Consider the following 57,671-nt stretch of genomic DNA (forward strand, 5'->3'; position numbering starts at 1 on the left):
TATTGGTATCATATCCATCAGGTAAATCCTTGATAAACTCATGGGCATTGGCAATTTTTGCAGCTTTTATAATTTCTTCATTGGTAGCGTTTGGTGAACCTAGGGCAATATTACTTTTTACCGTGTCATTAAATAAAATTGAATCTTGAGTTACAATTGCTAGCAGAGAACGAAGCGAATCTTTTTTCAAGTTTTTTATATCAATTCCATCAATTTTGATCGTGCCTCTATTCACATCATAAAAGCGAGTGACTAAATTTGCAATGGTACTTTTACCACTTCCAGATTGGCCGACAAGGGCTACCGTATGCCCCTTAGGTACGTTTAGCGTAAAATCTTCTAGGACGAGGTCATCTTCATATTTAAATGAGATATTCTCCAAAACAATCTCCTCAGCAAAATCAGTTTTGATTTTAGCGTTTGGAATGTCAGCGATGGTGTTTTCAGTTTCCAGAACCTCTAAAACACGTTCAGCAGCGGCATTACCTTTTTTAACGCCATAACTAGCTTTGCTAATGGCCTTAGCAGGGGTTAAGATATTATAGGCCAGCCCCATGTAAGCAAGAAATTCAGTGGCTTCTAGTGTTTCATCTACCAAAACCATTTGACCACCAAACCATAATAAAATTCCTATTACTAATATGCCTAAAAATTCACTAGTTGGTGATGCTAAATTTTGTCTATTTAACAACGAATTAGAGAACTTGAAGAACCGACTGGTAGAATGTTGAAACTTTCCTAGAAAAGTCTCTTCTGCATTAAAGGCTTTGATCACTTTTAGTCCACCTAATGTTTCTTCGGTTATGGATAAAAACTCGCCTTGTTCTTTCTGTACCCTATCAGATTGCTTTTTTAACGACTTACCAATTCGAGATATGATAATTCCCGTGATTGGAATAAAAATAAATACGAATAGTGTAAGTTTTGCGCTTAAAAAGAGCATCGTGATAATTGTGAAAATGATAGTAAGGGGCTCTCTAATAATTAGTTCTAAGATGGATAAAAAGGAGTGTTGAATTTCCAATACATCAGATGTAATCCTTGCGATGACATCACCTTTCTTTTTTTCTGAAAAATAGCCAATAGGTAATTCAATAACCTTGTCATACAGGCTGTCACGTATGTCTTTTAATACACCGTTTCTAAGAAAGGTGATAAAAAACATAGCGCAATAATTAAAGAAGTTTTTTAGCAGAAACAACACTAAAATAAGCCCAATGCTAATAATGAGGGCTTGCATTTCATTGTCCTGAGCGTATTGTGTTACCTGATAATTAAAAGAATCACCTAGGAACTCTTTAATACTATCATAATTTTCATAAATAGGTTCCTCATGTACTTGCTTGTCTTTATCAAATAGTACCTGTAGCATAGGGATTAAGGCCACAAACGACAATGCGCTGAATAAAGCATACAATACATTAAAGAAAATATTGAGGTAGGCATACTTTTTATAAGGACCTACAAATCGAAGTATTTTCTTGAAATAATCCATTTAAAGATTCATTTCCTTTTTAATTCGGTCGATTTTATTTTGTAGACTGGTCGATACCGTTTGGAAATCGGAAACTTTTTCCAAATCAGCTTGTACACTAAAGTAAAACTTGATTTTCGGCTCAGTACCACTAGGTCGCGCCGCTATTTTGGTGCCGTCTTCGGTATAATAGATTAGCACATTGGACTTAGGAATCTCCATAGTAGTTAAAGCGCCGGTATTCATATTTTTTGAAGTGGATGCTTGGTAATCTTCCACTTTGATCACTTTTGAGCCGTCAATTGATTCAATTGGATTTTCGCGCATATTAACCAACATTTGTTTGATTTCTTCAGCGCCGGCCTTTCCTTTCTTAACCAGTGAAATTAAATCTTCTTTAAATAATCCGTAATCGACATAGCTCTTTAGTAATTCATTGTAAAAAGAGCTACCATTTGCCTTTGCGTCGCATGCTATTTCGCAAGCGAGTAGTGTAGCGGTCACTGCATCTTTATCACGCACAAAGTCACCCACCATATATCCAAAACTTTCTTCTCCTCCTCCTATAAAGTTCAATTCAGGAAAATCCATAATCATCTTAGCGATCCATTTGAATCCGGTAAGCCCTTCTTTGTATTCAACGCTGTAATCAGCTGCCATTTTAGCTAGCATCGGAGTGGAAACGATAGTACTACCAATGAATTCTTTTCCCTTTATTTTTCCGGCATCTTTCCATTTATCTAGAAGAAAACGAGTCATCACAATCATGGTTTGATTTCCATTTAACAACGTCATTTTGCCCTCGTTATCTCTTACTGCAATCCCTAAACGATCACAATCAGGATCGGTTCCCACTACCATATCAGCACCTGTTTCTTCTGCCAATTTGGTAGCCATTGCTAAAGCCTCGGGTTCCTCAGGATTTGGCGATTTTACGGTAGGAAAATCGCCATTAGGTTCAGCCTGTTCTTTAACAATGACAACATTATTGAAACCAGCTTTTTTAAGTGTCTCAGGAATCGCCGTTATCGACGTTCCATGTAATGAAGTAAATACTATTTTAAAATCGTCTTTTCCATTTGCATCAAAACTTCCATTCACTACACTTTCATTAATGAATGCCTCATCAACCTCTTGATCAATATATTCGATTAAGTTTTCATCAACATTAAAACGTATGTCAGAAAAATCAAGACTGTTGATCTCGTTAATAATCTCACCATCTTGTGGAGGTACAATTTGCCCACCATCTTCCCAATAGACTTTGTAGCCATTATATTCAGGGGGGTTGTGTGAGGCAGTTAATACAATACCACATTGACAGTTTAAGTAACGGACTGCGAATGATAATTCAGGAGTAGGTCTAAGATCAGAAAATAAGAATACCTTAATTCCATTTGCTGAGAAGACATCAGCCACTACCTTAGCAAGTGTTTTACTATTATGACGACAGTCATAGGCAATAACTACTTTAACTTGTTGGTCAGGATATTGTCGTTTCAAATAATTTGATAAGCCTTGTGTATTTTTGCCAAGTGTGTATTTATTTATACGATTGGTACCAACACCCATTACACCGCGCATACCTCCGGTCCCAAATTCAAGGTCTTTGTAAAAACGGTCTTCTAACTCTGCCGGATTATTGGTAAAAAGTTCTTCTATTTCATTTTTCGTATCCGCATCGAAAATATCAGTAAGCCATGATTTAGCTTTTTTCGATACAGCGTCAGTAAGTTGTGCCATTGATTATGATTGATTTACAGTACAAAATTAGCCAAATACAAGGGCTATGTACTAAAAAGATGGTTAAAAATTTCTTTTTTCGGCTATTCTATATTGCTTGTTGTCCGGTCGTGTTCTTAGTGCTATTTCACCTAAAAAACCTGCTATAAACAATAAGGTGCCTAAAATCATTGTGGTTAGTGCTATATAAAACCAAGGGTTTTGAGTGACTAAAATGGCAGGTTGCTCATTGTAAAGTCTATATAATTTCAGTCCACCAATATATCCAGCAGATACAAAACCAACAAAAAACATAAGAACTCCCCATAATCCGAAAAAATGCATTGGTCGTTTCCCGAATTTCGATAAAAACCAAATAGTAATGAGGTCTAAAAATCCGTTGGTGAATCGGTTAATACCAAATTTGGTAGTACCATACTTTCTTTTTTGATGTTGTACTACTTTTTCGCCTATTTTATGAAAACCAGCATTTTTAGCTAGTACAGGAATATAACGATGCATTTCACCAGAAACATGAATGTTCTTGATCACTACATTTTTATATGCCTTTAATCCGCAGTTAAAATCATGAAGTTTTAGTCCTGATGTTCGTCTTGCGGCCCAGTTGAATAACTTAGAAGGAATATTTTTCCCGATTACAGAATCGTAACGTTTTTTCTTCCAGCCTGAAACCAGATCGTAGTTGTCGTTTTTGATAAGTTCAACCAATTCAGGAATTTCCTCAGGACTATCTTGTAAGTCAGCGTCCATCGTAATAACGATATCGCCTTGAGCAAGTTCGAAACCGGCATGCAAAGCTTGAGATTTACCAAAATTTCTTAGGAAACGAATACCTTTTACTTCGTCATTCGAAGAAGCCAGATCAGAAATGACCTTCCATGAATCATCACTGCTGCCATCATCAATAAAAATGATCTCATATGAAAAACGATTGGATTGCATCACTGATACAATCCAATCATATAATTCTTGTAAAGATTCTTGTTCGTTAAGTAGTGGTATAACTACTGATAGGTTCATTGGCTTTGTTGAATATCGATAAGCCAAAAATACAAATTTAGTGGCTTAGTAAGCAGGACGCTCTTTTTTCATAATTAGTCCAGCAATCAAACCAAATATTAATCCAATAAGAGCGCTAACGACTAGACCAAATCCATATTGGATAAGTGGCGATCTGAAATTACGTCCCATTTCTATCTGACCTTCAATTTGCTCTTGTGATAAGCCATATTCCTGTAGGGATTGTGTTTGAAAAGCTTCCTGTTTTGTGAAAAACTCAGGATCAATCACATTTTGAACAATAAGTTGAAAAGTAATGCCAATAAGCCCTCCTATAAGACAGAGCCCTACTGCTAATTTTAAAGCTTGACCAAGTTTCATAAAGCCCTCATTACTTTGTTTAAAGGCTCTGAGCGCTAAAATGACAATTATTAGTGTAATTACTAAGTTAACAGCAAGTACACCAAAGCCGCCTTGATAATGCATATCAAGGAAATAAAGCATTAGTAAAAATGCAACACCTATACCCCCTGAAATTAAGCCCCAGGTGATAGCGTGTTTTCTAGTTTTAGGTTCTTGATTTTCCATGTTTTTATTATTTAATTAGTTAGATTCAGTTAGTAAGTATCAAGTTAGGGCAAATTGTTACAGAATAAAAGAATTAATTTTTAAAAAAACAGCTTGTAGTTTTATGAAATAAAATTATCTTTGCACTCGCTTTTAAAGCACGATAGAAAAGTATTAAGAAGATGAAAAAAGGTTTACATCCGGAAAATTATAGAATGGTAGCGTTTAAAGATATGTCCAATGAAGACGTATTTATTACAAAGTCTACTGCCGATACCAAAGAAACAATCACTGTAGATGGTGTTGAGTATCCATTAATTAAAATGGAAATTTCTCGTACGTCTCATCCGTTTTACACTGGTAAATCTAAGTTGGTTGATACTGCAGGACGTATCGACAAGTTCAAGAATAAATACGCGAAATTTAAAAAATAGAAATTTCGTTTTTAAAATAGTAAGCCTCTCGATATTCGAGAGGCTTTTTTTTGTCCTGTTATGATAATGTAAAGTCTTAACAAAAAGACGCTGTGCAACCTTGTGCTAATTTACATGACTTGTCTATAATAGCTGAAACCAATAGTTCTCGGTAAGATTAAAACAAGATTATTTTCCAAGTGGTAAGAATCTAAATTCTTTCTTCAAAAAGTTATCTTTACCATTAAAATCGTAACTAATGAATTACATCCTTTTCGATGGTCCATACCGCAATGCATTGCTACCTTTTACCTACACACGACCTGTTGCTGATATTCGCATGGGTATTTTGACAATACGGGAAAAGTGGGAGCATTTTTTAGGTAATACCACAACTACCGTAACCGAGGACTATTTAGCAGACAAGTATCCTATGGTTGAATTGGAAGAGAATGTTATGATCAATGCTTCTTTTTTGCCAAATGAAAATTTAATAGTCTTGTTAAAGGATTTAAAGGAAAATCAGGCTATTTACAAGGGTGATGAAGTTGTTGCGTTTTTTACCACTGATTCCCAAGAGGAAGTTGATCTGGAATCCTATGAAAAAATCAATTTTCAATCAGATGTAATAACCGTCAAAAATACCTGGGATATTTTTTCAAAAAATGCTGAAACACTTCAAGTAGATTTTGATCTTATCACTAAAGATAGAACCTCCCAACCAATATCGGAAACCAATCAAGTGCTGTCCCCCGAAAATATTTTTCTGGAAGAGGGTGCAAAGGTTGAATGTTCAATTTTAAATGCATCCAATGGCCCGATATATGTCGGTAAAGATGCCGAAATTATGGAAGGGTCGATCGTTCGTGGTGGACTTGCTATGTGTGAGCACTCGGTTTTAAAACTCGGGGCAAAGATTTATGGTGCAACTACTTTAGGACCTTATTGCAAAGTAGGGGGAGAGGTTAACAATTCAGTGTTATTTGGATATAGCAACAAAGGGCATGATGGTTTTTTAGGGAATTCGGTTTTAGGAGAATGGTGTAACCTTGGTGCAGATACAAACAACTCGAATCTTAAAAATAACTATGCTCCTGTTCGACTTTGGAGCTACGAAACCGAGGGCTTTGCGAAAACAGGCTTACAGTTTTGTGGACTCATGATGGGAGATCATAGTAAAAGTGGAATTAATACAATGTTTAATACCGGAACAGTTGTAGGGGTGAGCTCAAATATTTTCGGAAGCGGTTTTCCAAGAAATTTTGTCCCAAGCTTTAGCTGGGGTGGTGCTAATGGTTTTACTACTTATAAAACCAATAAAGCTTATGAAGCAAATGCGGTAATGATGTCTAGGCGTGGCGTTGAGTTTGATGAAAAAGAACAAGCTATTTTAGATCATGTTTATGAAGATACTAAAAAGTGGCGCAAGGACTAAGACAATTCAGAATTCAGAATTTTGATTTTTTTACTCTTTTTAAAACCAATAAATTAATCGGATTGATCCCCAATCCATCGACATTCTTCTGTGTAAACCTTACCACTTGGTCATAATATAACGGAACAATCGGTGCATCGGCAATCACCATGCTATCCATTTTGGTATAGAGATTTTCTCGTTCGGTTTTATCAACAATAGTGAATGATTTTTCAAATAAAGCATCAAAATCTGGGTTGCTGTAATGGTAGTAGTTGGGACCACCCGGGGTAAAGTTTTTTGAATAAAATACGGATAAGTAATTTTCTGGATCAGGATAATCCGCTATCCAGCTTCCCCGAAAAATGTCGAGCTTCCCCGTGCGCTTAGCTTGACGCAACGTTACCGCGGGCATGACATCTACTTTTGCAGTAAGGCCTACCTTTTGTAATTCACGTTGTATATATTCGCAAATGTCTAGGTATTGGCTATTGGTAGCGATGGTGATGGTAGGGTTTAAATCACCCGTTTCTCGTTTATATTCGTTGATAAGCTGTTTTGCTTTTTCGGGTTTAAATTGATACCCATTAATCTCAGCAAAACCCGGCATTCCCTTTGGGATGAATCCGCTATATGCAGGAAAACCAATTCCGTTTCGAATGTACGTAATCATTTTCTGCCTATCAAATCCGTAGTTGATGGCTTGTCTTATTTTTAATGAATTAATTGCTGAATTGTCTCCCTCTAAATAAAAACCAAGAAATTCTGAATTTAGATATGGTCCCTTCATCATGTTTACGCGCTCAGCATATCGAGGTCTTATTTTTCCATCAGCAGTGAGTAATTCATCTTTGTAACTATTGTCTATGCTATTTACAAAATCTAGATTTCCTTGAGTAAATTGTAAAAACTCACTTTGCTTATCGGGTAAAAAGGTTATGGCCACTGCTTCTAAATAAGGTAAAGAAATATTTTGGTCATCAACTTCGTGATAATTTGGATTTTTGCGTAAAACAAGTTTCACGTTTTCTTCCCATAATTTAAAATAAAAGGGACCTGTACCGATAGGGTTCGATCTGAATTCAGCGCCGTAATGGTCAGCGACCTCCTTTGGCACAGCAGCGCAATATTGCATGGTAAGAAGCCCTAAAAAAGCAGGAAATGGTTTTCTAAGTTGAATTTGAAATAGGCTGTCATTCAATGCTTTGTAAGAAGCAACATTATTCAGTACCCAGCTTCCAGGTGAGGCAACTTTAGGATCTTTTAAACGGCTAAAGCTGTAAACAAAATCAGTAGCATTAACAGTACGAGTGCTATCTTTTCCAAAAAGTGGCGATTTATGAAAATAAACATCAGTTCGTAAATTAAATTGATATGTCAAGCCATCAGCACTAATCTCCCATGATTTGGCAATGTCGGGTTGCGGAATCAGTGAATCATTCATTTGAACAAGGCTGTTAAACAGCTGATTGATAGGCCAAATGTTTTCAGGATTTCTGGCAAAAGCGGGATCCAAACTCGTTGTATTTTTATGCTCATTATAACGGAACACTTGGTGATCACGTTCTTCCTTGTTGCTTTTAGAACAGGAAGTAGCAATAATCAATAAGCAACTAGCTGATAAAAGGTGTTTTAGGAAGGTTATATAACGGATTAGAGATTTTAACATGCGAAATTTAGTTGGTATCTTTGCGCCCGAAAAAGCATATATAAAGCAGCTTTTGAGCCAGTGAAGATACCAATTTCTTCATTGGTAAAAAAGAGTAGGTCCTGTTGATCATGAATAATAAAAAAGTCGCATTTTACACCTTAGGTTGCAAGCTAAATTTTTCTGAAACTTCTACCATTGCCAGAAGTTTTACAGATGAAGGATTTGATCGTGTTGATTTTTCTGAAACAGCAGATATTTATGTGATCAATACCTGCTCTGTTACCGATAACGCCGATAGGCGTTTCAAGACTATAGTCAAGCAAGCTCAAAAAGTGAATGCAGAGGCTTTTGTAATTGCAGTAGGTTGTTATGCACAATTGAAACCTGAAGAGTTGGCCGCTGTTGACGGTGTTGATCTGGTTTTAGGGGCTACTGAGAAATTCAAGATTACCGATTATTTGAATGATCTTAGCAAGAATGACCATGGCCAGGTACACTCTTGTGAGATTGAAGAAGCGGATTTTTATGTGGGTAGTTACTCCATTGGAGACCGTACAAGGGCTTTCTTAAAAGTTCAAGACGGTTGCGATTATAAATGTACCTATTGCACCATACCCCTTGCGCGTGGAATTTCTAGAAGTGATACTCTTGAAAATGTATTAAAAAATGCAAAAGAAATCTCAGAAAAAGGCATCAAAGAAATTGTGTTGACCGGTGTAAATATTGGGGACTATGGCAAGGGAGAATTTGGTAATAAAAAACATGAACATACGTTCTTTGAGTTGGTGAAAGCTTTAGATCAGGTTGAAGGTATTGAGCGTTTACGAATAAGCTCAATCGAACCTAATTTGCTTAAAAACGAAACGATCGATTTTGTTGCTAAAAGTAATGCCTTTGTTCCTCACTTTCATATACCGTTGCAAAGTGGGAGCAATGAGCTTTTGAAGCAAATGCGACGCCGCTATTTAAAAGAATTGTATGAAGATCGGGTAAATCGTATTAAGTCTGTAATGCCCCACGCCTGTATCGGTGTTGATGTGATTGTAGGATTTCCCGGAGAGACCGATGAACTTTTTCTGGAGACCTACAATTTTCTAAATGAATTAAAGATCTCCTATTTACACGTTTTTACCTACTCTGAAAGAGCGAACACTTTAGCTGCAACCATGAATAATGAGGTGCCTAAAAACGTACGCAGTAAGCGAAGTAAAATGCTTCGCGGTCTATCCGTTAAAAAGAGGCGCGCGTTTTACGAAAGTCAAATTGGAACTACCCGATATGTGCTTTTTGAAGGAGAAAATAAAGAAGGCTACATTCAAGGATTTACAGAGAATTATGTAAAGGTAAAAGCACCATGGAATCCAAATTTGGTAAATACCATTCAACAGGTTACCTTGACTAAAATAGATGAAGATGGGTTGGTTCGCTTTGATTTTGTCACTGAGCCTGTAGCAGAATTTACTGCATAAAAAAAGATGGCATTTTAAAGCCATCTTTTAAATTCATTCTTTTTATGTGTTTCACTTAGATCCGTACACCCACTGGTAAAAGTGATTTATACTGTCTATTTCTACGCATAAATTTAACGATCTTAGGACTTGTAGGCATCACACGAAGATTACGTTCTTCAATGTGATTTAAAATCTGAATAATGAATTCGTTTTCAAAGTCATCATTTTCTAAATTTTCAGGAACGATCATTTTAGTTAAAAAAATCTTTCGTTCTTGAAGAGAATACTCAACCTTTGCTAGGTTGTCATCAACTTTTAGTTCAAATTGGCGCAAAAATTCATTGTCTTTCAGAACAGCCGTCTCTATCATATTCATTTATTTAAAGTTTACCAAACGGTAATTATTATTTCAAAATAAGCCCAACGCCATAGCACTAAGCCATACATATGTATTAAACTACACATGCAGGTTTGTTTTCCTTTTAAAAGATGGTTGTTGTGTTAATGTGTGTTGGTTGGGAATTCGCTATTTTTGCGAGGCAAAAGTACGAAAAAAACTTCGATTTTTTCGTTATTCTCTCAAAATTAACTAAATGCAAGAATTAATACATGTGTATTTAATGCCTGGTATGGCTGCTAATCCTAGTATTTTTGAATATATTCAATTGCCAGAAGAAATGTTCGAGATACACTTATTAAGCTGGAAAATACCACAAAAGAACGAGACATTATCTTCTTATGCAAATAGAATGTGTGCCGATATCACCCATGCAAATCCTGTTTTAGTTGGAGTTTCTTTTGGAGGTATTTTAGTGCAGGAGATGAGTCAGCACATTAAGACAAAAATGGTAGTTATTGTTAGTAGCGTGAAGCACGAAAAAGAATTACCTTCAAGAATGAAACTTGCTAAGCAGACAAAAGCATATAAACTATTGCCCACTGGGCTAATCAACAATATCGATTTTTTAGCAAAATATGCTTTCGGTGAAGTTGTTACTAAACGTGTTGAGTTATATGAAAAGTATCTTTCTGTTCGAGACAAGTATTATTTAGATTGGTCTATTCATAATATAGTTAATTGGTCTGCTCCAGATAATGTAGACAATCTAGTTCATATTCATGGAGATAAAGATGGTGTTTTTCCCGTATCTAATATTGATAATCATATTAACATTAAAGGAGGAACACATGTTATGATTATTAACAAATACAAGTGGTTTAACGAGAATTTGCCTAACATTATCTTATCGTAAGCTCACAAAACATGGTCAATTGCCTAATTTGCTTATATTTAAAAAAATTTAACCTATGAAGTTGCTTAAAAAATCACTTATCGGTGTAGGTGTGGTTGCCTTACTTTTTATGTTGATCAATGCTGTTGGGACAGATAAGAGTAGTGCAGCGACATCAGAAGAAAATGAACCAGCTACTAATGCTGCAAAGCTTGCTAGCGATTATAATGTGTATGCACTTTCTATTCCCGACGATCTTGATTTTGCCGGAGAAAAAATGCCATTAGATGATCCTGATGTATATGAGCGAATGGATCGCGAACTATTGGTAAATACCTATTGGCAATCAAATGGTCTTTTAATGTTTAAAAGGGCACATAAGTTTTTCCCTATTATTGAACCTATTTTAGAAGAAGAGGGGGTGCCTAACGATTTTAAGTATCTAGCTTTAATCGAAAGCGGGTTAGAAAATGTGACCTCACCGGCAGGTGCAAAAGGGTTTTGGCAAATAATGAAAGCCTATGGTCGCGAAAATGGTTTAGAGATTAACGAAAATATCGATGAACGAAACAACTTAGAAAAGGCCACAAGAGCAGCTTGTGCTTATTTCAAAAAAGCAAAGAAACGTTTCGGTAGCTGGACACTGGCTGCTGGTTCATATCACAATGGCCAATTTGGAATTTCTAAAGAGCTAGAACGTCAAAAAGCCAACAGCTATTATGATTTGTTGTTAGGCCCTAATGGTAGGCGCTATGTCTTTCGCATTGTTGCTTTAAAGGAGATTGTGAATAATCCGAAAAAATATGGTTTCAATTTTACCGAGGATGATTTGTATCAACCAATCCCCACCTACAAGATTGCGGTTGAAGAGCCGATTAGCAATTTAGCAGAATGGGCTAAAGATAAAGGAATCAATTATAAAGTATTAAAAATTCATAACCCCTGGTTACGCGAAAATAAGTTGAACAACAGATCAGGGAAGCTGTATTACATTACCTTGCCTAAAGAAGGATATTATACCAAGGAATAAGATGAGCACCCAAGTAGTTGTTTGGCTCATTGTAATTGGTATTCTTGCGGGTGTACTTAGTGGTGTAGTAGGCATAGGTGGTGGCATCGTAATGGTTCCATTACTAGCCATACTACTTGGTTTTACGCAACATGAAGCTCAAGGTACAAGTTTAGCTGCCATGTTACCTCCAGTAACTATTTTGGCCGTTCTTAATTACTACAAAGCGGGACATGTAAATTGGAAATATGCGCTTTTAATTTCAGCTACTTTTATCATAGGAGGTTACTTCGGATCTAAAATTGCGGTAGACATCGATCAAAAATTACTTCGAAAAGTTTTTGGAGGTGTCATGCTTGTAGTCGCCGTAAAAATGATTTTTGGGAAATAGATTTCCAGATAAACGAAAATTAAGAAGAATAGTTTTTACAACAATCAACAACTAAATTCGCTTCATCTGTTGTTGCATCATCTTTATTTGCTCTTTCAGCATACCACGCTTATCTAATTTTTTTGCTTCCTGAAGCAATGTAGTAGCTTCTCTCTTTCTTCTTTTTTGCATCGAAATACCAGCCAAACTTAACTTTGCCATGGCAATATCATGGTCCATCGATAATCCAAGTTTTAATGCGCGCTTGAAGAATTTTTCAGCCTTAGTTAAATTCGTTTGCGAGTGAATAATACCATGTAAGTAATTAAAATAACCTTGCTGTTTTGTGGTCAAGGCCGCCTCTGGCTTCTTTATGTAGGATAGCCATTTCTGCGTACCAACCATATCTTGTTTTCTTAATTTAAAGAAAGCTAATAGTATAAATTCATTCCTAAAATAAAGAAATACAAATATTAAAGAAAATAATATGAGTGCTATACCATTACCAACATAACCTTCAGTAAATTGCCAAACGGCTAAACCGATGATTAAAGCAGTAATAACGAGTTTTATGTTTTTATGAAACATTTAATTACTATTATTTTGAAAGTGTAAAATTACCTAAAAACGCCAACCATTTCCAGGCGCTGCAAAGAAACTAATTTTTTTCAATATATTTTTAATTTACTAGCTTGTCAAAGTAAAAAGTTGTTGTATATTTGCGCACGATTTTGCAGACAGATAGTTGCAAGTAGAATAATTTGAAGAAACGATAGCGTAAAAGCACATATACAATGAAAAGAACATTTCAACCATCAAAAAGAAAGAGACGTAATAAACACGGTTTTAGAGAGCGTATGGCTTCTGTTAGTGGTAGAAAAGTGCTAGCTAGAAGACGAGCTAAAGGAAGAAAGAGAATTTCAGTTTCATCAGAACCTCGTCACAAGAAATAATGATTAACAATTGTTAATAATAAAGGTGTTGCTTTTGTAAGTAACACCTTTTTTTGTACCCGGTCAGTTTATAATTTTGCACACCACATAGATTTAATTTCCATGCCAAAAAACGAAAAACTTAAGTCAATCCTAATCATCGGTTCAGGACCAATTGTTATCGGACAAGCGTGCGAGTTTGATTATTCAGGTAGTCAATCTTTACGTTCGTTACGAGAAGATGGTATTGAAACCATTCTCATTAATTCAAACCCTGCAACGATCATGACCGATCCTTCAATGGCCGATCATGTTTATTTATTGCCCCTGACCACGAAGTCAATTATAAAAATATTAAAGGAACATCCTCAAATTGATGCTGTGCTACCTACTATGGGAGGGCAAACAGCGCTTAATCTATGTATTGAAGCAGATGAGAAGGGCATTTGGGAGGATTTTAATGTGGAACTCATCGGTGTTGATATTAATGCGATTAATATTACTGAAGACCGCGAAAAATTTAGAGAGCTTATGGGTACTATTGATGTGCCAATGGCTCCGCAGTTAACGGCTACATCGTTCCTAAAAGGAAAAGAGATCGCACAAGAATTTGGTTTTCCTTTGGTAATTAGAGCATCGTACACGCTTGGTGGTGCCGGGGCATCAATTGTATATGATCCTGAAGATTTTGACGAATTATTGCGTAGGGGACTTGAGGTTTCACCTATTCACGAGGTGATGATCGATAAAGCAATGATGGGGTGGAAGGAATACGAGCTGGAACTACTTCGTGATAAAAATGATAATGTGGTAATTATCTGTTCTATTGAAAATATGGATCCAATGGGAATCCATACTGGAGATTCAATTACCGTGGCACCAGCAATGACCTTATCAGATACTACGTATCAACGTATGAGAGATATGGCCATCAAAATGATGCGTAGTATTGGTGATTTTGAAGGTGGATGTAATGTACAGTTTGCAGTAAGTCCGGATGATAAAGAAGATATTATTGCTATTGAGATTAATCCCCGTGTTTCCAGGTCATCGGCACTAGCATCTAAAGCAACAGGTTATCCTATTGCTAAGGTTGCTACAAAGTTAGCCATCGGCTATACGCTTGATGAGTTAGATAATCAAATTACCAAATCAACATCGGCTTTGTTCGAACCGACCTTGGATTATGTAATTGTTAAAATACCGCGATGGAACTTCGATAAATTTGAAGGGTCGGATAGAACGCTGGGACTTCAAATGAAAGCAGTAGGTGAGGTAATGGGTATTGGCCGATCATTTCAGGAAGCATTACATAAAGCAACACAATCGTTAGAAATTAAAAGAAATGGCTTAGGGGCAGACGGAAAAGGATATAAAGATTACAATCAGATTATTGATAAGTTAACGCACGCTTCTTGGGATCGGGTTTTTGTAATTTATGATGCCATACAAATGGGAATTCCACTGAGTCAAATATATGATATCACAAAAATTGATATGTGGTATTTACGGCAGTACGAGGAATTGTATCAGTTACAAAAAAACATTTCTACATACACTATAGATACTATTGAAAAAGACCTGTTGTTAGAAGCTAAGCAAAAAGGATATGGTGATCGTCAGATTGCTCATATGCTTGGTTGTTTAGAAAGTGAGGTGTATAATAAAAGAGAAGAGCTTAACATTCAACGAGTATATAAACTGGTTGACACCTGTGCAGCGGAATTTACGGCAAAAACGCCATACTATTACTCCACTTTTGAAAATGTAATAGAAACTTCGTCAGGAGAAACATATTCACATAATGAAAGTATTGTCAGCGATAAAAAGAAGATAGTTGTTTTAGGATCAGGGCCTAATCGTATTGGTCAGGGTATCGAGTTTGATTATTGCTGTGTGCACGGAGTTTTAGCCGCTGCTGAATGTGGTTACGAAACGATCATGATCAACTGTAACCCGGAAACGGTTTCTACTGATTTTGATACCGCCGATAAGTTATATTTTGAGCCTGTTTTCTGGGAACATATTTACGACATTATTCGCCATGAAAAACCAGAAGGTGTTATTGTTCAATTAGGAGGACAAACAGCATTAAAGCTTGCTGAGAAGTTAGATAGATATGGTATAAAAATAATCGGTACGAGCTTCCAGTCGTTAGATTTGGCTGAAGATCGTGGTAGTTTTTCTACCTTATTAAAAGAGCATAACATTCCTTATCCCCAATTTGGTGTTGCCGAAACTGCAGATGAGGCATTGGCACTTGCTGATGAGTTAGATTTTCCTATTCTTGTACGTCCTTCATATGTATTGGGTGGGCAAGGAATGAAAATTGTAATCAATAAAGAAGAGCTGGTTGAACATGTGGTCGATTTATTGCGTAAAATTCCTAATAACAAACTCCTACTGGATCATTATTTAGATGGGGCCATTGAAGCAGAAGCAGATGCAATATGTGATGGCGAGAACGTCTACATAATCGGAATAATGGAGCATATTGAACCTTGTGGTATTCACTCAGGAGATTCAAATGCTACTTTACCACCATTTAATTTGGGTGAGTTTGTAATGCAACAAATAGTTGATCATACTCATACCATAGCAAAGGCCTTAAATACCGTAGGGTTGATCAATATTCAGTTTGCAGTAAAGGATGACACAGTTTACATTATTGAAGCAAACCCAAGAGCTTCACGCACAGTTCCATTTATTGCAAAAGCTTATGGCGAGCCCTACGTTAATTATGCAACTAAAGTAATGTTGGGTGAGAAGAAGGTAACCGATTTTGATTTTAACCCACATCTTGACGGGTATGCGATTAAACAACCAGTGTTCTCATTTAATAAGTTCCCAAATGTAGATAAACGTTTAGGACCGGAAATGAAAAGTACAGGCGAAAGCATTTTGTTTATTGATAGCCTAAAGGATGACGAGTTTTACAACTTATATTCCAGAAGAAAGATGTACCTTTCAAAATAAAATAATGACGATGTCATTAAAAAAATCAGGTTACACCAGCTTAATGGTGTAACCTGATTTTTTATTCAGACTCTTTTAGTAAGAAATCAACTTGCACGTTAACCTCGCTAGCAATTTTTTTAAAAACTAGTTTTGGTATTTCGATATCGTAATCTTCAGGTTTTAATATGAGAGAAGAACTGATTTTTAAATGTTCGTCTTGTTGTTTGATGGTAACGTTAGTTTTTACTGGGCGTTCTACACCATGAATCATAAAATTACCCTTTAGAATGTAATCACCTGCGGGTTTCCTATGGTCAAAACCTTCTATCCTTCCCAAAAAAGTAGATTTTGGAAATTTGTGAGATTCTAGATAGTTCTCGTTAAAATGCTCTTGCATTAAAGTATTTGGGAAGGTAAACTGTCTTACAAAAAGTAAGGCTGCAAACTCTCCGGTTTTTGTGTTTAAAATACCTTTTACTCGGATGTTTTCTGCGGAAATATTTTCTAACGGAGTTGACGCATTGAAGTTTACGATACCATTATTGGTCTCGTATTTATTTTGCGCCATAGTATTTGTAACTACAAGCAGCAAGCAACATAACAAACGCATTGTTTAGTTTTCTGGCATACCTGCTTCAACCCATCGTTCAATAGTTTCACGTAGAGTAGCACTCATTCTACCAGTTTGCGGCATAGGAGCTGACGTACTATTAATTCTACTCACTAAATTACGATTGTTGACAGCATCTACAACCTGATTATAAGTAACTAACGACATAGGCGCGCCATTAGTGGGCGTACTTGCATGACAAGTGGTACAGTTACCAGCCATTATACCCTCAATGTTTGCTGTGTAAGTTGGAGTCTCTGTTTCTCCCATTTCTTCTGGAGAGTCATCATCTTTATTACAATTATAAAATAACAGTGTACTTAGAGTAAGAGCAACAATCGTAGTTCTGCTTAAAACTTTTTTAAAGTCCATATGAAATTGGGTTTTATGTATTGATTAACTTATTATTGAACCAATTTATTGTTTTAGCTATTTGAATAAATTTTCTTTAAATAAACCTGTAATGAAAAAAATGCTTTTCTTTTTTACGTTGTTTTATGTTAATATGGTACTTTGTCAGGATACCTTACTTGATGAGATAGATCAAGATTGACCAGATAATTTGTCCGTTGTATCTGCATTTAAAGGCTTAAAAATTGTAAATTTTGAGTCAACAAAGATGGTTGCGAAAAAGGATTTTTACTTCGTGGTAGCGCACCGTTTCGGAAGTGTAAAAACTGGAATAAAGGATTTCTTCGGCTTAGATAATGCAAATACCCGTTTAAGTTTTATTTATGGTTTTGAAGATTGGCTTAATCTAGGGGTGTCCAGAAGCTCTTTTAATAAGACTTATGATCTTTCAGTTAAATACCGATTGATCTCACAGGAAGAGAACGGATTTCCGGTTACAATTGTAGGGTACTCACAAGCTGCAGTCAATACCTTGTTAGACGATGATTTAATCCCCGAAGTGAACTTTAGTGATCGCTTATCTGTTACCCAACAAATTCTGATTTCAAGAAAATTCTCAGATCAGTTTTCTTTTGAGATAATACCAACTGTTTTCAACGAAGGCTTTGTTGACTTTGCTCAGCAAGACAACACACAATTTGCGCTCGGTTTTGGAGGGCGTTACAAATTAACAAAACGTTGGAGTTTTAATGCAGACTATGGGTGGCATCTAAACCGAGCTATCGGTTCAGAGTTTAAAAATCCCCTTTCAATCGGATTCGATTTGGAAACTGGAGGTCATGTCTTTCAACTTCATTTTACTAATGCACAGCCCACATATGAAAGCGGATTTCTAGGAAATGCTATTGGAGATTGGTCCGATGGTAATTTTTACTTTGGTTTTAATTTAAGTAGAGTTTTTTAAATCCAGACAATACTAATTTTTAGTTTTTCTGGGTAATTTCTTCAAACCGTATTTATATGTGTATATCATAAATCCGATAATGATCATGACTGCTAAAATGGAAGGAATGTATTGACTGTGTGGTTGATATTGGTCCAATACTGTACCTGTAAATGCTGATAACAAAGCTGAAAATGCGCTTGTCATTTTGTAGATATGCTCATAAACCCAAATACGGTGTTTCTTGTATTTTTTCTTTGGGATTAGATATCTTAAAAAATCATATACAACAACAAAAAGAAAGGCCCCAACGGTACTATATATAACTATTGGTGACCATATCATGCCAATTGATTTAAAATAGTATAGAAAGTACCCTAATACTACAAGGCTAACTATTGCAACTAAAATGTCGATGACTTGAATAGTATTCGATTTCAATTGTAGAATTCTATATCCTGAAAAGGAAACATAACCGCTTAAAACAGTAATGACCAATAAAAAGGTATTTCTCTTAAAGACAAATACCCCCAAAAGACCCGTTATAATAACGATGATGATTAGTTTTAAAAAAAACCTGCCGCTCTTATTATGAAGTGTTGCTCCTTTTATACTTAATAGTGCGATTATTCCAAGTAAAAGTGCTATGCATCCGGTTATTACGTGAACTACAATATTAAACTTGTGTGCGATTTCCATATTTCATTCTTTTTGATTATCCAATTTTCCCATTAGAAAGGAAATATGTTGGCAAATAATCAAAGTACAAGTGCAGATGAAAGTGAAATTTGGTAAACAGCCCAAATAAGCAGTAAGCGATCTTAGAAAATGGGTGAAATTGTTTTAAAAAAAGACGAAACGATGATACTTATCGTATTTTAATTAGATTCTTAATCGTCGACAAGTATCCTTTGCTGCTGGTTATCTGCCCAATTTTAACATCATTAAATACGATTACATAGCGGCCATTTAAGTGCGGTTTAATTTGTTTAATATAATTTTCATTGACGATGTATTTACGATGCACACGTGCGAAGTTTTCGCTTAAACGGCTTTCTAAAAACATCAACGAATAATCACAAAGTTGCTTTTTTCCTGTCTTACTGTATATAAAGGAGTAGTTATCATAAGCTTCAAAGTAAACCACGCTTTCAATAGGAATTAAAGCAATGTTTTCTCCTTGCTTAATCGGAATCTTATTAATTGGATTTGCGGTAGCGGATTCGCTGTTTGATTTTTTTAAAGCTGGCGAAGACTGTTCACTATGTACTGGCTTTTCGTTTTTAGCCTTAATGAGATTATTTTGAAAAAAACTATAACCAAGAATTAGTGCAATAATCCCGTTAAATAAGTACATTTTACCACTTGTAAATAGTTGAAATTGTATATTTTGAAAAATAAGAGACCTTATCATATGCTCAATTTCTGTTGCTAAAACACCAATTAAAAAGAAAACAAGGGTAAAGAAAATATAAAGTTTAAGCTTGGTTTTAAGATAAAATAAGAACCATGATTTGTTCAAAACAATTAGTACCAGACTATAACCAATTACAAAACTGGTAGATAAGGATTGGATTACCCATTGTATCCAATTTAGGTCTCCATTCAATAGGTAATTTGCACTGCCTATTCCTATACCAATCACTGCAATAAATGGTATAAAGCGGTTTGCTTCTTTAAAGAAAAATGGATTGGAAGTCAATAGTGGCTGCTCTACTTTTTAATTATTGGATGCTTTTTATACTATATTCACACCTTATTCGTGTAACGAAAACTTCGGCTTAGATTGCCAGACGATATTAATTATTTTCCAACCTTCCTTCGTATTAACAAGGTTTAGATAGTCAATCCCCCAAACCGCGGTAACTTTTGCGACGGCTATTTTGTCAGAAACTTCTAAAATCTTTACCTCCCTAATACTATTTTTATCCGCTCTATCTCCCTTTAAATTCCATTTTTTTGCCAGATCGACCAGTTTATCAAAAGGCATTTCTAAGGCGTCACTATAGCTTTTTGTTTTATCGCTATACCACCATCCAACTTTGCGCAGGTCTTTATGAACACTTTGGTAAGCCAGACTAGTGTCAACCTGATAAAATGCGTCGATATAGTTATAAGACGCTTTCGTAACATTTTCAATAGCCATTTCTTTTGCTTGAGCAGCAATTTGAAGGCTTATTCCCATTAAAAGAGCAATTAATAAGGTTTTCATAGTTATAGTTATAGTGATCGATCTAGTCGATCGTTCCTGATTGCATTACTTTCACATTATAATTTTCCAGCTGATCAATATATTTATTAGCGTCAAACTTTTCTTCGTTAAATTCTGATTTTCGTGCTCGAGCCATTTCTTGTCTTTTTATCGATCTGATAAAACGTCTTATTTCTTCGTCACTGTCAATTATTAGTCCCGGAACAGAGACAGTATTACCCATTTCATCTTTTGCGACCATAGTAAAGTAAGAAGAATTGCAATGCTTTGTGAGTCCGGTTTGAATATTTTCAGAATCTACGCGAATGCCCACGACCATTGAGGTATTACCCACATAATTAATAGATGCTTTCATGGTCACTAATTCACCAACATCAATCGGGCTTCTGAAATCAACAGTATTTACAGATGCCGTTACGCAATATACTCCCGAATGTTTTGAGGCACACGCAAATGCAATTTGATCCATTAAAGAAAGGATATAACCACCATGAATTTTTCCGCTAAAGTTGGAATGAGAGGGGAGCATTAACTCGCTTATGGTGATACGAGATTCTTCAACGTGCTTATACATACGCGATTTAGTCATCATTTTCAGCTCTTTTTAAAATAGGCTCGGGAAGCGATTTTTTAGCCTTAGCACCCATTTTCTTCAATTTTTCAACACTAGTGATTAGATTTCCACGACCCTCAACAAGTTTATTCATGGCTGCACTATAATCTTTTTTGGCATCATCTATTTTTTTGCCAACACCGGTGAGATCTTTTACCAAGCCTTCAAATTTATCGTACAAAGCTCCCGCTTGTCTAGCAATCTCAATGGCATTTTGTTGTTGTTTTTCATTGTTCCACATGCTATCTATTGTGCGCAATGTGGCCAGTAATGTTGAAGGGGTAACGATAACAATATTTTTTTCAAAAGCCTTATTATATAGCGAATTATCCTCGTTTAACGCTACGGCAAATGCAGGTTCAATTGGTACAAAAAGTAATACGAAGTCCGGTGATTGGATATCGTATAAATCCTGATAGTTCTTGGCCGAAAGCTGATCGATATGCCGTTTAAGCGAATTTACATGAGCATTTAAATGCGCTTGTTGTTCATCATCATCAGCATTCGCATACCGCTCGTAATCGGTAAGTGACACCTTACTATCGACAATCATTTTCTTATTTCCAGGAAGATTAATAATCACATCAGGCATCACACGACTGCCATCTTCACGAGTAAAACTTTGTTGCACCACATACTCTCGGTCTTTTTCTAAACCTGATTTTTCAAGTACACGTTCTAATACTAATTCCCCCCAATTACCTTGCATCTTGCTATCACCCTTTAGCGCCTTGGTCAAGTTGAGTGTTTCTTTACTCATTTGTTGATTCAACTCTTTTAAACCAAAAATCTGTTGACGTAGTGCCGCGTGGTAATCGATACTTTCTTTATGGGTTTTATCCACTTTTTCTTCAAAGGTTTTTATTTTTTCTTGAAGCGGGTTTAGAATATTCTTGATGTTTTCCTTGTTTTGTTCAGTGAATTTTGTCGATTTTTCTTCAAGGATTTTATTGGCCAATAGCTCAAAATCTTTGGTAAATTTTTCCTGGAGCTTATTTACTTCTTCTTTTTGCTCATTATTTTTTTGTACCAGACTGTCGTATTCTACTCCTTTTATGCTGAGTTGGTTCTGGGTAAACTCTTTGGCTTCGCGAATTTTTTCTTTTTCAGCTGCTAGTTGTTGATTAGTACTTTGTAGCTCGCTAATACGCTCATTTAACTGTGATTGCCGTGCTTCTAAAGTGCTAGTACTTGCCTTATTTTTAAAGTTTGATAAAAAGAAACCTACAACACCGCCGACACCGGCGGCAACAACGATAATTAAAAGAAGGTAAAGAGAGTCATTCATGCCGATAAAGATACGGTATATCGCTTATTTAGTTATTGGTTAATAGTTATAAGTTAAAGGTGTGTTTTTTTTAACTCTTAACTCTGAAGGATGCTGTGTTTTTGTCAAAAATGATCAAATCATCTGGGAAAAGTGATTCAAAAACCTGTTCTTTAATAAGTTCCTCAGGAGTGCCAAACTCAACAGTGTTTGTTTTCATTACCAATAAATGGTCAGATAATTGAAGTGCTAGTTCTATTTCGTGGGTTGAAAAAATGATGGTTCTGTCAAAATCAGCACATAATTTTTTTAGTAAATTTAGAATGTATGCTTTATGATACATATCTAAATGTGTGGTTGGCTCATCTAGAATGATCAAAGGTGTTTCTTGTGCCAATGCTCTTGCTATCATCACTTTTTGAAACTGTCCGTCACTTAATTGATGACATTTTTTATCAGCAAGTTCTAAGGTGTGCGTTGCTTTTAACGCTTGTTTGATTAATAATTGATCTTTTTCTGATAGTGTACCGATCCAATTAGTATAGGGTTGTCTACCTAATGCAACAATCTCGCCAACGGTTAAATTTTTTGAAGCTATTTGCTCCGTTAACACTAAACTTAGTTGGGATGCTAGCTCATTTGGTTGAAATTCTTTAATCGATTTCCCTTCAATTTTTATGGCTCCTAGAAGAGCGGGTTGAAGGTTTGATAAGGTTCGTAATAAGGTTGATTTACCAACTCCGTTAGCGCCAACAATGGCAATTAATGTTCCTTTTGTAAAGTCAACATTAATTCCTTTAGAAATGACGCTTTGCTTGCCAGATTCTTTATAGCCGATACTTACATTTTCAAGCGCTAAAATGGATTTATTTGTCGCCATTAAAACATCATTTTACGTTTTTTTACGAGTAGCCAAATCACTACAGGAGCCCCAACTAATGAAGTGACCGCATTAATTGGTAAGGTATATTGACTAAACGGAATTTGCGCAATAACGTCGCAAATTAACATTAGTAACGAACCATATAGTGCAATTGCCGGCAGCAGAATCTTATGATTTGTTGTATTAAAAATTTGTCTGGTAAGATGAGGTACTGCCAGGCCAACAAATGCAATGGGGCCTGCGAATGCCGTAATACTTCCCGCTAACAGACTTGTCGCAATAATGATGGTGAAACGGGATTGCTTAATTTTTAGTCCTAAGCTACGAGCATAATTTTCACCTAATAATAAACTGTTTAGCGGCTTTATGGAAATGATGCTTAATAACAATCCTATCAAAAAAACAAAGGTAAATAGCAAGAGTTCGTTCCAACTTAAATCACCTAAACTACCGTATGACCAGAATACATACTTTTGGAGTTGCTCTGCACTGCTAAAGTACGCCATGACGCTTACCACCGCAGCAGTTAAACTACCAAACATTAATCCAATGATCAATATAGCCATGGTATCTTGTACCTTGTTCGCAACCGATACGACCAATAGCAAAACAAGAAAACATCCTAATGCTGCCGCCACGGTAATACCCCAGTATGATAATAAGGCTGTAACAAGAAACCCACCAAAAAGTCCACTCCCCATAATTAACATCGCGACCCCCAAGCTCGCACCTGAGCTGAGGCCTAAAACAAACGGTCCGGCTAATGGATTTCTGAATAGGGTTTGCATTAACATACCGCTAACACCAAGCCCCGCGCCAACCAATATAGCGGTTATTGCTTTAGGAAGTCGGTAACTCTGAATAATATACGATTGTGTATCAGCATCTGCAATACCAAAAATAGCCATAATGACCTTTGAAAATGGGATTTTAACAGAGCCTAGTGATACGTTAAGGACAAAAAAAACTAAGACCAACAGGCTTAATATCAGGAATCGCGTTCGGTATGTTCTTGGTTTTGACAATTAGTGTAAAGGCTTAAAAAAAGTAGGCTGATAATTGGTTAATAATCCCGGATGAAAAATGGTGATCATGTCCTTTAAAACGAGATCTGGTCGGTTTTGTCCTAGTTCATAGTATAGGATGCCACCGGTTTCCCCTTTAGTCAAGGTAAAGTTGAAAATATTTTTGTTTTTAAATGCTCTAAATTGCTCGTAATGTTCGCTGCCATTTTCCATGGCTTCGTACGATTCAAATTGCCCAGGGGCGATCCAGAAATCAGCATTTTTGCCTTTATCGAGTACCGTTTCAAGGTTCAACGATAAGCTTCCTGTGCCCTTTGAGTCTTTCCATAAATAGTCAACGTTGGCATCTTTTAAGAACTGTGCCTGAAAACTATCCCCAGCAGGTAGATACCAAATATCTTTATACATAGCACCGCTTAATACCGTTGGTCCTTTTTCTACATTAGCGGCTAAATTTTTAGCTTTTAAGTAATCAGTTTCTATTTGATTGAAAATACGATCGGCCTCTTGTTCTTTTTCAAACAATACTCCAAAAAGTTTAATCCATTCGGCTTTACCTAGTGGGGTTTTTTCAGTCCAATCGCCGTTATATAAAATAGGAATTCCGGCTTTTTTAATAGTTGAATAGGTTTTATTACTGTCATTAATAGAAAAACCAACAACTAATTCTGGTTGAATGGATAATAATAGCTCAGTATTTAGACTTTCATTGTTACCGATTTCTTTTATTTCGCCTTTCTCAATTTTTTGTCTTGCTTTAGTCGAAGAGATGTATTTTGTGTCAGGGAAACCCACTAAGGCATCTAGACTATTTAAGGCTTCTAACGATGGTATATGCGTAGTTGATGTAACAACCAGTTTTTCAATTGGGGTCAAGATGATGCCGTCGAACTCGCCTTGAGCAAAAGTGGTTAAGGAAGCTTTTTCTCTATTGATAAGGGCGTACTTAAAACTTTTCTTAGCTTTTGGCCAAGGCTCATTGATTATTACAGTGGTATAATTTGAGCCTTTATTAATCACAAGACCCGTCGCATGTCTAACACTGTTGATTATTGCAGAATCTTTGTCCGGTATACCTTCTTCTTTAATGGTTTGTTTCTTACTTGCCTGATTACAAGAGAAACTTAAAGTAATCGCTAGAAATAAAAGAAGGTATTTCATCAGTTTCGGCTTCATACCTCAAAAGTAAGATTATTTAAAATTTCAGTTTAGCTGAATGCTAAATTGTTTACTTTCGCAGCGAATTTTGGTTTCAATTTCACTTTTGTGAATGCGAATTAAAAGGGAATCAAGTGGAATTCAGAATTCTGAATTATTCTTGGGCTGTTCCCGCAACTGTGATTCTATAATGTGATCATTACTTCTTTTGATAGGAAGGTAGTATTTACTTCAAAACCACTGTCTTGATCCCGAGCTATCGGGAATGATGGGAAGGTGAAATGCTATTAGATAAGCCAGGAGACCTGCCTTAATTCATTATTTAATGTCAAACTTCGGGATAAAGTTGACGTATGGGTAAACTCATACTTTTTCCTTTTTAGAAAATTAAAAAATGATTAAAAGATTATTGTCTTTTGGCACACTATTTTGTGCATGTGCTGCTGCAATGGCACAACAGTCAGCAGTAAAAGAACAACAACTAGAAGAAGTTGTGGTAAGTGATTCTCGTTTTGAACTAAAGCGCGAAAATTCAGGTAAAACCGTAATTAAAATCAATCGTAAAGAGATTGAACGTAATCAAGGACGTACGCTGGTTGAATTGATCAACACTAAAAGCGGAATTGAAATTAATGGTAGCCGCAGTAATGCTGGAGCCGTTTTGGGTAGCTTTATTCGTGGCGGTAATAACAGACAAGTGCTTGTTGTTATTGACGGTGTTCAGGTTTCTGACCCAAGTAATGTAAATGCCGAGTTTGATTTGAGACTAATTGCATTGGATCAAATAGAAAGTATTGAGATTTTAAAAGGAGCGGCAAGTACGTTATATGGAACGGCAGCTGCAAGTGCGGTAATCAATATTACCACTCAGAAAGCAAGTGTTAATGGGCTAAGCGCAACTATTAATTCATCCTTTGGAACCAATCAAGCTGAAAATGAAGACGAGTATCGCCTTAATGATTTCTCGAACCAGGTGAATTTGTTTGGGAAATCGAATAAAGTGTCTGCAAATATTGGTTTTGGACATCAAAGTACAGACGGGTTGTCAGCTGGATTAAATGGTGAGAGTGATCCGTTTTCGCGAATCAATGCAATTGCTGGTATAGGGTATCAGCTTTCTGATAAATTGCATATTGATTTCGGATTCAATTACGACAAGTTTAATGCTGCATTTGACAATTTTGATGGAGCTGACCGCGACTTTGAATCATTTACCGAACAGACCCGTTTCAGAATAGCCCCAAGCTATACATATGCAAAGGGAAGTGTAACCGCTAATATATCCATCAATAATGTAGATAGAGAAATTGAGAGCGATTTTCCTAATACATTCGATTCACAAAGTGTTATAGCAGATGTATTTAATAAATACACCTTTAATGATAAGCTATATACCATAGTAGGTGTTAATTATATAAAACAAAGAACGCGTTTTAATACTGTCGAAGAAGAGACCACAACAGTTGATCCCTATGCCAATGTCGTATTCGTTTCAGAATTTGGATTGAACTTGAATGCTGGAGCCCGTTTTAGTAATCATAGTGAGTACGGGAGTAATGTCATTTATAATTTGAACCCTTCTTATGTTTTTGCAACAGGTGAAGGCTATACTAAGGTATTTGGTAGCTACGCAACTTCGTTCATTGCACCCAATTTATCACAGCTATTTGGACCTTTTGGGGCAAACCCTGATCTAGATCCTGAAACCAACACCACGTTTGAGCTTGGGGTAGAATATAAAGCGAGTAACAAGTTTCGAGCAAGTGCGGTGGCCTTTAACAGAAAGGAAAAAGACTTTATTGATTTTGTCGTGGTCGACTTCACCACATTTGCAGGAGAGTTTCAGAATGTAACTGATGATTTTGAAACGCAAGGTATCGAGGTTGAACTAGATTATCAGCCAACCGAGGCATTAAATATTACAGCTAATTATACATTTACTGAGCGACCAGATCAAGTTCGATTGCGATTGCCTAAAAATAAATTTAATGCGCTGATCGGATATCAATTTAATGAAAAGACGTTTGCTTCTATTCAATATCAATATACCTCGTCAAGAATCGATACAGACTTTAGCACCTTTACCAATATCGAATTAGAAAGTTTCGGGTTGTTAGACGTTTATGCCAATCATCAGTTATCTAAAGAGATCAGATTATTTGTAGGGTTATCGAACCTTTTAAACGAAGAATATGTTGAGGTAACTGGATTTAGCACGAAGGGAAGAAATTTCCGTCTTGGTTTTACATTAAATCTGTAAAAAAAAGATACCATATAAACCAGCACCCCCTTTTTTCACGTACATAAGATCGAAACCAAATAATCTAAAAGATTTTTAAATGAAAAAAGTAGTAGTACTGGGTATGGTAGCCAGCTTATTGTTATCGTCTTGTGTGGCTAAAAAGAAATACGTGGCCCTAGAGACAGAATTGAATAATACAAAAAGTACTTTAGTTAAAACTCAAGTTGAAAAAGAAGAATTGGAAACAAAAGTTTCTAAAATTGAAGCTAGAGTTGAAGAGTACAACAATCGTATTAATTCCTTAAAAGAATTGAATGATAATCAACTAAATGTCGTTGGTGATAAAGCAGTAATGAGCAATACAACCAAGCAGAAAATGAGAAATACGCTTTCAAAAGTTGATCCGTCATTACTTGCTAATGCATCAAGCTTAGAAGATTCTATTAATGTAGCAATCTCTCATAACTTAAAGAAAACCATCGCTGATAATGAGGATGATGTTGATATTAACGTCGATAAGACCGTCGTAATGATTAATATATCTGACAAATTATTGTTTAACAGCGGTAGTTATCGTTTGAACGAAAAAGCTAATGTTATTCTTGAAAAATTGGCCAATGTGATCAATCAAGAGCCAAGTATTGAAGTGATGGTTGAAGGTCATACAGACTCTAAAACAATTAGAACACCTGATATGTTTGATAATTGGGATTTAAGCGTGAAACGTGCTACTTCAATTGTTCGTTTGTTACAGGATAAGTATGAGGTTGATCCTTCAAAATTAATTGCGGCTGGTAGAAGTAGCTATGTGCCGTTGGTAGAAAATGACACTAAAGAAAATATGGCAAGAAATCGCAGAACGCGCATTGTGATTATTCCAGATCTTGATAAGTTTTTTGCACTGATGGAAACCGAGTTATAAAAATCGGATGACATATAAAATAAAAAAGCGGTCATCTTATCTAAATGACCGCTTTTTTATTTTTCAAGGCCTTGATGTTAGTTGGTTTTTAACTCTAACATCACTTTCTTCATTTTATCACCATCGATGTACATATTGTCTTTTAAAACGGTCATGACCTCTGAAGACATGATCGATTTAATAGGGTCTTTTACAGTTTGCAAGCCTTTTGTAGTCGATCCGGTGATTTGTGCTAAGGCGGCAGCCAATAAGGGCTCGTTTTCATCACCCAAAATACCTAAATTAGATAGAGATTCTTCCGCAGTAACATCAGGAGCTAAACCCGAAGTATAATCGAAGAATCCATCCGCATTTTCATTGCGTCCAAGTAATGGTACTATGGCCCAAAAATTCCCTTCTGCAATTCCACTAGTATCGTTACGATTAAAAACAAATTGATTCTCAACGTCATCAACTAAAGTAAGAGAAAACTCATTTTTACCAACTGTCGTTGTACCTACATGAACAACATCGATATAAGGATCAAGGCCGTTTATTACTAATTCACTAGCAGATGCGGTGTCGTCTGTGGCTATTATATACACTCTTTCTAACCCAAGACTGTTTAATGAGGTCCCGCTAATGTTATCCACAAAATTATCAGTTATTTGGGCTTCGGAAAATTGTGCTTGTAGTTTATCATTATAACGCTGTCTAAGCATTAGTTGTCCCGTGAATTGTCCCGTAATCATGCTCGCTAATCTTACTGAGCTACGAACACTTCCTCCTGGGTTGTAACGCATATCTAATACTAGCTCATCAACTCCTGCAAGACTTGCAAACGCGGTATTCAATTCATCATCAAAATTTGAAGTGAACCTATTGTACATTAAATAACCTATACTTTTTCCGTCAATATCAAATGTTTTGGTAATTAAAATAGGATTAATGTCCTGTTCTACTTTTGTAAATTCAATATTTTTACCATTAGAGACAGCACTCCCGTTTTCGATGGTCGCGAAATTCAATGTATATGTGTCCGGATCTAGAAGATCTAAATTGTTGTCATCACTGCTATTAAAAAATAGGGGAGTTCCGTTTACCGCATTGAAAATATCCCCTCTTGCAACGTCTTTCCCCGATGCGTCGGTATTGTTATTTACATAACGAACAACACCTACAATATCACTTGAGCCTTGCGTCACTCTTGTAAGTACAAAACTTAGTCCGTTTGTTTTAAAAACACCTTGTTGTGCATTTGCAAGTACGCGATAATCTTCATTGAAAAAAGTAAAGCGATCATCGGCATTTCTCAAAGGAGCGTCGTTAAACATAATTTCTGGATTGTCATAAGTATTTAGAAAAGTGTAAAACTCATCTAAGGTGCTAAATCGATCATCAGCTAAATTAGGAGTGTCTTGTTGCCAGAAATAGTACAAGTTCAATCCGCGCCAAACAAATTCGTTTTGGGTTTGCACCAACTCTACACTCCCTGATCCACCAGGTATTGCAGGTGTATTGTTATTATCGTCGTTGTCTTCACAGCTAACAACAAATAAGGATAGTATAATAAGGTAAAAGGGGAAGAATTTTAATCTTTTCATCATTGCGATTTTATTTCTTTGTCTGCAAAATACCCAATTTACTTACAAATTAAAAGTTTGGTTATCTTGTTTGATGTATAACGTTGCTAATTACTATTTATTGATGTGTTGATTGGGTTTAAGGTTGCTTTAACAAGATGAATTTTTATTTTTTTGAAACACTTTGTAACAAAAATGATGGTTGGTCGTCTTCCTTATATAACTGAAAAATTAGAGCGTGCTAACCACACCAGAAATAATGAAACAATCGGAGTTTTTAAACTTGGTAATGCCATTTAAGGATAAGCTATTTCGTTTATCTAAGCGTTTACTAACCTCTGTTGAAGAGGCTGAAGATGCAACGCAAGAGGTATTATTAAAGTTGTGGAAGGGACGGAAAAATTTGAGTACTTACAAGAGCATTGAAGCGTTTGCAATGACTATGACCAAAAACTATTGTCTTGACAAGTTAAAGTCTAAACAAGCCTCAAACTTAAAGTTAGTACACAGTAATTATAAAGACGAACAGACTTCGTTGCAAAAGCAGGTTGAATTGAATGACAGCTTGAGCTGGATACATAAAATAGTTCAAAAATTACCAGAACAGCAGCGAATGATCTTACAATTGCGAGATGTAGAGCAGTATGATTTTGATGAAATCGCAAAAGTAATGGACATGAACCCGACGGCGATAAGAGTCGCGCTATCTCGGGCTCGAAAAACAGTTAGAGAAGAATTGATCAAAAAACATAACTATGGAGTTAGTTAGAATAGAACAATTATTAGAAAAATATCTAGAAGCAACTACCACAGTTGCCGAAGAAAAAGAATTGCAAAATTACTTTTCGGGAAAGGAGGTCGCTCCACATCTCGAAGAATATCAAGCAATGTTTGCCTACTTTCAGGGCGCCAAAGACGAACAATTTACCAAGCAGGTCCCATTAAAAACTAGAAACAATTTTATGAAGTGGGCTTCCATAGCGGCGGTATTGATATTCTCCTTTGGGTTTTACTGGCAATATCAAGCCTCTCAACCTGAATATACTCAGGAAGAAATTGATCAAGCAAAAATGGCCTTAGCAATGTTATCAAATAACTTTAACAAGGGTACACAATCAATAGGTCATTTAAATGCATTTTCAGATGGTGTGAGTCAAATAAACCACATCGATCATTTTGAACAACAAACAAATAAATTATTACGAAACGAATAGGTTTTAAAAGAACAAAACAAAAACAAGATGAAAAAATTAGTTTTAACAATAGCAATAGCACTTATCTCAGTTGGCACTTATGCACAGTCTATTTTTGATAAGTATGAAAGCAACCCAGATGTTGCATTTATTTCCGTAAGTCCGAAAATGTTTAAAATGTTGGGTAGCATCGGTATCGAAACTGATGATCCTGAAGCGCAAGAATTTATTAGTCTTGTAAACAGCATTACAAACTTTAAGGTGATTACAACAGATAATGGTGCAATTTCAAAAGATATTACATCATGGGTAAGCAAGCATGTACGAAGTACAGACCTAGAAGAGTTAATGAGAGTACGTGATGGTGATAGTAACGTAAAGTTTTATGTAAAAGAAGGTAAAGATGATAATCATGTAAAAGAACTAGTAATGTTCGTTACTGGCTTTGATCAAGCAAATGTTAATATTAACGGTAAGAAGCTTGAAACAGTATTGCTATCATTGAGCGGTGATATCGATTTACGTCAGGTAGGCAAGTTAACAGATCAGATGGATTTACCCGGTGGTAAGCAGCTTAAAAAAGCAAACAAAAATAAATAAGATATACAATGAAACCGACATGATTAGAATCATTACTAAACTAACAAACTAGTAGTGGTTTTAATCATCAAAGGTTACATCTGACCAATTAAAAAAATAAAAAACAGAACAGATGAAACAATCAATCAAAATCATCGCAGCTGCATTCATGGTACTTGTTACCATGAGCAGTTGTGACAATGACCCAAGTTTACAGCAGTATTATGTAGAAAATACTGAAAATGCAGATTTCCTTTCACTTGATATCCCAGTAAGTACATTAGGGGTCGACACAGGAAAGTTCTCCGCTTCTGAAAAAGAAGCCTACGAATCTGTACGAAAGCTGAATGTATTAGCATTTAAGCTAAATGAGACGAACAAAATGGAATACGGAATCGAGCAAGAGAAAGTAAATGCCATTTTGAAGAACCCGAGCTATAATGAATTAATGCGAATGGGAACTGGTGGTAAAGGTGCAGTTGTAAAATATTTAGGAGATGATGATTCGATTGATGAAGTTGTGATCTTTGGTAAAGATGATGAAATGGGATTTGCCTTGGTACGTGTATTAGGGGACAACATGAATCCAGCGAATATGGTACAACTTATGAAAGCAATGGAAAAAGCTGATTTTAGCGATAACGGCCAGCTAAAAGAGTTAGAAAACTTTTTGAAAAAGAGTTAATTTATATTTTTCCAAGTTAGTGTTAATATAAAGGTCCTGATGTTTTATTCAGGACCTTTTCTATTATCTACCACTGGTGTCATTCCGCACTGATAAAGAAACTACTTTAAGTACACAAGTTATTGTTTTCTAAGTAAAATAATCCGACCGAGTGTTATACTAAATCCCAGTATAATTACTTGGAGAAATCTGTTTTAATTCCTGTTTTATGGTATCCTTTACATTCAACGTATCAATAAAGGATGCTATCGATTGTTGATTTATCCTTTCGTTAGTCCTAGTGAGTCCTTTTAACGCTTCATATGGATTTGGATATCCTTCTCTTCTTAGAATTGTTTGAATTGCTTCCGCAACAACAGCCCAATTGTTTTCAAGATCTGCCTCGAATTTTTCTTTGTTTAATAACAATTTATTTAAGCCTTTTAAGGTAGATTTAAATCCTATGATGGTATGACCAAAAGGTACACCTACGTTGCGCAAAACGGTACTATCGGTTAAGTCACGTTGCAATCGTGAAACAGGTAACTTCGCTGCTAAATGCTCGAAAATAGCATTGGCAAGTCCTAAATTTCCTTCGGAGTTTTCAAAATCAATTGGGTTTACTTTATGTGGCATTGCAGACGACCCTACTTCACCTTTTTTGATTTTTTGCTTAAAATAATCCATCGAAATATAGGTCCATATATCTCTATCCAGATCAATTAAAATTGTATTAATGCGTTTTAGGCCATCAAAAATTCCGGCCATATGGTCATAATGCTCAATCTGAGTAGTAGGAAAAGAGTGATACAGACCTAAAGTTTCTTCAACGAACTTGGCACCAAAAGCTTTCCAATCTACATCAGGATATGCTACTTTATGAGCATTGAAATTTCCAGTAGCACCACCAAATTTTGCTGCCTGGGGGATTTCGTGAATTAGTTTTATCTGCTCTTGTATTCGTGTTATAAATACTTGAATTTCTTTTCCCAATCGCGTTGGTGAAGCTGGCTGACCATGTGTTCGTGCTAGCATTGGTATGTCTGCCCATTCTTCAGCTAATTCTTTCAATCGATTAAGAACTGATACTAGTTCAGGACGATATACTTGTTGAATAGCGTCTTTAATGGAAAGCGGAATAGCAGTGTTATTAATATCCTGAGATGTCAATCCGAAATGAATAAACTCTTTATAAGCTTGCAGTCCTAAACTGTCAAACTTTTCTTTAATAAAGTATTCAACAGCTTTTACGTCATGATTGGTAACCTTTTCAATGTCTTTAATAGCTTGAGCATCAGTAGCACTAAACTTTTCATAAATATTTCGTAGATCATCAATCAAAGACGAATCAAACTCCTTTAATTGTGGTAACGGTAATAGCGCCAACGAAATAAAATATTCAATTTCAACCAGCACACGGTATTTTATCAATGCCTCTTCAGAGAAGAATTTACTTAGTTCTTTGGTTTTACTTCCATAGCGACCATCAACTGGTGAAATGGCATTTAAAGGAGTTAGAGACATGTTAGTTTACACTTAAATTTTAAAGCTGCAAAGATAGGTTTTAGCTAGGAAGTTTACAGGTGAAAAAGCGTAATAATTTCTTAGTAAATTCCAATATTGATTCTTATATCAACCATCAACTCTTAATTCTTGCAAGTACTTTTCTGGATGCCGCTTTGTAACCCGCGCTTCCTTGATTATAATCTTTTTCAATTACAGGCCGTAAAGCGTCATAAATCCAATTGTATTTTTTTCCTAAATAAAATAAGGCATACATTGAATAGACTTGGGCAGCCACCTTTTGATCTTGAATTAACCAATCAAAACAGGCTTCGGTGATGAGTTCAAGGTGCTTATTAGTAAGGGCTGATTGAATTTCAGATGGTTTCTTTTTGAAATATGCTTGTACCATTAATTGCGATATCTTCGCCAACGGTCTTATTGATGAATCGAGTTGTAACTGTTTCAAATTATAAGTGAATTCATCTAAATAGGGAATAATTAGTTCCGGTTGCTCCAGGTAGACAAATTCCATCACCCAGCATGCCTTGCACGAAACAGGGTCATCCACTTTAAAAGCGATATTGAATAGATGATCATAAAGCAAATGATCATTTAGCACCATTTTTGCAATTCGCATTCGGTTTTCTCTCAGCGCTGAAATGGCATCTAATTCTTCGTAAAATGATTCGTAGGTCATCGTTTTAAGTTCATCTCTTTTTCAGTAATTCAATGAACCGAGTAACACCGGTAGTCGCTTTATCTTCTATTATCGTAAGGTTTGCGAACTGATTACTATTGACGTTTGGTTTCGGGTCGATAAAAAAAATCGGTGTTTCATGACTAACAAAATTTACCAGGCTAGCAGCAGGATATACTTGCATTGAGGTACCGATAATAACCAAAACATCAGCTTTTTGAGTGATGTTTATAGCAGTATCCAACATAGGCACCATTTCACCAAACCAAACAATATGAGGACGAAGTTGATGATTATGTTCACACAGGTCCCCTAAATTCAGATCTTTATCCCAGTCCATCACCAATTGTTCATCAAATGTGCTACGTACTTTACGAAGTTCACCGTGCAGATGAGTCACTTTAGTGCTCCCGGCACGTTCATGTAAATCGTCCACATTTTGAGTGACAATTGAAACGTCATAGTCAACCTCTAACTCAGCTAACTGTATATGAGCATTATTAGGCTTTACTTGAAATAATTGCCTGCGTCGCTGATTGTAAAAGTCTAAAACCAGTTCAGGATTTCTTTTAAACCCTTGAGGAGAAGCTACCTCCATAACGTCATGGCCTTCCCAAAGCCCATCAGCATCACGAAATGTGCTAATTCCACTTTCAGCACTAACACCTGCTCCTGTAAGTACTACTATTTTTTTCATCATTTTGGTTTTGTGTGTAAAAGATACAGTTTCCAGTACTTTTTTGATCATTTTTTGTGAGAATATGTTTGAAAAGCTCTTTGCAGTATACACTAATACACTTTAGTTATTTTACCGTATTATACTACCTTCGTTTTAAAATGTATTTTCCTGATGGCTATTGATGAAAATCTATTACACTACCTCGAAGGTTTTTTAACCGAAAGACGCAGGGATTTGTTCACTAAAGTGTTAGCAAACAGAACAAGACATTTTACCATTGCAGTTGAAGATGTGTATCAACTGCATAATACTAGTGCTGTTTTAAGGAGCTGTGATGTATTTGGTATTCAGGATTGTCATGTAATTGAGGAAGTCAACAGCCGTAAAATGGATAGGGAAATTGCGATGGGCGCTCAAAAATGGGTGAGTGTAAAGCGATATAATCACGTATCAAATTGTATTACGCATCTTAAAAAAGAGGGTTATCAAATAATAGCTACCTCGCCTCATGAGAAATCTACCACACTTACAGATTTTGATATAGGAAAAAAATCAGCCTTCTTTTTTGGAAGGGAAACCGAAGGACTTTCTGATGAGGTTTTAAATAAAGCTGATGGCTTCTTGCATATTCCGATGGTGGGTTTTACAGAGAGCTTGAATATATCGGTTTCTGCGGCAATAACATTGCAGCATGTGACAGAACGATTACGAAAAAGCGAAGTAAAATGGCAATTTTCCGAAGAAGAAATGTTAGAACAGCGAATGCAGTGGGTTCAAAAATCGATTAAAAGCATTGATCAGATCTTGGAGCAGTATCAAGGAGATAAAAAGAGCTGAATACTTGTAAAATTGATTTCGGTTTGAAAATGTCATTTGAATAGCTATTTCAAAACACCAATAATTTCTTTAAAATGATGTTAATTATTAATTCGTTCTGTAATTAGTTGCTCAGTAAGTAGACCTATTCATGAAAATTAATTACAATCATGACACTTACAGAACAACTTAAAGAGTACGCCTGCAATAGTTCGAAAAGACACCCGGGAGCAGCTCAAGACATTATGAAAAAGGCCATTGAAGAACTTGAAAATACTGATATCCTAGCAAATGCTGCTAAAACAGGAGGTATTTTCCCTGGCTTTATTCTTACAAATGCAAAAGGAGAACAAGTTAGCCTTGATGATCTTTTGAAAAAAGGAAAAGTAGTACTTACATTTTATAGAGGTGGTTGGTGCCCGTATTGTAATATCGCGTTGAGGTCATTACAAAACGCATTACCGGAAATAAAGGCAAAAGGTGCAACACTTGTAGCAATCACTCCAGAAACACCCGACAACACATTAACTGTAGAAGAGAAAAACGCACTGGATTTTGAAGTGTTAACTAGTAAAAACAACGAGTTGGCGCATTCTCTAGGTTTGGTATATAAATTACCAGCTGATCTTGTGACGTTATATAAAACGTTTGGTATCGATCTAATAGAAAGTCAAGGAAATGAGGCGAATGAATTGCCCATTGCTGCCACCTATATTATTGAACAAGACAAAACAATCAGTTATCATTTTCTAGCAGAAGATTACAAGTTGAGAGCAGACCCTTTAGATATTATTAAGGCACTCTAATTATGAAAATGGTAGTAGTAAGTAAAGGAGTTTTTCATTTCGAAAAACTCCTTTTTTATTAATAATTGCATTTTGTTTAACTTTATATTACTAATCAATACCCTAACCAATTATGATGACTGCACTTTATATAGTAGGAGGCTTAGTAATACTCATACTATTATTAATGATCATTGCTCCAAAAAAATATGACGTTTCTAGAAGTATAACCATTAATAAACCAAAAAACGAGGTCTTTGGTTATGTTCGTTCACTAGAAAAAATGGCCAACTGGTCACCATGGGAGGAAAAAGACCCGAACATGGAAAAAAAGTTTACCGGAACCGACGGAGAAGTAGGCGCTGTTTCTTATTGGAACGGGAATAAAGATGTGGGTGAGGGCGAACAGGAAATCACTAAAATTGTAAAGGACGAAAGAATCGAGTCTTCGCTTCGTTTTTTTAAACCTTTTAAATCAGAATCTGATTGTTACTTTAATTTTGAAGGAGATCTACGTACTACTAAATTAACATGGGGTTTCAGTGGTAAGCATAAGCCAGTAGCCAGTATTTTTATGATGTTTATGGGCAGTATGGACAAGGCAGTTGGTGGAGACTTTGAAAAAGGTTTAGCAAAGTTGAAGTCGATTATAGAAGCGTAGAGGCTTATATTTTCACGATTTAATTTTGGGCAATATTGATATGTAAAACTCTTAGGGTTTCACAATACTTTAGGAGATTATAGACAGTAAGCTTCCTTAAAAAAGTAGTATTTTTATACTGCTATGAATAAAAAACTTCACAGAAAAGGATTTCGATTTCAGTCATACAAAGCACCAGATCAATCTCCTTTTGATAAACTGCTGGAAATTTTCAATGAACTCATCACTCATACTTCAGGTGATCTTGACGAAGCTTTAGATTGGTTAAGGGAATTAGATAAAGAATATAACCTTACCAACGAAGATTACACTATCGATGATTTTATTGAAGAGTTAAAAGAAAAAGGCTACATACGAGAAGAAATAAAACCAGATGGTTCAGGAGGGATGGCTATCACTGCTAAGACCGAAAGAGCAATTAGAAAGCAAGCTTTAGATAAGATCTTCGGAAAGCTCAAAAAAAGTGGTTCTGGTAATCATCGCACTGCACACTCAGGTCGTGGTGATGAGCATACAGGAGACTATCGAGAATACCGCTATGGCGATGCTATCGAACGTATTTCGATGACCGAAAGCTTGCGAAATGCACAGATAAATAATGGAGCTGATGAATTTCGACTAACAGAAGATGACTTGGTTATTGAAGACACTCATTTTAAGGCACAAATGAGTACGGTTCTCATGATCGATATCAGTCACAGCATGATCTTGTATGGTGAAGATCGAATCACTCCCGCAAAAAAAGTGGCTATGGCGCTGGCTGAATTAATTACCACTAGATATCCAAAAGATACACTTGATATTTTGGTTTTTGGTAATGATGCATGGCCCATCAAAATTAAAGATCTGCCATATTTGCAGGTTGGTCCTTACCATACCAATACGGTGGCTGGCTTACAATTAGGGATGGATATGCTGAGGCGTAAGCGCAATACAAATAAGCAGATTTTTATGATTACTGATGGTAAGCCTAGTTGCATTCGCATGCCCGACGGCACCTATTATAAAAATAGTGTAGGACTGGACAAATTTGTAGTCGATAAATGTTATAATATGGCAGCGCAAGCCAGAAAATTGCATATTCCTATTACTACATTCATGATCGCCCAAGACCCTTATTTAATGCAGTTTGTTCAAGAATTTACACGTGCTAATCAGGGTAAAGCATTTTATACTGGACTTCGTGGGCTGGGCGAAATGATTTTTGAGGATTATGAGACCAACAGAAAGAAAAGAGTTAGAGGCGCCTAGTCGCCAAATTATTATTGAAAAAGAATGAATACAAAAGATATACAAACACTAGGTCAGTTAAAAGCAGCCGGATATCAATCAAAAAGTATTAAAGAAGAGTTACGCGCTAATTTAGTCGAAAAAATAAAAGCTGGTGAAACGGCATTTATTGGAGTCCATGGATATGAAAATAGCGTGATCCCAGAATTAGAAAGGGCGATTTTATCTAAACACAATATCAATCTTTTAGGTTTAAGAGGGCAAGCAAAAACCAGACTCGCTCGATTAATGACAGGCTTATTGGATGAGTTTATTCCATTTGTAGAGGGGTCAGAAATTAATGACGATCCTTTTAATCCTATTTCAAGATATGCTAATAATCTTATTCGCGAAAAAGGAGATGATACACCAATCTCATGGTTGCATCGTGATGATCGATTTTTTGAAAAACTAGCCACTCCCGACGTGACTGTAGCCGATTTAATTGGGGATGTAGACCCTATTAAGGCAGCAAATCTTAAATTGTCTTATGCGGATGATCGTGTTATTCATTTCGGGATGATTCCCAGAGCAAACCGTTGCATTTTTGTAATAAATGAGTTACCCGATCTGCAAGCACGAATTCAGGTTGCTCTTTTTAATATTTTACAAGAAGGTGATATTCAAATTCGAGGCTTCAAATTGCGAATGTCTCTAGATATGCAGTTTGTTTTTACCGCTAATCCTGAAGATTATACTAATCGAGGAAGTATAGTTACACCTTTAAAAGATAGAATAGGATCGCAAATACTAACGCATTATCCTGAAGATGTTGCAACAGCGAAGGTTATTACGGAACAAGAGGCTAAAGTGAATTTAGATCAAAATGATACTATCTATGTTCCTGAGCTTGCTAAAGATTTACTGGAGCAAATTAGTTTTGAAGCACGCGAAAGCGAATATATTGATGCGAAAAGTGGTGTGAGTGCTAGACTTAGCATCACTGCCTACGAAAACCTATTAAGCGCAGCGGAGAGAAGACTATTGATTTCGGGAGATTCGAAAACAGCAATCCGTTTGGGAGACTTTGTTGGAGTGATACCGTCGATAACCGGAAAGGTAGAGCTGGTTTATGAAGGGGAACAAGAAGGCGCAGCTGGTGTTGCTATGAGTTTAATTGAAGCATCAGTCAAAACATTATTCGTAAATCTCTTTCCAGAGATTAAAAAGCTAGAACGTCAAGATATTGAAAGTCCATATCAATCTATAATCGACTGGTTTTTTGAAGAAAACGGTTTCGAATTACTTGATGATTTTGATGACGAAGAATATAAAGGACAACTTGATGCAATAAAACCTTTAGACACACTGATCAAGAAATATCAACCTGAAGTGAAAACAGAAGATGCTTATTTTTTGAAAGAGTTTGTGCTTTGGGCGCTTGTCTCTTATGATAAATTAAGCAAATTCCGATTTACACAAGGAATTCAGTTTAAAGATATTTATGGCAGTTATATTAGTGGACTTTAAAACTATTATTTAATCTTAAGGAAAAGATGCCGGTTCGAGTGAATTTCTCTAAGAATTTAGTATCGAGAACCATCTTTCTATTTTAAAATTGCATTTCTAGACTTGATTAGGGATGCAGTTTTAGGTCTAAACACTTGGATTTACAATCTTAACTAAAGCTTGAATTCAAAATTCATTTAAAACGCTGTTAATTACTCACTAGGTAGAGTATATACTTAGTATTTCCTTTTTTATCTGTGATTTTTCGCCAGTTTTTAATATCCATAGGATCCTTCAAGTTATTACCATTGTTATTTGCAATCTTATAATTAAAAAGATTTGAAATGGGTATATCTTGATCAAAAGGTGCAACACCTAATTCAATAATATCACCTGGTTTTGCCAAAAAAGGTTTAGACAATACTTCCGGTCCTGCGAAGTTGGTTGACGAAATTACCGATGATTGCAGTTCTACAGGTTCATTACTATTATTAGCTATCCAAAATGAAGCGGCATTTTTTGTTGCGCAAGAACAAGATAAAACTGCAAAGAGAATGATGAGTAGCTGTTTTTCCATAAGGGTAGATTAAATTATGTAATTGTTTTAAGTACATAGTTTGTTAGTTTTGGGGAATGAACTTAATACAAAAATAGTAATTTAATCGTAAAAAAATGCTTTTTATCGGTATTTTGATAAAAAAATGTTAATTACCACCACAGAATAGTCAATCTAGTGCCACTCCATCTTTGTTTAATAGTGGTAGTTACAATTAATAGTGGAAAACGGATACAAAATTTTAACCCCAATGACTTTCATAAGAGGCTATTTTCCGTAAAAGAGGATGTTTAATCGTTATGTATTTGAATGATTTCTAGGGTGTCAGGCTCTATGTAGTTAATCGCCTTAGCTTCTAATATACCTACACTGTCAATTACATTTCTATTATTATTTATTGCAGTTGTACTTTTGGTAGGATTAAACATGAAGTATAATGCCAATAGCGATAGTATTAGGCCTATGCCTAGTATTCTGAATAAGTGACTCTTTCCCATAAAGCGCTTGCTTAATAGGATTTGGTTGGATATGGGGGAGGAGAAATTGGTCGGGTACGCTAAGTATTTTACCTACATGGTTAACCTAGCGGGTTCAAAACAAAATAAGTTACTAGTAATACCAACACAATAGCAATACTGGTAGCTCTATAAAAATACTTCTTGTCCATAATTCTTAGTTTTTGCGTTATGTAGATCAAACAATTTGCTATTTGAAAACCCTACCTCTTTTTTTGATAAATAGATGAAATACTTTTTTATTCGATTAACCGGATTTATCAACACTAATATGCTATGTATTCTTTGTTTCGGAATGCGGTTTTACTTAATAGGTTAATTTGATTGTTTAGGTAATAATTATTCATCCTAAAGAATAGATTAGTTTAATAAATTCAGAATATGCCACGGAAAATCAATGTATTATTCGGTTGTAATCATAACCAAGACTAGCAAAATGAAAAATTCGATGTATTCAAAGTAGCAGTAATTATTTTGGGAGCCGTATTTCATGTTTACATATTCCAAACTGCTGATCATTGGTGTTTTCAATTTTCCAATCATAATTCTTGTACTTTATCTACAAGAACCGGTAAAGTTTTTAAGTGAATAAAACCAGCTGGTACTAGAACCTAAATTGCAAGCCACCATACACTTGAACCCCGGGTGCTGATTCGTAAAACCTTGATCCAAAAGCGTTGATTCTTACATTGTCAACAAAGTTTTTGTCGAACAAATTTGTAATACCTAAAAAGGGAAGTATCTCAACTTGTCTCCACTTCTTTTCGTAGCCTAATTGAACATTTGCTGTGAGATATCCTGGTGCTTTTTCCGTATTGGTGTCATTTACCCAAATGGCATCTACAGCGTTCAATTGCAATTTGGCGAAGAAACTTTTCGATGTATTGTAAGCAACTGCTACTGAACCAAAATGTTCGGGTGTGCCCGGAAGTATATTTCCCGATAGATCGGTATCATTTGCGATATATTCGTCAAACTTAAAGCTAGAATAGGTATAACTTGTATTCAACTTCCATTTTGGAGTTAATTGGTAACTTAAACTAGTTTCAATGCCGTTCCTCGATGTCGATCCGGCATTGTTAAAAAAAGTGCGGTCAGGAAAAGATTCTAACTCAAATGGCACTAGATCGTTTTTTGTATCCAAGTTGTAAAAGGTAAGTTGGTAGTTGAACCGCTTGGTAGCTCCTCTTATGCCAAACTCAATGGTCCTTGATTTTTGTGGTTTTAAATTTGGATTAAAGCCTTGTTCTCCTGAAGGGTTTGCCGATAATTCAGATAGAGTAGGTGTTTCAAAAGCAGTTGAGAAGTTACCAAATACATTTAATAATGTGGAGAGTTTATAGGTAAGTCCTATCGTCGGATTAATGGAATTTAGGGTAATTGAACTCGAGTCATTTCCGTTATCTAAAAAGCTATCTTCAACCTTAAGCAGTTGGTGATCAAATCGAAAACCTCCATAAATACTCCAATTGCTTAATTGAACATAATCAAGCGCATATACCCCTATGGTATTAAATTTTTCATTTTGATTCAAGGTATTCGCGCCCTGTATTCCTTGCTCGTTCACAAATCGTTTTCTGTTGTCCTCTTGAAAACTAAGGTCATAGCCAATCTTAAGATCATTTTTAGCAAGTTTAAAATCCACTGAACTACCGTGGCCACCATAATTACGATTGAGATCGACGATACCACCAAACGAAAAGGGTAGTCTACCAAAAAAACTACGACCACTTATAAAGGCATAAGTATTTATTACATTTTTTTTATTAATGTTCCATAATAAACTAGTGCCTATTTTATATTGTGAGATCGCTTCACCGGAATTAAAATCTATATTCGCCTGTCTGGCTTGACGAGGGTTGTTTTCAAATTGCTCTCTGGTCAGGCCTCCGGCATCTTCTGCCAAAGGGCTATCGGAATAGTTGACGAGTACATTAAGTTTTAGGTTATCATTAAATTTATGAGCAAAATTTCCATTAAAGTTCCATTGTTTAAAACCACTATTATCGCGATACCCGTCAAAGGATTGATATCCCAAATGAAAAACTGCTTTTGAATTTTTAGAACCCACCCCAGCAGTGGCGTTATACTGTTGTCGGCTGTTAGTACCAAACGTGGTTTTAAAATTGATAAAGGGTTCAGTGAAATCTTTTTTTGTATTAATATTAATGATACCTCCGGAGGCATTGCCATATAATGCCGAAACTCCACTTTTTACCAATTCTATGGTTTCAATAATATCCAGATTAATATTATCTAATTGACCCTGACCATCTGGTGTTGTCTCGGGAATGCCGTCAACGATAAGTTTTATCCCGCGAATACCAAACGCCGATCTAGAACCTATTCCGCGAATAGATATTCGAGCATCTTGCGCAAAGTTCGAACTGTTTTGAACATAAATTCCGGGTATTTCATTTAAGTATTCTTGAATAGATAATTGATTTTTTATTGCATCAATATTCGATGTTTTTATAATCGCAGTGGCATATGGCAGTGCTCTCTTTTCTATATCTATCCTTGCAGCTTGTACAGTTACAGATTCAAGATTAATGGTAGTAATACTATCTTTTTTAGTAATTTCCTGTGCGTACTGCTTTGTTGAAATAGTGATATACAACAGAAAGAATAGTAAGCGTGAGCTCATGTAATATTTTTACAATTTGACCGTAAAAATATTGCATTTTAGCTAACTATTGCCGGCATTGAAAATATTGTTTAAATCAACGAAAAGGATCAAATAAATATTACCTAGAATACATTATCGGTTTTTCAATGTTCCTATTATGATGCTCGTTGAAAAACGGCTTCTAACGTGCTGATCTCAAGAGGTTTTGTGATATAGTCTTTAACTGTTGGAAATTGCTTTGCGCGATTCATATCGTTAGGATTGATAGATGAACTTACCACATAGAGGGAACAATTATTGCACTTTTTCTTATCAAACTGTTCCAAAAATTGCCAACCGTTCATTACTGGCATATTCAAGTCAAGAAATATCACTTGTGGCAGATCTTCTATTGCGTTGTTTTCGACCGCTTTCTCAAAATAGTCCATTGCTTCTTGACCATTATTAAAAATCAATAGCTCCTCGGTCAGGTTTTTCATCTTAATTAGGGTACTTATTAAATGTACATAGGTGTTATCATCATCAATGATACAGCCAAGTTTAATTGGGGAATTCATAAAGTGTTAAAAAATTATAGTGAAGGTTGTACCAACATCAACGGTACTTTTGATGCTAATACTACCCCCTAATGATTCAATTTGATTTTTAGTGATAAACAATCCGACACCTTCGGCATCATCGTTAAAATGGAATGTTTTGTACATACCAAATATTTGTTCTCCATATCGTTCAAGATCGATACCTACACCATTATCTTTAATTTCCATAATAGGCTGATCGTTTTGTAAAAACGTTTTAATATGAATTATGGGTTTTCTGTCAGGATGTTTATACTTTACTGCATTGGTGAGCAGGTTAAGCATAATACTCTCCATATAAGCCGGAACATAGTTTATACTGTCAAGATCAGAAAAGTCCGTTGTAATCTCAGCCTTTTGGTTGGCAATAATTTGTTGAATTGAGGTGGCGACCAATAGGTAAGTATCTTCAAAACGCACAACTCTTTTTTCTTGCTTACTGTTGGTTTGTATGGTCGCTACTTCATTAAGGTGCTCAATAGTTTTGTTTAAACTATCAGAGACCCCTTTAATGTTACCAAGCATTTCCATTTTTTCCTCAACAGTGTTCAAATTGTCTAGTAATTGCACAATTAATTGAAGATTGCTTGTCTGGCTTCTTAAATTATGTGAGACGATATAAGCAAAATTCAGCAATCGGCTGTTTTGCGAGGTAATGGTTTCTACTGAGTTTTGAAGGGCAAATTCTTTTTGTTTTATATCATCAATATTCTGAAAAACACCTTGTACGCCAATTTGCTCATTATCACTATTAAGAACAGGTTTACCAATGGCTCGTGCCCAGAATTCATTTCCCTTTTCGGTAACCATCTTGATTTCTACATCAAATTCTTTTCCTTTTTTATAACAGTCGAAAAATAATTTTGAAGCGTAATCTCGATGTTCTTCGGCATAATGAGAAAGTCCAGTTTCTACAGTAGGAACAAAATCTAGCGGTGCTTCGAGTATTTCATATGTAATATCGTTCCAATACGCTTCAAAGGTTCTTGTATCGATATACCAAGATCCTGTTTTGGTAAGCTCGGCTGTTTCTTTTAGATAAAAGAATTTATCGGCTAGATCGGCCTTATCTGGAGAATTTCCGGATCTGTTGTTCATTGGTTTTTGAATTTAGGGTACTACAAGTTGTTAGCAACTAGAGATTTCCCAAAAAAAAATCGTCAAACCGAGTAGTAATTGCTTTTATCCGTAGCGAATATGCCTGATTAATTGGCAATTATCTCGGTTTTGTGATTTTTAAAGGTAATATCGAAACTACTGAATATCCTATGTTCAGTTAGAGCCGACTGGGGGTGGCCCTTCAGGAATTATACTTTCGTAAACGGTGTTTCCTTTTCTTTTTTTGAACTCGTCTTTCACACGTTTTAGCAATTTAGGGTCTTCATATAAATCAACCATGGTCATTGCCAAAGCGTTACTCGCTTGGATCATCCCTTTATGCCCAATGGACATCCCTCCGCAAGCTACAACGGCCCAACTGTGCCATGGAGTATCTTTAGGTGCTACCGTTGCACCCATCCGTACAACAGGTACAACCCAACTTACATCGCCAACATCAGTTGACCCGCCACCTGGGTTTTCTAGAGTTTCTTCAAGCGGATTAATACTGCTATCCATTCCAATTTGCTTCTTTCCTGTCATTTCTTGGATTTTCTTTCCAAAGGCCTCTTCTTCTTCGGTATAACTAATCGGTCCTAACATCTCAAGATTTTTTTGCATTGCTTCACCGCCTGATCGGTTCACTAAGATTTCGTAGATACCTGAAACCAAAGATATTTTATAATCAGTATTAGCCATTATAGCAGCACCTTCAGCCATTTTTTGAACCCGTTCATAGACAGGCATCATGCCTTCTCGCTTAGTATCCCGTACACGCACCCAAATTTTTGAGTAGTCAGATACCACATTTACTACCTGACCTCCATCTTGAATATGATAATGTATTCTTACGGTAGGTTTAATATGCTCGCGGTAATAATTTATTCCAGTGGTATACAACTCCAATGCATCCGATGCGCTACGACCATTCCACGGATCGGCTGAGGCATGTGCGGCCTGACCATTAAATTCTACAATAAAATCGACAAGCGCTAGAGTACTTTGTACATCAGCTTTTGTCGTGGCAGATGGATGCCAATCCATTACAGCATCAACGCCATCGAAGAGCCCAGCTTTTACCATCCATATTTTACCGAAGAATTTTTCTTCGGCAGGTGTCCCGTAAAACTTCACAGTGCCCTTTAATTTTCCGGCAGCGATCAATTCTTTCACGGCAATTGCAGCCCCAAGGCTTCCTGTACCGAATAAGTTATGACCGCAACCATGACCATTACCGCCAGGTACTAAGGGGTCTTTAGTAGGCTTTGTTTTTTGAGAAATACCGGGTAAAGCGTCAAATTCACCTAAAATACCAATTACAGGACTGCCACTGCCATAGGTAGCGACAAATGCGGTTGGCATTTCCGCAACGCCTCTTTCTACTCTAAATCCGTTTTGCTCGGCGTAATCTGCCAATAGTTTGGAAGACTTTTTTTCTTGAAAAGCAATTTCCGCAGCTTCCCATATTTGATCGCTAATGGCAATAAGATCTGTCTTATGATTTTCAACTGATTGTTTGACCGCCTTTTTATTCTTGGTCCATTTTTGAGCGAATCCGGTGGTATATAAACCGAATAATAAACAGACCATTAGAATACTTTTAGTTTTCATGAGTTAGTTTTTGGTTATTTATTTAAAAGTACGAAATAATGAGAATGGTCATTATAATTTTCCATGCTATGGATAAATTTCAGGGGTGTTTTTCCCCTTTTCAATTGATCCTAAAGTTTCTTTGTTAACCTTCTAAGAAAGCATACCATTAAAGAGTATAACAATTAATTATACATATTATGAAAACTAAATTTTTATCAATTGTTTTAATGGTTTTTGGCTTTTTGTTCGCAACTGCTGGCACACCCTTGAACAATTTTAACGGAACATGGAAAAATGTCAACACTCGAACTAGAGGTATTACAAAGGTTATTATTTCTGGTAATGGTAGTAATCCCCTTGTGCAGGTATTTGGTAGTTGTAGTCCGAAAGACTGTGATTGGGGGAAGAAAAAATCAATAGCCTACACAAACTCAGCTAGCGGCAATGTTAGAGGCAATACGGAGTATTTATCAGTTAATTATCCAGTAAGTTTTGCCAATAAAACGGTAATGGTAAAGATGAATGGCAATACACTGGAGGTAACGACCTTGACAAGGTTTAAAGACGGAAGTAGACGAACTAATTTTGTAAGTACTGAAAAATTTAAAAAGGCACCTCGAATAGTTAAGCCGAGACCAATAACTACCTGTGCAAAGGAAGATTTACTTAGCTTGAATCCTAAGGGAAGTTTGAAAGTTAAAAAGAACTCAAAAGGTACCTATTCGGTTGTTCAGGGTAGTCGCTATTTATTTTCAGCTCCTAATGTAGCAGAAGCGAACAAGATTATTAAAATTGTAAGACGTTACGGTTTTAATAGTAGCGGTTTTGTAGGGCGACCAAATCCTGATTTTACATATCAGTTATGTAATGGAAGAGCATCAAATGTAAAACCGCTTAAAAGTGAGGATATTATCGCATTCAATCCCTCAAAAATTAAAGTTTCATTTGTCAAAGGACGCTGGAAAATTGTGGAAGGAAGTCACTGGATTTTTGACTTTGGTAAAAGTAAAAGTGAGGCAGAGCAGGCATTATGCATCATTAAAAAGTACAAGTTTAACGGTGTAGGTTATGTAGGTAGGCCAAAAGCTTCATTTCAGTATATGGTTAAAAGATAATAGCAATATTCTAGAAGATAAAAAGCCACCACGTTTTAATTATGGTGGCTTTTTTTAGAAAGTCTCTTTACATGTTTATTCTTTTTGTTCTAACAGAACGATATCAAAATCACTATTAAAAGTTGCTTTTCCATCTTTTACGGTAACTTCGATTCCTGAATAATGATCTTTTAATAAAGTGCCATCTGCAAAAACTTCACTAACATTCAGGGTCTTTTTAGCTGATTTATAGTCTATACCAACCACTACCTTATCCTCAAATCCATCTTTTTTGAGTTCACGTTTAAACGTATAAGGAGATGCGCTTATCATCGTATGGTTTCCAGCACCAATGGCAATATGCTTTCGTCTAAACTGTCCTAATTTTTGATAATGAGTCAATAGTTTTTTGGTCTCGGTGTTATTTTCAATATCAGCCCAGTTCATGAACGAGCGTAAGGTAGCATCGCCGTTTGTTCCTTCGATAATTAAAGACCGAGCAGTTTCATCACCATAGTATACCTGACTTGCTCCTGGACTTAAAAGTAACTTAGTTGCAGCTTCGAAGGTTTTGGTTCTATCGGCATCAAAAGGTTGTCCGTCATCATGGCTTGTTAAATAGTGTAAAACGCCAAAATCTTTTAATTTGCTTTTTAAAAGGCCATCGTATTTAGAAAAAATAGTTTCGTAATCTTTTTGAGCATCATACTTAAATTCAAAATTGATTAAACTGTTAAATCCGTTAGCAAAAAAGTTTACTTTCTTATCTCCGAAATCAAAAGCCTGACCTGCGCTTGCATTGTAATTATATACTTCCCCAACCATGTAAAATGGCATATCGTCTAACACTTTAGTCGGGTTTTCTTTTTTCCACTGTTCAAAACTAGCATCACATACTTCTCTAAACTCACTCCAAACATATTCTTCTGTATGTTTAACCGTATCTACCCGATAACCATCAATACCATGATCTGTAATGTAATCAGCTAGCCATTTCATGATGTAGAATCTAGGTGCTCGCGGATAACCTGTACGTTCGAAAAACGCATCAAGTTCTGCGACTTCTTCATCATAGCGGCCTTCGGCTTTCCATTTTTGAACCAGCTGAGGAGGTAAATCGACTGCTTCATTACTTTCTGTTTTGATATCAGGTAGGTTATCTACCAGCTGGCAAGTAATGGTATTTTCATAGGTAGTAAAACCACAACGCTCATTAGTGCGCACCCAGCCATCGGGCCATACAGGATCTACGTCTGTAACCGGACCTGTATGGTTGATCACTGCATCCATTAAAATTCGAATACCATTTGCATGGGCAGTTTCTACAAGTTGATGTAATTCTTCATTCGTTCCGAAGTTTGGGTCTAATTTGGTCCAATCTTTGGTCCAATACCCATGAAATCCATAGGTAACACCAGTTCCTTCATCAACCTCACCATGAATTTGCTCTACTACTGGAGTAAACCAAATGGCATTAATGCCAAGGTCATTAAAATAACCTTCTTCAATTTTTTTGGTGATTCCTACCAAGTCGCCACCCATAAAACCGCGCAGCATGGCTGTTTCTTTGGTTCGGTTAAAGTTGATATCATTTTCCGGATTGCCATTGTTAAAGCGATCAGTCAATAAAAAATAAATATTGGCTCCTTTCCAAAAATCGGGAACGGGATTGACCGATTGATCAGTCATATCTTTTACCATAACTTCTGGGTTTTTAGTGGTTGATTTTTTTTGATCACATGAGATCAAAAGTATTGTTATCACAATTAGTAGCAGCTGCCTTTTAAACATGTTTAGTGTTGTTTGAATTATAGGTTTAAAGTTAGAAAAAGGAATGCAGATTTGTGAAGTTTGTTTTACCTGAAACAAAACTTGTGAAACTTCTAGTACTACAACGTTTGAGGTGAAAAAATAAGGGAGTTTTGGTTGAGAGAAGTGTTACAATTAAACGTAAAAATCCGCTAATTTATGCGAGCGTTAATTCCTGTTCAGTACTTTAAACTCTTCATAGCATTCAGATAGTGCATCTAAAATTTGAAGATCATTAGCCGTTTTAATGAAGGATTTTGAATAATTACAATGTTGCAATAACTCGTCTAAATCGGTTCTGTCAAGTTCTAAAATTTCTAGTAAAACTTCACGATCAAATTTGGTAGTAAGTAGATTTCTAATTTCGTCTTCCTCTTGCATTTTTCGAAGCTTACGAAGTTGTTTTGGCTTTTTACCAAATATGTTATGCAAAAAATCCGCAGGATTAAATATGGCACCCAATACTCTTGTTATCGCTCCTGGAGAATAACTGCCGGCTTCATAACCAGTTGGTAGTCCCGAAATACTGTATCTATAGTTGCGTTCAACGGGTACGTATTTATTATCTATTTCTAGATATCCGGTAAGTTCAAAAGGTTGTAAAATTACCTCTTCTAATGTATATGCTAATTCAGTTAGTTGAATTTTGGTTCCTGGAATTTTTAGAAGGTCGTTGGTAACTCTAATTTTAATCGACTTAAAACCAAGATATGAGAAAAACAGCGTATCATTTACTGCAGCGGGAATGGTAAAATTACCTTTTGAATCTGTAATGGTACCGATAACTCTATTTAGGTTAAGCACATGTACATTTTGCAAGGCCGAATCATCTTCTGCATTAATAATTTGCGCCTCTACATTCCCATTCTGGGCGAAGGTTGAAACGCTTATTAAAACACAACTCAATAAAAGTAAAAAATGCCTCATCAATCTACTTAGTCGTAAACCGGAAGATAACTTTTACTCGATTATTGAGATTTTGATGCATGAAATCAGCCTTGAATCAAGTTAGCCTTCATACAGTATCTCGTGGGCTTGCCCCGAGGTAATTTACCTCATCCGGATATTTGCGTTAAAAATACTAAACAATACGCAAAACCCCAGTTTTTATAATGTATTTAAGAGTTTATTTAGATAATCTTATCTACGCGATCTTCCTTTAAATCCTCCCTTGCCGCTACTGGATGATCTTCGTTTTCCTCTAAAGTCTTTTTTTCCTCTAAAATCACCATCATTACGACCTCTTGAACGTTTTCTTCCGCGATTTTTTCCGGCTCCCGCGCTTGAGACTTCAACATTTACAAAACGACCATTCATTTTAAAGTCGTTGAAAGCAGCTAAGACCTTTTCCCTGTGTTCAGTATCCGTATTAAAAAATGAGAATTTATCTTTTACATCAACTTTATAGACCCCTTCTTTACCAAGTTCAAGTTTTTCCTTTAAAAAGTCTTTAAGACTCATCCAATTATAGCCGTCTTTTACACCTACATTGATGAAATAGCGGGTCGATTCCCCACTAGCTTCCATGGCCTCTGCCTTGGCATTTAGATTGAGGTCTTTAGCATTTTTGTAATAACTAATAAATCGAGTGAACTCAACAGATACCATTTTTTTGATCAACTCTTCACGATCCAGTCCTTCTAATACTTCATGAATTGCAGGTAAGTAAGGATCGACTTCGTGATTGATCTCGGTATCTTTTATCTTATTGGCAAGGTGAAACAACTGTACTTCACAAATCTTCTCGGCCGTAGGAATTTCTTTAGCGGTAAACTTCTTTTTAATAATGCGCTCAACCGACTTAATTTTTCTAAGCTCACTTTTTGACACAATAACCATTGATACGCCATTTTTGCCAGCGCGGCCGGTACGACCACTTCGGTGAGTATATGTTTCAATTTCATCGGGTAGTTGGTAGTTGATTACATGGGTGATATCGTCAACATCTATACCGCGAGCAGCTACGTCAGTAGCGACTAACATTTGAATCTGTCGTGTACGAAAAGATTTCATAACCATGTCACGCTGGTTCTGACTTAAATCTCCGTGTAGCGCCCCTGCATTATAACCATCTTCAATGAGTTTTTCAGCAACTTTTTGAGTGTCGCGCTTGGTACGACAAAATACTACCGAAAATATATCCGGGTTGGCATCAGCCAATCGCTTTAGTGCTAGATATCGGTCCCTTGAATTAACAAGATAATATTCATGAGACACATTCTTACTTCCTTCATTTTTGGTTCCAACGGTTATTTCAAATGGTTGGTACATGAACTCTTTTGCAATACTAGCCACTTCTTTTGGCATCGTTGCTGAAAATAGCCAAGTACTTTTATCCTCTGGAGTGTGAGATAAAATAGATGTGATGTCTTCATAAAATCCCATGTTTAACATCTCATCGGCTTCATCTAATACACAGTATTCAATTTTTGAAATATCAACCATTCGACGTCCGATCATATCCTTCATACGACCAGGAGTAGCCACAATTATCTGAGCACCCTTTTTGGCCTGTTTGGCCTGCTCGGTAATACTGGCCCCACCATAAACGGCTGTCACGTTAAGTCCCTTTAAATGTTGACCATAAGTCTTCATTTCTTGCGTAATTTGTAGACAAAGTTCGCGGGTAGGAGATAAGATGAGTCCTTGCGTAGTGCGGCTATTGATATCAATTTTGTGTAACATTGGGAAACCAAAAGCAGCAGTTTTACCGGTCCCAGTTTGGGCTAAAGCAACCATATCAGTTTCTTGATCTAGTAAAACGGGAATTGCTTTTTCTTGTACTTCTGACGGGTTAATAAAACCCATGTCGTCTATGGCTCTTAATAAATTACTATTAAGACCAAGCTCTTTAAATGTGATCATAAAAAATGCTTTACGCAAATAAGAGTGCTTTTAGGACCACGTAAAACATTAAAAGGGAAAGTCCTGTTTAGCACATGCTATACCAGCGGCTATTAATAAAGGCGCAAAAGTAGTGTTATTAAATTGATTAGATGGTATATGTGTAGTTTTTTGTTTTAAATTAGTAAAACAATCTAACTAAGGTGCGTAAAAAATTAAATCCAACCAGGCTTAAAGTTCTACAGGTCATTCATAGCTCATTGATGCTAGGGGTTGTTTTTTTTGCTGGATTTGTGTTGTATATCACTGACGAGTTTGAGTTTACCTTTAATATGAAAGAACCATTTAACTGGGTAGCAATGTTTTTAGCAGTAGCTGGATTTTTTATGGGTAATACCATTTTCAATCGTGCCATGTCAGGAGTTGACCGTAATGCTGATGCAGACGAACTTTTAAACCGTTTTCAAAGCGCTCACATCATAAGAATGGGGTTTTTAGAGGGACCTGCTATTTTTTCAGTAGTGGTTTGTATGTTAACCAACTGCCAGTCTTTGTTACTAATAACTGCGTTTTTGTTGGCTATTATGTATGCTTATTTTCCTACTGAGGAGAAGATCTCTGGTTACCGCTAGACTAGATTTTCTTTAATTTCTTAATCGGACTTTCTTTTTCAACCTTTTTTGTATTGCCTGGAAATACCAGGGTAGTACTGCTATACGATCCTCCAAAAGTTAGATTCGCATAATATACTTGACGTAATGCATCTACTACTTGTTGTTCTGTCAATTCTTTTAAAGGATGGATGAAAACAGACCAAATGAGCTCGTCTGAAATAGCATATTTGACATCTAATGCGGTATGAAAGTTAGCCACTAAGGCATTTTTAAGTTCGGTTTCGTCCAATTTATCAATCTCGGCGATAGGAGAAATAATACGCATTCTATTGGCATTCTCGTCAGTTACGCATAGTAGTACCCGGTCTTTATACAGCATTTGCCATTGATTACCATTAGACTGAATACTATCTGATTCTCTATTGAAAATTGTATTGAGTTTTGCATTGCTCATTTGAGCAGATGAAAAAAAGGTAACCAATAAAAATATAAGTGAGAAAACGCGACGAGTCATAAATATTTGTTTTACTCGATAATCGAGATTAAAATTCCGCGGAGTTAGTCCCGACGAAATCTAAATTGTTTTTTAATTATTTACCTCTTAGTTTTAACTTGAGGTAATTTACTTATAAGTCGAAGTAAAATAGTAAAACAAACAGCGTAGTTTAGAAAAAGTGACTACAATTCTTCCATGGTGTGATATACGTTTTGTACATCATCATCTTCTTCTATTTTTTCCAGCAGTTTTTCCACATCTTCTTTTTGCTCTTCAGTCAGTTTTTTGGTAACCTGTGGAATACGTTCAAAACCTGACGATAATATTTCGATACCTCTACTTTCTAGTTCTTTTTGTATCGCGCCAAAACTTTCAAATGAGCCATATATCAAAATTCCATCTTCGTCTTCAAAAACCTCTTCAGCTCCGAAATCAATAAACTCTAGTTCAACTTCTTCAGCATCTAGCCCTTCAGCATTGATTCTAAAATTACAGGTATGATCAAACATAAATTCAACAGACCCAGAGGTGCCTAGGCTACCATTGCATTTATTGAAATAGCTTCTTACATTGGCTACTGTTCTTGTATTATTGTCGGTAGCGGTTTCGACTAAAACTGCAATCCCGTGAGGGGCGTAGCCTTCAAAAACTACTTCCTTAAAATCGCCTTGACTTTTATCACTAGCACGCTTAATGGCACGTTCGATATTGTCCTTTGGCATGTTTACGGACTTTGCATTTTGAATTACAGCACGTAAGCGAGAGTTCGAATCCGGGTCGGGGCCGCCTTCTTTTACAGCTATTACAATGTCTTTGCCAATACGTGTAAAGGCTTTAGACATTGCAGACCAACGTTTCATTTTACGCGCTTTCCTAAATTCAAATGCTCTTCCCATATTCAAGTATTTTCTGCTATTTACAAAAATAGAAATCCGTCTGTATTTCACAAATTGATAAGTAGAAGAATAGTCTCTATTTCATTTGTTAATGTTATGGTCGTTTAACAGTATGTTCACAGTCTTTTTGGCCAAATTTCATTTAATTTGGGTAAGTGCTGCACTGCCAATAAATTAGACTTGTATTAATTTGATTGTTAAAGCACGCTCTACTATTAATCAATCAACCTATAACACATGAAAAAATTATCACTAGTTGTTCTGTTATTGGGATTTATTTCCTTTTTATCAGGACAAGAAAATCTGAATTATCAAAAACCTTCGCAAGAAATTTTAGATCTAGTAGATGCTCCACTAGCACCTAGGGTAATGCTCGATACTAAAAGCGAGAACATGGTATTGCTTTATCGAGATGCCTATAAAAGCATTGGAGAACTTTCTGAAACTGAAATGCGCTTGGGAGGACTACGTATCAACCCCACTACTAACATTGGAAGTAGAACTACCTACGTTAACAATGTAAGGGTAAAGCCGGTTAAAGCTAAGAATGCAACACAGGTGAAGGGCTTGCCGGATAATACACGGTTAGCCAATTTTAGCTGGTCACCTGATGAAAAAAAGATAGCAATGACCAATACTACCAATTATGGAGTTGAGGTTTGGGTACTTGATATTGAAACCGCTACTGTCAAGAAACTAACCGAGGCTAAAGTCAATGCTAATTTAAGAGATGTGATCAATTGGTTCGATGATAGTCAATCGCTGTTGGTGAAGATGTTGTCATCAGAGCGAAAAGCATTGATCAATACGGCGCAAACAATTCCTTCCGGACCCACCATATCTGTGAACGATGGGAAAAAAGCACAGAACAGAACCTATCAAGATCTACTTAAAAACCCAAATGATGAGCATAATTTTGAACAGTTGGCCTTATCTGAGCTTTACAAAGTAGATTTAGACGGGAATTCTAAAAAATGGATGGGAAGTAACATGTATCGAAACATTAACTTTTCTCCTGACGGAAACTATGTCATGATTTCGATGGTGAAAAAACCGTTTTCCTATTTGGTTCCTTATCGTCGTTTTCCGTCAGAAACTACCATTTATTCAAAAGAAGGAAAAAAGGTAGAAACAGTTTTAGAGGTACCTTTAATAGAAGATTTACCTAAGGGTTTTATGGCAAGTAGAAAAGGAAGAAGAAATTTGTCATGGAGAGCAGATAAACCGGCATCTCTAATTTTTGCTGAGGTGTTGGATGATGGAGATCCTAAAAATAAAGTGCCATTTCGAGATGAGGTATTCCAACTTGAAGCACCGTTTAATGGAAAACCAAAAAGCATATTAAAAACTGTAGGTCGGTTTAGTGGCATACAATGGGGTAATGACCAAGTGGCGGTTGCCTATGACTATTGGTGGAATACAAGAAATACCAAAACATATGTATTCAACCCATCAGATGATAGCAAGGAAGCGAGAATTATTTCTGATAGAAACTACCAAGATGTATATAGCGACCCAGGTAATTTTGTAATGAAGAAAAATAAATATGGATCTTATTCATTAGCACTAAAAAGAAATACTGCTTTTTTAACTGGCGATGGCTATTCTGAAAAAGGTCAGTTTCCTTTTGTTGATCAAATGGATTTAAACACGGGTCAGACGAAAAGATTATATCAATCTGTATATACTGATAAGATTGAGAACATTTATCAATATGACGTTGATATGAACCGATTGTTAGTTCGAATAGAATCAAAAAATGAATATCCTAATTACTTCTTCCGAGAATTGAAAAGAAAAAAACTAAATCAGATCACTGACTTTGAAAATCCGTATAAAGCACTTCAAAATGTACATAAAGAGGTGATTACCTATAAGCGGGATGATGGATTAGAGTTAACAGGTACTTTATATTTACCTGTTGGATACGATAAGAATAGCCAGGAAAAAATGCCAATGATTTTATGGGCGTATCCTAGGGAGTATAAAGACAAGAAAAGCGCATCGCAAACGACACAGAATCCTAATGAATTTACCTATCCATACTGGGGATCACCGCTGTATTGGTTAACAAAAGGGTACGTCGTTTTAGATGATGCAGCTTTCCCTATTATTGGAGAAGGTAATGAAGAGCCAAACGATACTTTTAGAAAGCAACTTGTTGCCAATGGACGTGCAGCTATAGATGCTGTTGATGCGTTAGGATATATCGATAGAAATAAAGTAGGTGTTGGTGGGCATAGTTATGGCGCTTTTATGGTAGCTAATTTGCTATCGCATTCTAACGATTATGCCGCAGGTATTGCCAGAAGTGGGGCATATAACAGAACACTGACTCCGTTTGGGTTTCAAAGTGAAGAGCGTAGTTATTGGGAAGCCCCTGAGGTGTATTACACGATGTCTCCGTTTATGCACGCTGACAAAATGAAAACCCCGTTGTTATTAATACATGGTCAGGCCGATAATAATTCGGGCACCTATCCTTTACAGAGTGAGCGTTACTTTAATGCATTAAAGGGGCTAGGTGCTACTGCCAGACTTGTAATGCTACCTAAAGAGAGTCATGGTTATCGGGCTAAAGAAAGTATTCTGCATATGCTATGGGAGCAGGATCAATGGTTAGAGAAATATTTAAAGAATGCTGGAGATC

The 57,671-nt window shown here is 36.1% G+C and carries 55 protein-coding genes and 1 riboswitch (2 of these 56 only partly in view); of the genes, 23 read left to right on the top strand and 32 right to left on the bottom strand.

From position 1 onward, the window contains the following. From ABN763_RS11315 to ABN763_RS11330, 4 genes are all read right to left on the bottom strand, one after another. Nucleotides 1–1,495: the 5' portion of an ABC transporter ATP-binding protein gene (locus ABN763_RS11315; RefSeq protein WP_410485579.1), read on the bottom strand. Its footprint begins 329 nt before the window's first position; 1,495 of the gene's 1,824 nt are visible here — the first part of the coding sequence; its start codon is at nucleotides 1,493–1,495; the stop codon falls past the left edge of the window. Continuing rightward, nucleotides 1,496–3,217, bottom strand: coding sequence for a phospho-sugar mutase (locus ABN763_RS11320; protein WP_410485580.1), 1,722 nt, complete (start codon nucleotides 3,215–3,217; stop codon nucleotides 1,496–1,498). It lies immediately after the preceding gene. 63 nt (nucleotides 3,218–3,280) lie between these two features. Further along, nucleotides 3,281–4,237 (bottom strand): glycosyltransferase family 2 protein, encoded by a 957-nt coding sequence (locus ABN763_RS11325; protein ID WP_410485581.1) that lies wholly within the window; start codon nucleotides 4,235–4,237, stop codon nucleotides 3,281–3,283. Between the two features lie 45 nt (nucleotides 4,238–4,282). Further along, nucleotides 4,283–4,804, bottom strand: coding sequence for a DUF4199 domain-containing protein (locus ABN763_RS11330; RefSeq protein WP_410485582.1), 522 nt, complete (start codon nucleotides 4,802–4,804; stop codon nucleotides 4,283–4,285). 161 nt (nucleotides 4,805–4,965) lie between these two features. Here ABN763_RS11330 and ABN763_RS11335 point away from each other — a divergent pair, with 161 nt between their 5' ends. Together ABN763_RS11335 and ABN763_RS11340 are read left to right on the top strand one after the other, a co-directional pair. Continuing rightward, on the top strand, nucleotides 4,966–5,217 hold the full coding sequence (locus tag ABN763_RS11335; RefSeq protein ID WP_410485583.1) for a type B 50S ribosomal protein L31: 252 nt from the start codon (nucleotides 4,966–4,968) through the stop codon (nucleotides 5,215–5,217). 238 nt (nucleotides 5,218–5,455) lie between these two features. Then, nucleotides 5,456–6,631, top strand: coding sequence for a GlmU family protein (locus ABN763_RS11340; RefSeq protein WP_410485584.1), 1,176 nt, complete (start codon nucleotides 5,456–5,458; stop codon nucleotides 6,629–6,631). A 13-nt stretch (nucleotides 6,632–6,644) separates the two neighbouring features. On the opposite strand, the gene ABN763_RS11345 is transcribed toward ABN763_RS11340, so the two are convergent. Continuing rightward, on the bottom strand, nucleotides 6,645–8,279 hold the full coding sequence (locus ABN763_RS11345) for an ABC transporter substrate-binding protein (protein ID WP_410485585.1): 1,635 nt from the start codon (nucleotides 8,277–8,279) through the stop codon (nucleotides 6,645–6,647). Nucleotides 8,280–8,389: 110 nt separating this feature from the next. Here ABN763_RS11345 and mtaB point away from each other — a divergent pair, with 110 nt between their 5' ends. Then, nucleotides 8,390–9,730, top strand: coding sequence for a tRNA (N(6)-L-threonylcarbamoyladenosine(37)-C(2))-methylthiotransferase MtaB (gene mtaB / locus ABN763_RS11350; protein ID WP_410485586.1), 1,341 nt, complete (start codon nucleotides 8,390–8,392; stop codon nucleotides 9,728–9,730). Between the two features lie 55 nt (nucleotides 9,731–9,785). On the opposite strand, the gene ABN763_RS11355 is transcribed toward mtaB, so the two are convergent. Beyond that, nucleotides 9,786–10,082, bottom strand: coding sequence for an N-acetyltransferase (locus ABN763_RS11355; protein ID WP_410485826.1), 297 nt, complete (start codon nucleotides 10,080–10,082; stop codon nucleotides 9,786–9,788). Between the two features lie 223 nt (nucleotides 10,083–10,305). Between ABN763_RS11355 and ABN763_RS11360 the strand changes: the two genes are divergently transcribed. From ABN763_RS11360 to ABN763_RS11370, 3 genes are read left to right on the top strand one after another with little or no spacing between them, the layout of a single operon-like run. Continuing rightward, on the top strand, nucleotides 10,306–10,965 hold the full coding sequence (locus tag ABN763_RS11360; RefSeq protein WP_410485587.1) for an alpha/beta hydrolase: 660 nt from the start codon (nucleotides 10,306–10,308) through the stop codon (nucleotides 10,963–10,965). A 55-nt stretch (nucleotides 10,966–11,020) separates the two neighbouring features. After that, on the top strand, nucleotides 11,021–11,974 hold the full coding sequence (locus tag ABN763_RS11365; protein WP_410485588.1) for a transglycosylase SLT domain-containing protein: 954 nt from the start codon (nucleotides 11,021–11,023) through the stop codon (nucleotides 11,972–11,974). A gap of 1 nt (nucleotide 11,975) precedes the next feature. Then, nucleotides 11,976–12,344 (top strand): sulfite exporter TauE/SafE family protein, encoded by a 369-nt coding sequence (locus ABN763_RS11370; protein WP_410485589.1) that lies wholly within the window; start codon nucleotides 11,976–11,978, stop codon nucleotides 12,342–12,344. A gap of 51 nt (nucleotides 12,345–12,395) precedes the next feature. Here the strand turns inward: ABN763_RS11370 and ABN763_RS11375 are convergent, their stop codons facing one another. Continuing rightward, nucleotides 12,396–12,911 (bottom strand): DUF2892 domain-containing protein, encoded by a 516-nt coding sequence (locus ABN763_RS11375; RefSeq protein WP_410485590.1) that lies wholly within the window; start codon nucleotides 12,909–12,911, stop codon nucleotides 12,396–12,398. 206 nt (nucleotides 12,912–13,117) lie between these two features. Here ABN763_RS11375 and rpmH point away from each other — a divergent pair, with 206 nt between their 5' ends. Both rpmH and carB read left to right on the top strand, forming a co-directional pair. Beyond that, nucleotides 13,118–13,276, top strand: coding sequence for a 50S ribosomal protein L34 (gene rpmH, locus ABN763_RS11380; protein ID WP_410485591.1), 159 nt, complete (start codon nucleotides 13,118–13,120; stop codon nucleotides 13,274–13,276). A 102-nt stretch (nucleotides 13,277–13,378) separates the two neighbouring features. Continuing rightward, a complete protein-coding gene (gene carB / locus ABN763_RS11385) occupies nucleotides 13,379–16,231 on the top strand; it encodes a carbamoyl-phosphate synthase large subunit (RefSeq protein WP_410485592.1) in 2,853 nt (950 codons plus the stop codon). 61 nt (nucleotides 16,232–16,292) lie between these two features. On the opposite strand, the gene ABN763_RS11390 is transcribed toward carB, so the two are convergent. Then, entirely contained in the window at nucleotides 16,293–16,781 is a 489-nt protein-coding gene (locus ABN763_RS11390; RefSeq protein ID WP_410485593.1) for a YceI family protein, read from the bottom strand. A gap of 45 nt (nucleotides 16,782–16,826) precedes the next feature. Further along, entirely contained in the window at nucleotides 16,827–17,195 is a 369-nt protein-coding gene (locus tag ABN763_RS11395) for a hypothetical protein (RefSeq protein ID WP_410485594.1), read from the bottom strand. Between the two features lie 190 nt (nucleotides 17,196–17,385). On the opposite strand from ABN763_RS11395, the gene ABN763_RS11400 reads away from it, so the two are divergent. Beyond that, the gene (locus ABN763_RS11400; protein WP_410485595.1) at nucleotides 17,386–18,138 is read left to right on the top strand and encodes a DUF5777 family beta-barrel protein; all 753 of its coding nucleotides are present in this window, start codon (nucleotides 17,386–17,388) and stop codon (nucleotides 18,136–18,138) included. A 12-nt stretch (nucleotides 18,139–18,150) separates the two neighbouring features. Here ABN763_RS11400 and ABN763_RS11405 read toward each other — a convergent pair whose 3' ends face one another. From ABN763_RS11405 to ABN763_RS11440, 8 genes are all read right to left on the bottom strand, one after another. After that, the gene (locus ABN763_RS11405) at nucleotides 18,151–18,816 is read right to left on the bottom strand and encodes a hypothetical protein (RefSeq protein WP_410485596.1); all 666 of its coding nucleotides are present in this window, start codon (nucleotides 18,814–18,816) and stop codon (nucleotides 18,151–18,153) included. Between the two features lie 169 nt (nucleotides 18,817–18,985). Beyond that, complete coding sequence (locus ABN763_RS11410) at nucleotides 18,986–19,819, bottom strand: LytR/AlgR family response regulator transcription factor (protein WP_410485597.1); 834 nt, start codon at nucleotides 19,817–19,819, stop codon at nucleotides 18,986–18,988. 54 nt (nucleotides 19,820–19,873) lie between these two features. After that, nucleotides 19,874–20,329, bottom strand: a complete 456-nt coding sequence (locus ABN763_RS11415) for a nuclear transport factor 2 family protein (protein ID WP_410485598.1) — start codon at nucleotides 20,327–20,329, stop codon at nucleotides 19,874–19,876. Nucleotides 20,330–20,351: 22 nt separating this feature from the next. Continuing rightward, nucleotides 20,352–20,918 carry an acyl-CoA thioesterase gene (locus tag ABN763_RS11420; RefSeq protein ID WP_410485827.1) on the bottom strand — a complete coding sequence of 189 codons (567 nt, stop codon included), beginning with the start codon at nucleotides 20,916–20,918 and terminating at the stop codon, nucleotides 20,352–20,354. Then, nucleotides 20,911–22,230, bottom strand: a complete 1,320-nt coding sequence (locus tag ABN763_RS11425) for a DNA recombination protein RmuC (RefSeq protein ID WP_410485599.1) — start codon at nucleotides 22,228–22,230, stop codon at nucleotides 20,911–20,913. The genes ABN763_RS11420 and ABN763_RS11425 overlap by 8 nt, the downstream gene beginning before the upstream one ends. Before the next feature lie 70 nt (nucleotides 22,231–22,300). Continuing rightward, a complete protein-coding gene (locus ABN763_RS11430; protein ID WP_410485600.1) occupies nucleotides 22,301–23,089 on the bottom strand; it encodes an ABC transporter ATP-binding protein in 789 nt (262 codons plus the stop codon). Then, nucleotides 23,089–24,117, bottom strand: a complete 1,029-nt coding sequence (locus ABN763_RS11435) for a FecCD family ABC transporter permease (protein ID WP_410485601.1) — start codon at nucleotides 24,115–24,117, stop codon at nucleotides 23,089–23,091. Before ABN763_RS11435 ends, ABN763_RS11430 begins: the two co-directional genes overlap by 1 nt. Next, on the bottom strand, nucleotides 24,118–25,278 hold the full coding sequence (locus tag ABN763_RS11440) for an ABC transporter substrate-binding protein (protein ID WP_410485602.1): 1,161 nt from the start codon (nucleotides 25,276–25,278) through the stop codon (nucleotides 24,118–24,120). It abuts the gene before it with no gap. Nucleotides 25,279–25,347: 69 nt separating this feature from the next. Further along, a riboswitch (cobalamin riboswitch) is annotated at nucleotides 25,348–25,603 on the top strand. Nucleotides 25,604–25,669: 66 nt separating this feature from the next. Here ABN763_RS11440 and ABN763_RS11445 point away from each other — a divergent pair. Together ABN763_RS11445 and ABN763_RS11450 are read left to right on the top strand one after the other, a co-directional pair. After that, the gene (locus ABN763_RS11445; protein ID WP_410485603.1) at nucleotides 25,670–27,535 is read left to right on the top strand and encodes a TonB-dependent receptor plug domain-containing protein; all 1,866 of its coding nucleotides are present in this window, start codon (nucleotides 25,670–25,672) and stop codon (nucleotides 27,533–27,535) included. A 79-nt stretch (nucleotides 27,536–27,614) separates the two neighbouring features. Then, nucleotides 27,615–28,439, top strand: a complete 825-nt coding sequence (locus tag ABN763_RS11450) for a flagellar motor protein MotB (protein ID WP_410485604.1) — start codon at nucleotides 27,615–27,617, stop codon at nucleotides 28,437–28,439. A gap of 77 nt (nucleotides 28,440–28,516) precedes the next feature. Here ABN763_RS11450 and ABN763_RS11455 read toward each other — a convergent pair whose 3' ends face one another. Beyond that, nucleotides 28,517–30,022 carry a S41 family peptidase gene (locus ABN763_RS11455; RefSeq protein ID WP_410485605.1) on the bottom strand — a complete coding sequence of 502 codons (1,506 nt, stop codon included), beginning with the start codon at nucleotides 30,020–30,022 and terminating at the stop codon, nucleotides 28,517–28,519. 238 nt (nucleotides 30,023–30,260) lie between these two features. On the opposite strand from ABN763_RS11455, the gene ABN763_RS11460 reads away from it, so the two are divergent. The 4 genes from ABN763_RS11460 to ABN763_RS11475 all read left to right on the top strand — a co-directional run bounded on the left by ABN763_RS11460 (nucleotide 30,261) and on the right by ABN763_RS11475 (nucleotide 32,458). After that, nucleotides 30,261–30,770, top strand: coding sequence for an RNA polymerase sigma factor (locus ABN763_RS11460; RefSeq protein WP_410485606.1), 510 nt, complete (start codon nucleotides 30,261–30,263; stop codon nucleotides 30,768–30,770). Next, nucleotides 30,757–31,215 carry a hypothetical protein gene (locus ABN763_RS11465; protein ID WP_410485607.1) on the top strand — a complete coding sequence of 153 codons (459 nt, stop codon included), beginning with the start codon at nucleotides 30,757–30,759 and terminating at the stop codon, nucleotides 31,213–31,215. Before ABN763_RS11460 ends, ABN763_RS11465 begins: the two co-directional genes overlap by 14 nt. A 27-nt stretch (nucleotides 31,216–31,242) precedes the next feature. After that, nucleotides 31,243–31,794 carry a DUF4252 domain-containing protein gene (locus tag ABN763_RS11470; RefSeq protein WP_410485608.1) on the top strand — a complete coding sequence of 184 codons (552 nt, stop codon included), beginning with the start codon at nucleotides 31,243–31,245 and terminating at the stop codon, nucleotides 31,792–31,794. Nucleotides 31,795–31,906: 112 nt separating this feature from the next. Further along, the gene (locus tag ABN763_RS11475; protein ID WP_410485609.1) at nucleotides 31,907–32,458 is read left to right on the top strand and encodes a DUF4252 domain-containing protein; all 552 of its coding nucleotides are present in this window, start codon (nucleotides 31,907–31,909) and stop codon (nucleotides 32,456–32,458) included. A gap of 159 nt (nucleotides 32,459–32,617) precedes the next feature. On the opposite strand, the gene purB is transcribed toward ABN763_RS11475, so the two are convergent. The 3 genes from purB to ABN763_RS11490 form a co-directional block, all read right to left on the bottom strand. Beyond that, the gene (purB, locus tag ABN763_RS11480) at nucleotides 32,618–33,961 is read right to left on the bottom strand and encodes an adenylosuccinate lyase (RefSeq protein ID WP_410485610.1); all 1,344 of its coding nucleotides are present in this window, start codon (nucleotides 33,959–33,961) and stop codon (nucleotides 32,618–32,620) included. Nucleotides 33,962–34,076: 115 nt separating this feature from the next. After that, nucleotides 34,077–34,640 carry an adenylosuccinate lyase gene (locus tag ABN763_RS11485; protein ID WP_410485611.1) on the bottom strand — a complete coding sequence of 188 codons (564 nt, stop codon included), beginning with the start codon at nucleotides 34,638–34,640 and terminating at the stop codon, nucleotides 34,077–34,079. Between the two features lie 10 nt (nucleotides 34,641–34,650). Continuing rightward, nucleotides 34,651–35,337, bottom strand: coding sequence for an SIR2 family NAD-dependent protein deacylase (locus ABN763_RS11490; protein ID WP_410485612.1), 687 nt, complete (start codon nucleotides 35,335–35,337; stop codon nucleotides 34,651–34,653). Between the two features lie 153 nt (nucleotides 35,338–35,490). Between ABN763_RS11490 and ABN763_RS11495 the strand changes: the two genes are divergently transcribed. The 5 genes from ABN763_RS11495 to ABN763_RS11515 all read left to right on the top strand — a co-directional run bounded on the left by ABN763_RS11495 (nucleotide 35,491) and on the right by ABN763_RS11515 (nucleotide 40,320). Further along, nucleotides 35,491–36,156, top strand: coding sequence for a TrmH family RNA methyltransferase (locus ABN763_RS11495; RefSeq protein ID WP_410485613.1), 666 nt, complete (start codon nucleotides 35,491–35,493; stop codon nucleotides 36,154–36,156). 149 nt (nucleotides 36,157–36,305) lie between these two features. Then, on the top strand, nucleotides 36,306–36,941 hold the full coding sequence (locus ABN763_RS11500; protein ID WP_410485614.1) for a peroxiredoxin-like family protein: 636 nt from the start codon (nucleotides 36,306–36,308) through the stop codon (nucleotides 36,939–36,941). A gap of 115 nt (nucleotides 36,942–37,056) precedes the next feature. After that, entirely contained in the window at nucleotides 37,057–37,581 is a 525-nt protein-coding gene (locus tag ABN763_RS11505; protein ID WP_410485615.1) for an SRPBCC family protein, read from the top strand. A 123-nt stretch (nucleotides 37,582–37,704) separates the two neighbouring features. After that, on the top strand, nucleotides 37,705–38,832 hold the full coding sequence (locus tag ABN763_RS11510; protein WP_410485616.1) for a vWA domain-containing protein: 1,128 nt from the start codon (nucleotides 37,705–37,707) through the stop codon (nucleotides 38,830–38,832). 24 nt (nucleotides 38,833–38,856) lie between these two features. Next, nucleotides 38,857–40,320: a magnesium chelatase gene (locus tag ABN763_RS11515; RefSeq protein ID WP_410485617.1), complete on the top strand. Its 1,464-nt coding sequence runs from the start codon at nucleotides 38,857–38,859 to the stop codon at nucleotides 40,318–40,320. A gap of 187 nt (nucleotides 40,321–40,507) precedes the next feature. Here ABN763_RS11515 and ABN763_RS11520 read toward each other — a convergent pair whose 3' ends face one another. From ABN763_RS11520 to ABN763_RS11545, 6 genes are all read right to left on the bottom strand, one after another. Then, nucleotides 40,508–40,876: a hypothetical protein gene (locus ABN763_RS11520; protein WP_410485618.1), complete on the bottom strand. Its 369-nt coding sequence runs from the start codon at nucleotides 40,874–40,876 to the stop codon at nucleotides 40,508–40,510. A gap of 269 nt (nucleotides 40,877–41,145) precedes the next feature. After that, the gene (locus ABN763_RS11525) at nucleotides 41,146–41,352 is read right to left on the bottom strand and encodes a hypothetical protein (RefSeq protein WP_410485619.1); all 207 of its coding nucleotides are present in this window, start codon (nucleotides 41,350–41,352) and stop codon (nucleotides 41,146–41,148) included. 622 nt (nucleotides 41,353–41,974) lie between these two features. Next, entirely contained in the window at nucleotides 41,975–44,017 is a 2,043-nt protein-coding gene (locus ABN763_RS11530) for a TonB-dependent receptor family protein (RefSeq protein WP_410485620.1), read from the bottom strand. 137 nt (nucleotides 44,018–44,154) lie between these two features. After that, complete coding sequence (locus ABN763_RS11535; RefSeq protein WP_410485621.1) at nucleotides 44,155–44,556, bottom strand: two-component system response regulator; 402 nt, start codon at nucleotides 44,554–44,556, stop codon at nucleotides 44,155–44,157. Between the two features lie 6 nt (nucleotides 44,557–44,562). Continuing rightward, nucleotides 44,563–45,675 (bottom strand): sensor histidine kinase, encoded by a 1,113-nt coding sequence (locus tag ABN763_RS11540; protein ID WP_410485622.1) that lies wholly within the window; start codon nucleotides 45,673–45,675, stop codon nucleotides 44,563–44,565. A gap of 174 nt (nucleotides 45,676–45,849) precedes the next feature. Then, nucleotides 45,850–47,286: an amidohydrolase gene (locus tag ABN763_RS11545; RefSeq protein ID WP_410485623.1), complete on the bottom strand. Its 1,437-nt coding sequence runs from the start codon at nucleotides 47,284–47,286 to the stop codon at nucleotides 45,850–45,852. Nucleotides 47,287–47,465: 179 nt separating this feature from the next. Between ABN763_RS11545 and ABN763_RS11550 the strand changes: the two genes are divergently transcribed. Continuing rightward, entirely contained in the window at nucleotides 47,466–48,383 is a 918-nt protein-coding gene (locus ABN763_RS11550) for a hypothetical protein (RefSeq protein ID WP_410485624.1), read from the top strand. A 75-nt stretch (nucleotides 48,384–48,458) separates the two neighbouring features. Here ABN763_RS11550 and ABN763_RS11555 read toward each other — a convergent pair whose 3' ends face one another. The 3 genes from ABN763_RS11555 to ABN763_RS11565 form a co-directional block, all read right to left on the bottom strand. Next, complete coding sequence (locus tag ABN763_RS11555; protein ID WP_410485625.1) at nucleotides 48,459–50,153, bottom strand: alpha-amylase family glycosyl hydrolase; 1,695 nt, start codon at nucleotides 50,151–50,153, stop codon at nucleotides 48,459–48,461. A gap of 186 nt (nucleotides 50,154–50,339) precedes the next feature. Next, a complete protein-coding gene (locus ABN763_RS11560; protein WP_410485626.1) occupies nucleotides 50,340–51,098 on the bottom strand; it encodes a carboxypeptidase-like regulatory domain-containing protein in 759 nt (252 codons plus the stop codon). A 213-nt stretch (nucleotides 51,099–51,311) separates the two neighbouring features. Beyond that, entirely contained in the window at nucleotides 51,312–53,036 is a 1,725-nt protein-coding gene (locus tag ABN763_RS11565; RefSeq protein WP_410485627.1) for a DEAD/DEAH box helicase, read from the bottom strand. Between the two features lie 182 nt (nucleotides 53,037–53,218). Between ABN763_RS11565 and ABN763_RS11570 the strand changes: the two genes are divergently transcribed. Continuing rightward, the gene (locus ABN763_RS11570; RefSeq protein WP_410485628.1) at nucleotides 53,219–53,647 is read left to right on the top strand and encodes a hypothetical protein; all 429 of its coding nucleotides are present in this window, start codon (nucleotides 53,219–53,221) and stop codon (nucleotides 53,645–53,647) included. A gap of 1 nt (nucleotide 53,648) precedes the next feature. Here ABN763_RS11570 and ABN763_RS11575 read toward each other — a convergent pair whose 3' ends face one another. Next, nucleotides 53,649–54,143 (bottom strand): hypothetical protein, encoded by a 495-nt coding sequence (locus tag ABN763_RS11575; RefSeq protein WP_410485629.1) that lies wholly within the window; start codon nucleotides 54,141–54,143, stop codon nucleotides 53,649–53,651. 164 nt (nucleotides 54,144–54,307) lie between these two features. Further along, nucleotides 54,308–55,021: a YebC/PmpR family DNA-binding transcriptional regulator gene (locus tag ABN763_RS11580; RefSeq protein ID WP_410485630.1), complete on the bottom strand. Its 714-nt coding sequence runs from the start codon at nucleotides 55,019–55,021 to the stop codon at nucleotides 54,308–54,310. A gap of 237 nt (nucleotides 55,022–55,258) precedes the next feature. Here ABN763_RS11580 and ABN763_RS11585 point away from each other — a divergent pair, with 237 nt between their 5' ends. Beyond that, a protein-coding gene (locus tag ABN763_RS11585) for a prolyl oligopeptidase family serine peptidase (RefSeq protein WP_410485631.1) crosses the window boundary here: on the top strand, nucleotides 55,259–57,671 show its 5' portion. Its footprint extends 41 nt past the window's final position; 2,413 of the gene's 2,454 nt are visible here — the first part of the coding sequence; the start codon lies at nucleotides 55,259–55,261; its stop codon lies off the right edge, out of view.

Origin of the sequence: Spongiivirga sp. MCCC 1A20706 (assembly GCF_046524175.1) — a bacterium.
Taxonomy (GTDB): Bacteria; Bacteroidota; Bacteroidia; order Flavobacteriales; family Flavobacteriaceae; genus Spongiivirga.

Coding starts and splice junctions, on each gene's coding strand:
- ABN763_RS11375 (WP_410485590.1), bottom strand. CDS start 12,911: ATGTTTCATAAAAACATAAAACTCGTTATTACTGCTTTAATCATCGGT.
- ABN763_RS11425 (WP_410485599.1), bottom strand. CDS start 22,230: ATGAATGACTCTCTTTACCTTCTTTTAATTATCGTTGTTGCCGCCGGT.
- ABN763_RS11415 (WP_410485598.1), bottom strand. CDS start 20,329: ATGAAAACCTTATTAATTGCTCTTTTAATGGGAATAAGCCTTCAAATT.
- ABN763_RS11460 (WP_410485606.1), top strand. CDS start 30,261: ATGAAACAATCGGAGTTTTTAAACTTGGTAATGCCATTTAAGGATAAG.
- ABN763_RS11365 (WP_410485588.1), top strand. CDS start 11,021: ATGAAGTTGCTTAAAAAATCACTTATCGGTGTAGGTGTGGTTGCCTTA.
- ABN763_RS11490 (WP_410485612.1), bottom strand. CDS start 35,337: ATGAAAAAAATAGTAGTACTTACAGGAGCAGGTGTTAGTGCTGAAAGT.
- ABN763_RS11545 (WP_410485623.1), bottom strand. CDS start 47,286: ATGAAAACTAAAAGTATTCTAATGGTCTGTTTATTATTCGGTTTATAT.
- ABN763_RS11455 (WP_410485605.1), bottom strand. CDS start 30,022: ATGAAAAGATTAAAATTCTTCCCCTTTTACCTTATTATACTATCCTTA.
- ABN763_RS11505 (WP_410485615.1), top strand. CDS start 37,057: ATGACTGCACTTTATATAGTAGGAGGCTTAGTAATACTCATACTATTA.
- ABN763_RS11565 (WP_410485627.1), bottom strand. CDS start 53,036: ATGATCACATTTAAAGAGCTTGGTCTTAATAGTAATTTATTAAGAGCC.
- ABN763_RS11445 (WP_410485603.1), top strand. CDS start 25,670: ATGATTAAAAGATTATTGTCTTTTGGCACACTATTTTGTGCATGTGCT.
- carB (WP_410485592.1), top strand. CDS start 13,379: ATGCCAAAAAACGAAAAACTTAAGTCAATCCTAATCATCGGTTCAGGA.
- ABN763_RS11530 (WP_410485620.1), bottom strand. CDS start 44,017: ATGAGCTCACGCTTACTATTCTTTCTGTTGTATATCACTATTTCAACA.
- ABN763_RS11550 (WP_410485624.1), top strand. CDS start 47,466: ATGAAAACTAAATTTTTATCAATTGTTTTAATGGTTTTTGGCTTTTTG.
- ABN763_RS11485 (WP_410485611.1), bottom strand. CDS start 34,640: ATGACCTACGAATCATTTTACGAAGAATTAGATGCCATTTCAGCGCTG.
- mtaB (WP_410485586.1), top strand. CDS start 8,390: ATGAATAATAAAAAAGTCGCATTTTACACCTTAGGTTGCAAGCTAAAT.
- ABN763_RS11495 (WP_410485613.1), top strand. CDS start 35,491: ATGGCTATTGATGAAAATCTATTACACTACCTCGAAGGTTTTTTAACC.
- ABN763_RS11580 (WP_410485630.1), bottom strand. CDS start 55,021: ATGGGAAGAGCATTTGAATTTAGGAAAGCGCGTAAAATGAAACGTTGG.
- ABN763_RS11395 (WP_410485594.1), bottom strand. CDS start 17,195: ATGGACTTTAAAAAAGTTTTAAGCAGAACTACGATTGTTGCTCTTACT.
- ABN763_RS11405 (WP_410485596.1), bottom strand. CDS start 18,816: ATGGAAATCGCACACAAGTTTAATATTGTAGTTCACGTAATAACCGGA.
- ABN763_RS11340 (WP_410485584.1), top strand. CDS start 5,456: ATGAATTACATCCTTTTCGATGGTCCATACCGCAATGCATTGCTACCT.
- ABN763_RS11370 (WP_410485589.1), top strand. CDS start 11,976: ATGAGCACCCAAGTAGTTGTTTGGCTCATTGTAATTGGTATTCTTGCG.
- ABN763_RS11525 (WP_410485619.1), bottom strand. CDS start 41,352: ATGGGAAAGAGTCACTTATTCAGAATACTAGGCATAGGCCTAATACTA.
- ABN763_RS11540 (WP_410485622.1), bottom strand. CDS start 45,675: ATGAACAACAGATCCGGAAATTCTCCAGATAAGGCCGATCTAGCCGAT.
- ABN763_RS11555 (WP_410485625.1), bottom strand. CDS start 50,153: ATGTTTAAAAGGCAGCTGCTACTAATTGTGATAACAATACTTTTGATC.
- purB (WP_410485610.1), bottom strand. CDS start 33,961: ATGTCTCTAACTCCTTTAAATGCCATTTCACCAGTTGATGGTCGCTAT.
- ABN763_RS11360 (WP_410485587.1), top strand. CDS start 10,306: ATGCAAGAATTAATACATGTGTATTTAATGCCTGGTATGGCTGCTAAT.
- ABN763_RS11500 (WP_410485614.1), top strand. CDS start 36,306: ATGACACTTACAGAACAACTTAAAGAGTACGCCTGCAATAGTTCGAAA.
- ABN763_RS11510 (WP_410485616.1), top strand. CDS start 37,705: ATGAATAAAAAACTTCACAGAAAAGGATTTCGATTTCAGTCATACAAA.
- ABN763_RS11440 (WP_410485602.1), bottom strand. CDS start 25,278: ATGAAATACCTTCTTTTATTTCTAGCGATTACTTTAAGTTTCTCTTGT.
- ABN763_RS11345 (WP_410485585.1), bottom strand. CDS start 8,279: ATGTTAAAATCTCTAATCCGTTATATAACCTTCCTAAAACACCTTTTA.
- ABN763_RS11560 (WP_410485626.1), bottom strand. CDS start 51,098: ATGAGGCATTTTTTACTTTTATTGAGTTGTGTTTTAATAAGCGTTTCA.
- ABN763_RS11330 (WP_410485582.1), bottom strand. CDS start 4,804: ATGGAAAATCAAGAACCTAAAACTAGAAAACACGCTATCACCTGGGGC.
- ABN763_RS11475 (WP_410485609.1), top strand. CDS start 31,907: ATGAAACAATCAATCAAAATCATCGCAGCTGCATTCATGGTACTTGTT.
- ABN763_RS11450 (WP_410485604.1), top strand. CDS start 27,615: ATGAAAAAAGTAGTAGTACTGGGTATGGTAGCCAGCTTATTGTTATCG.
- ABN763_RS11535 (WP_410485621.1), bottom strand. CDS start 44,556: ATGAATTCCCCAATTAAACTTGGCTGTATCATTGATGATGATAACACC.
- ABN763_RS11465 (WP_410485607.1), top strand. CDS start 30,757: ATGGAGTTAGTTAGAATAGAACAATTATTAGAAAAATATCTAGAAGCA.
- ABN763_RS11335 (WP_410485583.1), top strand. CDS start 4,966: ATGAAAAAAGGTTTACATCCGGAAAATTATAGAATGGTAGCGTTTAAA.
- ABN763_RS11420 (WP_410485827.1), bottom strand. CDS start 20,918: ATGACTAAATCGCGTATGTATAAGCACGTTGAAGAATCTCGTATCACC.
- ABN763_RS11575 (WP_410485629.1), bottom strand. CDS start 54,143: ATGACTCGTCGCGTTTTCTCACTTATATTTTTATTGGTTACCTTTTTT.
- rpmH (WP_410485591.1), top strand. CDS start 13,118: ATGAAAAGAACATTTCAACCATCAAAAAGAAAGAGACGTAATAAACAC.
- ABN763_RS11390 (WP_410485593.1), bottom strand. CDS start 16,781: ATGGCGCAAAATAAATACGAGACCAATAATGGTATCGTAAACTTCAAT.
- ABN763_RS11520 (WP_410485618.1), bottom strand. CDS start 40,876: ATGGAAAAACAGCTACTCATCATTCTCTTTGCAGTTTTATCTTGTTCT.
- ABN763_RS11355 (WP_410485826.1), bottom strand. CDS start 10,082: ATGATAGAGACGGCTGTTCTGAAAGACAATGAATTTTTGCGCCAATTT.
- ABN763_RS11430 (WP_410485600.1), bottom strand. CDS start 23,089: ATGGCGACAAATAAATCCATTTTAGCGCTTGAAAATGTAAGTATCGGC.
- ABN763_RS11470 (WP_410485608.1), top strand. CDS start 31,243: ATGAAAAAATTAGTTTTAACAATAGCAATAGCACTTATCTCAGTTGGC.
- ABN763_RS11320 (WP_410485580.1), bottom strand. CDS start 3,217: ATGGCACAACTTACTGACGCTGTATCGAAAAAAGCTAAATCATGGCTT.
- ABN763_RS11515 (WP_410485617.1), top strand. CDS start 38,857: ATGAATACAAAAGATATACAAACACTAGGTCAGTTAAAAGCAGCCGGA.
- ABN763_RS11325 (WP_410485581.1), bottom strand. CDS start 4,237: ATGAACCTATCAGTAGTTATACCACTACTTAACGAACAAGAATCTTTA.